Annotated in this window: 61 protein-coding genes, 7 tRNA genes and 2 pseudogenes (2 of these 70 cut by a window edge); 20 read left to right on the top strand and 50 right to left on the bottom strand. The window is 40.3% G+C overall.

The features are described from left to right. A protein-coding gene (locus NSQ12_RS02995; RefSeq protein ID WP_249852790.1) for a PLP-dependent aminotransferase family protein crosses the window boundary here: on the bottom strand, positions 1–1,148 show its 5' portion. It extends 301 nt beyond the left edge of the window; the window shows 1,148 of its 1,449 coding nt (coding positions 1–1,148); its start codon is at positions 1,146–1,148; its stop codon lies off the left edge, out of view. Between the two features lie 132 nt (positions 1,149–1,280). On the opposite strand from NSQ12_RS02995, the gene NSQ12_RS02990 reads away from it, so the two are divergent. Then, positions 1,281–2,201, top strand: coding sequence for an EamA family transporter (locus tag NSQ12_RS02990; RefSeq protein WP_339175874.1), 921 nt, complete (start codon positions 1,281–1,283; stop codon positions 2,199–2,201). Positions 2,202–2,257: 56 nt separating this feature from the next. Here the strand turns inward: NSQ12_RS02990 and NSQ12_RS02985 are convergent, their stop codons facing one another. The 5 genes and pseudogenes from NSQ12_RS02985 to NSQ12_RS02965 all read right to left on the bottom strand — a co-directional run bounded on the left by NSQ12_RS02985 (position 2,258) and on the right by NSQ12_RS02965 (position 6,381). Further along, entirely contained in the window at positions 2,258–3,043 is a 786-nt protein-coding gene (locus NSQ12_RS02985) for a GNAT family N-acetyltransferase (protein WP_326145372.1), read from the bottom strand. A gap of 189 nt (positions 3,044–3,232) precedes the next feature. Further along, positions 3,233–3,477, bottom strand: a pseudogene (locus tag NSQ12_RS02980) (hypothetical protein). 58 nt (positions 3,478–3,535) lie between these two features. Then, positions 3,536–4,843, bottom strand: coding sequence for an arsenic transporter (locus NSQ12_RS02975; protein ID WP_339175870.1), 1,308 nt, complete (start codon positions 4,841–4,843; stop codon positions 3,536–3,538). Between the two features lie 12 nt (positions 4,844–4,855). After that, positions 4,856–5,191 carry a metal-responsive transcriptional regulator AseR gene (gene aseR, locus NSQ12_RS02970; RefSeq protein WP_003243257.1) on the bottom strand — a complete coding sequence of 112 codons (336 nt, stop codon included), beginning with the start codon at positions 5,189–5,191 and terminating at the stop codon, positions 4,856–4,858. Between the two features lie 593 nt (positions 5,192–5,784). Then, complete coding sequence (locus tag NSQ12_RS02965) at positions 5,785–6,381, bottom strand: TetR/AcrR family transcriptional regulator (protein ID WP_003244147.1); 597 nt, start codon at positions 6,379–6,381, stop codon at positions 5,785–5,787. A gap of 203 nt (positions 6,382–6,584) precedes the next feature. On the opposite strand from NSQ12_RS02965, the gene NSQ12_RS02960 reads away from it, so the two are divergent. Next, complete coding sequence (locus NSQ12_RS02960) at positions 6,585–7,772, top strand: MFS transporter (RefSeq protein ID WP_029725819.1); 1,188 nt, start codon at positions 6,585–6,587, stop codon at positions 7,770–7,772. Between the two features lie 161 nt (positions 7,773–7,933). On the opposite strand, the gene NSQ12_RS02955 is transcribed toward NSQ12_RS02960, so the two are convergent. Further along, entirely contained in the window at positions 7,934–8,806 is an 873-nt protein-coding gene (locus tag NSQ12_RS02955) for a YitT family protein (RefSeq protein ID WP_029725818.1), read from the bottom strand. Positions 8,807–9,060: 254 nt separating this feature from the next. Between NSQ12_RS02955 and NSQ12_RS02950 the strand changes: the two genes are divergently transcribed. Together NSQ12_RS02950 and NSQ12_RS02945 are read left to right on the top strand one after the other, a co-directional pair. Continuing rightward, positions 9,061–9,390: a winged helix-turn-helix transcriptional regulator gene (locus tag NSQ12_RS02950; RefSeq protein WP_003243941.1), complete on the top strand. Its 330-nt coding sequence runs from the start codon at positions 9,061–9,063 to the stop codon at positions 9,388–9,390. A gap of 81 nt (positions 9,391–9,471) precedes the next feature. After that, positions 9,472–10,044 (top strand): alpha/beta hydrolase, encoded by a 573-nt coding sequence (locus tag NSQ12_RS02945; RefSeq protein ID WP_003234219.1) that lies wholly within the window; start codon positions 9,472–9,474, stop codon positions 10,042–10,044. 52 nt (positions 10,045–10,096) lie between these two features. Here the strand turns inward: NSQ12_RS02945 and NSQ12_RS02940 are convergent, their stop codons facing one another. Together NSQ12_RS02940 and NSQ12_RS02935 are read right to left on the bottom strand one after the other, a co-directional pair. Next, complete coding sequence (locus NSQ12_RS02940; protein WP_003234221.1) at positions 10,097–10,522, bottom strand: MaoC family dehydratase; 426 nt, start codon at positions 10,520–10,522, stop codon at positions 10,097–10,099. Positions 10,523–10,716: 194 nt separating this feature from the next. Further along, entirely contained in the window at positions 10,717–12,108 is a 1,392-nt protein-coding gene (locus tag NSQ12_RS02935) for a PLP-dependent aminotransferase family protein (protein WP_339175865.1), read from the bottom strand. Positions 12,109–12,262: 154 nt separating this feature from the next. On the opposite strand from NSQ12_RS02935, the gene NSQ12_RS02930 reads away from it, so the two are divergent. Further along, positions 12,263–13,126 carry a DMT family transporter gene (locus NSQ12_RS02930; protein WP_003234225.1) on the top strand — a complete coding sequence of 288 codons (864 nt, stop codon included), beginning with the start codon at positions 12,263–12,265 and terminating at the stop codon, positions 13,124–13,126. Between the two features lie 142 nt (positions 13,127–13,268). Here the strand turns inward: NSQ12_RS02930 and NSQ12_RS02925 are convergent, their stop codons facing one another. Further along, positions 13,269–13,814, bottom strand: coding sequence for a TetR/AcrR family transcriptional regulator (locus NSQ12_RS02925; RefSeq protein WP_014478954.1), 546 nt, complete (start codon positions 13,812–13,814; stop codon positions 13,269–13,271). Positions 13,815–14,146: 332 nt separating this feature from the next. On the opposite strand from NSQ12_RS02925, the gene NSQ12_RS02920 reads away from it, so the two are divergent. Beyond that, on the top strand, positions 14,147–14,422 hold the full coding sequence (locus NSQ12_RS02920) for an HPr family phosphocarrier protein (RefSeq protein WP_213379970.1): 276 nt from the start codon (positions 14,147–14,149) through the stop codon (positions 14,420–14,422). 273 nt (positions 14,423–14,695) lie between these two features. On the opposite strand, the gene NSQ12_RS02915 is transcribed toward NSQ12_RS02920, so the two are convergent. Then, positions 14,696–15,019, bottom strand: a complete 324-nt coding sequence (locus tag NSQ12_RS02915) for a hypothetical protein (protein ID WP_019712429.1) — start codon at positions 15,017–15,019, stop codon at positions 14,696–14,698. 190 nt (positions 15,020–15,209) lie between these two features. Between NSQ12_RS02915 and NSQ12_RS02910 the strand changes: the two genes are divergently transcribed. Further along, the gene (locus NSQ12_RS02910; RefSeq protein ID WP_339175861.1) at positions 15,210–15,869 is read left to right on the top strand and encodes a hypothetical protein; all 660 of its coding nucleotides are present in this window, start codon (positions 15,210–15,212) and stop codon (positions 15,867–15,869) included. 353 nt (positions 15,870–16,222) lie between these two features. Here the strand turns inward: NSQ12_RS02910 and NSQ12_RS02905 are convergent, their stop codons facing one another. The 4 genes from NSQ12_RS02905 to NSQ12_RS02890 all read right to left on the bottom strand — a co-directional run bounded on the left by NSQ12_RS02905 (position 16,223) and on the right by NSQ12_RS02890 (position 20,448). After that, complete coding sequence (locus NSQ12_RS02905) at positions 16,223–16,816, bottom strand: YdeI family protein (protein WP_339175859.1); 594 nt, start codon at positions 16,814–16,816, stop codon at positions 16,223–16,225. A gap of 236 nt (positions 16,817–17,052) precedes the next feature. After that, the gene (locus NSQ12_RS02900) at positions 17,053–17,427 is read right to left on the bottom strand and encodes a hypothetical protein (RefSeq protein ID WP_202616991.1); all 375 of its coding nucleotides are present in this window, start codon (positions 17,425–17,427) and stop codon (positions 17,053–17,055) included. Positions 17,428–17,657: 230 nt separating this feature from the next. After that, positions 17,658–18,950: an MFS transporter gene (locus tag NSQ12_RS02895; protein WP_339176657.1), complete on the bottom strand. Its 1,293-nt coding sequence runs from the start codon at positions 18,948–18,950 to the stop codon at positions 17,658–17,660. Positions 18,951–19,059: 109 nt separating this feature from the next. Next, positions 19,060–20,448, bottom strand: coding sequence for a PLP-dependent aminotransferase family protein (locus tag NSQ12_RS02890; RefSeq protein WP_015715288.1), 1,389 nt, complete (start codon positions 20,446–20,448; stop codon positions 19,060–19,062). A 226-nt stretch (positions 20,449–20,674) separates the two neighbouring features. On the opposite strand from NSQ12_RS02890, the gene NSQ12_RS02885 reads away from it, so the two are divergent. After that, on the top strand, positions 20,675–21,547 hold the full coding sequence (locus tag NSQ12_RS02885) for an AraC family transcriptional regulator (protein ID WP_068947479.1): 873 nt from the start codon (positions 20,675–20,677) through the stop codon (positions 21,545–21,547). A gap of 152 nt (positions 21,548–21,699) precedes the next feature. Here the strand turns inward: NSQ12_RS02885 and NSQ12_RS02880 are convergent, their stop codons facing one another. Next, on the bottom strand, positions 21,700–22,659 hold the full coding sequence (locus NSQ12_RS02880; protein WP_130573297.1) for a DMT family transporter: 960 nt from the start codon (positions 22,657–22,659) through the stop codon (positions 21,700–21,702). A 112-nt stretch (positions 22,660–22,771) separates the two neighbouring features. On the opposite strand from NSQ12_RS02880, the gene NSQ12_RS02875 reads away from it, so the two are divergent. The 3 genes from NSQ12_RS02875 (at position 22,772) to NSQ12_RS02865 (ending at position 25,794) form a co-directional block, all read left to right on the top strand. Then, the gene (locus NSQ12_RS02875; protein WP_024572645.1) at positions 22,772–23,647 is read left to right on the top strand and encodes an AraC family transcriptional regulator; all 876 of its coding nucleotides are present in this window, start codon (positions 22,772–22,774) and stop codon (positions 23,645–23,647) included. A 231-nt stretch (positions 23,648–23,878) separates the two neighbouring features. After that, positions 23,879–24,742: a DMT family transporter gene (locus NSQ12_RS02870; protein ID WP_339175854.1), complete on the top strand. Its 864-nt coding sequence runs from the start codon at positions 23,879–23,881 to the stop codon at positions 24,740–24,742. Positions 24,743–25,332: 590 nt separating this feature from the next. Further along, a complete protein-coding gene (locus tag NSQ12_RS02865) occupies positions 25,333–25,794 on the top strand; it encodes a CarD family transcriptional regulator (protein WP_024572643.1) in 462 nt (153 codons plus the stop codon). Between the two features lie 683 nt (positions 25,795–26,477). On the opposite strand, the gene cspC is transcribed toward NSQ12_RS02865, so the two are convergent. Beyond that, on the bottom strand, positions 26,478–26,678 hold the full coding sequence (gene cspC / locus NSQ12_RS02860) for a cold shock protein CspC (RefSeq protein ID WP_003234247.1): 201 nt from the start codon (positions 26,676–26,678) through the stop codon (positions 26,478–26,480). A 707-nt stretch (positions 26,679–27,385) separates the two neighbouring features. Here cspC and NSQ12_RS02855 point away from each other — a divergent pair. Continuing rightward, positions 27,386–28,414, top strand: coding sequence for a fatty acid desaturase (locus tag NSQ12_RS02855; protein WP_339175851.1), 1,029 nt, complete (start codon positions 27,386–27,388; stop codon positions 28,412–28,414). A gap of 431 nt (positions 28,415–28,845) precedes the next feature. Here the strand turns inward: NSQ12_RS02855 and NSQ12_RS02850 are convergent, their stop codons facing one another. Further along, on the bottom strand, positions 28,846–29,199 hold the full coding sequence (locus NSQ12_RS02850) for a hypothetical protein (RefSeq protein WP_029317379.1): 354 nt from the start codon (positions 29,197–29,199) through the stop codon (positions 28,846–28,848). Further along, positions 29,196–29,429, bottom strand: a complete 234-nt coding sequence (locus NSQ12_RS02845) for a helix-turn-helix transcriptional regulator (RefSeq protein ID WP_003240464.1) — start codon at positions 29,427–29,429, stop codon at positions 29,196–29,198. Before NSQ12_RS02845 ends, NSQ12_RS02850 begins: the two co-directional genes overlap by 4 nt. Before the next feature lie 652 nt (positions 29,430–30,081). Here NSQ12_RS02845 and NSQ12_RS02840 point away from each other — a divergent pair. Further along, positions 30,082–30,888 (top strand): hypothetical protein, encoded by an 807-nt coding sequence (locus tag NSQ12_RS02840; protein ID WP_277736931.1) that lies wholly within the window; start codon positions 30,082–30,084, stop codon positions 30,886–30,888. A 59-nt stretch (positions 30,889–30,947) separates the two neighbouring features. Continuing rightward, positions 30,948–32,201 (top strand): PIN domain-containing protein, encoded by a 1,254-nt coding sequence (locus NSQ12_RS02835; RefSeq protein WP_339175848.1) that lies wholly within the window; start codon positions 30,948–30,950, stop codon positions 32,199–32,201. Positions 32,202–32,357: 156 nt separating this feature from the next. On the opposite strand, the gene rapI is transcribed toward NSQ12_RS02835, so the two are convergent. Then, positions 32,358–33,533: a response regulator aspartate phosphatase RapI gene (gene rapI, locus NSQ12_RS02830; protein WP_339175847.1), complete on the bottom strand. Its 1,176-nt coding sequence runs from the start codon at positions 33,531–33,533 to the stop codon at positions 32,358–32,360. 334 nt (positions 33,534–33,867) lie between these two features. On the opposite strand from rapI, the gene NSQ12_RS02825 reads away from it, so the two are divergent. Further along, entirely contained in the window at positions 33,868–34,356 is a 489-nt protein-coding gene (locus NSQ12_RS02825; RefSeq protein ID WP_317680274.1) for a DinB family protein, read from the top strand. Between the two features lie 206 nt (positions 34,357–34,562). On the opposite strand, the pseudogene NSQ12_RS02820 reads toward NSQ12_RS02825, so the two are convergent. The 9 genes and pseudogenes from NSQ12_RS02820 to NSQ12_RS02780 form a co-directional block, all read right to left on the bottom strand. Continuing rightward, positions 34,563–34,832 (bottom strand): annotated as a pseudogene (locus NSQ12_RS02820) (cystatin-like fold lipoprotein); the annotation flags it as partial. A gap of 86 nt (positions 34,833–34,918) precedes the next feature. Further along, positions 34,919–35,002, bottom strand: a tRNA-Leu gene (locus NSQ12_RS02815). Between the two features lie 81 nt (positions 35,003–35,083). Next, positions 35,084–35,165 (bottom strand) — tRNA-Leu (locus NSQ12_RS02810). Between the two features lie 11 nt (positions 35,166–35,176). Next, positions 35,177–35,252: transfer RNA gene (locus NSQ12_RS02805), tRNA-Lys, on the bottom strand. A gap of 27 nt (positions 35,253–35,279) precedes the next feature. Continuing rightward, a tRNA-Gln gene (locus NSQ12_RS02800) sits at positions 35,280–35,354 on the bottom strand. 11 nt (positions 35,355–35,365) lie between these two features. Next, positions 35,366–35,437: transfer RNA gene (locus NSQ12_RS02795), tRNA-Glu, on the bottom strand. Positions 35,438–35,466: 29 nt separating this feature from the next. After that, positions 35,467–35,557: transfer RNA gene (locus NSQ12_RS02790), tRNA-Ser, on the bottom strand. Between the two features lie 4 nt (positions 35,558–35,561). After that, positions 35,562–35,636: transfer RNA gene (locus tag NSQ12_RS02785), tRNA-Asn, on the bottom strand. A 122-nt stretch (positions 35,637–35,758) separates the two neighbouring features. Beyond that, a complete protein-coding gene (locus NSQ12_RS02780; RefSeq protein WP_003234309.1) occupies positions 35,759–36,211 on the bottom strand; it encodes a SprT family protein in 453 nt (150 codons plus the stop codon). A gap of 103 nt (positions 36,212–36,314) precedes the next feature. Here NSQ12_RS02780 and cmpA point away from each other — a divergent pair, with 103 nt between their 5' ends. Beyond that, positions 36,315–36,428: a cortex morphogenetic protein CmpA gene (cmpA, locus tag NSQ12_RS02775; protein WP_003225207.1), complete on the top strand. Its 114-nt coding sequence runs from the start codon at positions 36,315–36,317 to the stop codon at positions 36,426–36,428. Between the two features lie 9 nt (positions 36,429–36,437). On the opposite strand, the gene NSQ12_RS02770 is transcribed toward cmpA, so the two are convergent. The 14 genes from NSQ12_RS02770 to acpS form a co-directional block, all read right to left on the bottom strand. Then, positions 36,438–38,597 (bottom strand): Tex family protein, encoded by a 2,160-nt coding sequence (locus NSQ12_RS02770; protein ID WP_003234306.1) that lies wholly within the window; start codon positions 38,595–38,597, stop codon positions 36,438–36,440. 108 nt (positions 38,598–38,705) lie between these two features. Further along, positions 38,706–39,305, bottom strand: a complete 600-nt coding sequence (gene rsbX, locus NSQ12_RS02765; protein ID WP_003246608.1) for a phosphoserine phosphatase RsbX — start codon at positions 39,303–39,305, stop codon at positions 38,706–38,708. Next, a complete protein-coding gene (sigB, locus tag NSQ12_RS02760; protein ID WP_003246715.1) occupies positions 39,305–40,093 on the bottom strand; it encodes an RNA polymerase sigma factor SigB in 789 nt (262 codons plus the stop codon). Before sigB ends, rsbX begins: the two co-directional genes overlap by 1 nt. Next, entirely contained in the window at positions 40,059–40,541 is a 483-nt protein-coding gene (gene rsbW / locus NSQ12_RS02755) for an anti-sigma B factor RsbW (protein ID WP_003234299.1), read from the bottom strand. The genes sigB and rsbW overlap by 35 nt, the downstream gene beginning before the upstream one ends. After that, the gene (gene rsbV, locus NSQ12_RS02750; RefSeq protein WP_080528943.1) at positions 40,538–40,867 is read right to left on the bottom strand and encodes an anti-sigma factor antagonist RsbV; all 330 of its coding nucleotides are present in this window, start codon (positions 40,865–40,867) and stop codon (positions 40,538–40,540) included. Before rsbV ends, rsbW begins: the two co-directional genes overlap by 4 nt. A 61-nt stretch (positions 40,868–40,928) precedes the next feature. Next, the gene (rsbU, locus tag NSQ12_RS02745; RefSeq protein ID WP_003234295.1) at positions 40,929–41,936 is read right to left on the bottom strand and encodes a phosphoserine phosphatase RsbU; all 1,008 of its coding nucleotides are present in this window, start codon (positions 41,934–41,936) and stop codon (positions 40,929–40,931) included. A gap of 11 nt (positions 41,937–41,947) precedes the next feature. Next, positions 41,948–42,349, bottom strand: coding sequence for a serine/threonine-protein kinase RsbT (gene rsbT / locus NSQ12_RS02740; RefSeq protein ID WP_017697001.1), 402 nt, complete (start codon positions 42,347–42,349; stop codon positions 41,948–41,950). Positions 42,350–42,352: 3 nt separating this feature from the next. Further along, entirely contained in the window at positions 42,353–42,718 is a 366-nt protein-coding gene (rsbS, locus tag NSQ12_RS02735) for an RsbT antagonist protein RsbS (RefSeq protein ID WP_003225190.1), read from the bottom strand. Positions 42,719–42,722: 4 nt separating this feature from the next. Beyond that, the gene (rsbRA, locus tag NSQ12_RS02730) at positions 42,723–43,547 is read right to left on the bottom strand and encodes an RsbT co-antagonist protein RsbRA (RefSeq protein WP_009966610.1); all 825 of its coding nucleotides are present in this window, start codon (positions 43,545–43,547) and stop codon (positions 42,723–42,725) included. A gap of 115 nt (positions 43,548–43,662) precedes the next feature. Continuing rightward, the gene (ndoA, locus tag NSQ12_RS02725) at positions 43,663–44,013 is read right to left on the bottom strand and encodes a type II toxin-antitoxin system endoribonuclease NdoA (RefSeq protein ID WP_003156187.1); all 351 of its coding nucleotides are present in this window, start codon (positions 44,011–44,013) and stop codon (positions 43,663–43,665) included. A 4-nt stretch (positions 44,014–44,017) separates the two neighbouring features. After that, positions 44,018–44,299 carry a type II toxin-antitoxin system antitoxin EndoAI gene (gene endB / locus NSQ12_RS02720; protein WP_003225183.1) on the bottom strand — a complete coding sequence of 94 codons (282 nt, stop codon included), beginning with the start codon at positions 44,297–44,299 and terminating at the stop codon, positions 44,018–44,020. Positions 44,300–44,414: 115 nt separating this feature from the next. Then, positions 44,415–45,584 (bottom strand): alanine racemase, encoded by a 1,170-nt coding sequence (alr, locus tag NSQ12_RS02715; protein WP_015252766.1) that lies wholly within the window; start codon positions 45,582–45,584, stop codon positions 44,415–44,417. A 113-nt stretch (positions 45,585–45,697) separates the two neighbouring features. After that, the gene (locus tag NSQ12_RS02710) at positions 45,698–46,714 is read right to left on the bottom strand and encodes an outer membrane lipoprotein carrier protein LolA (RefSeq protein WP_072557167.1); all 1,017 of its coding nucleotides are present in this window, start codon (positions 46,712–46,714) and stop codon (positions 45,698–45,700) included. Between the two features lie 165 nt (positions 46,715–46,879). Further along, positions 46,880–47,245, bottom strand: coding sequence for a holo-ACP synthase (gene acpS / locus NSQ12_RS02705; RefSeq protein WP_015252768.1), 366 nt, complete (start codon positions 47,243–47,245; stop codon positions 46,880–46,882). Between the two features lie 94 nt (positions 47,246–47,339). On the opposite strand from acpS, the gene NSQ12_RS02700 reads away from it, so the two are divergent. Beyond that, positions 47,340–47,939 carry a rhomboid family intramembrane serine protease gene (locus NSQ12_RS02700; protein WP_003246687.1) on the top strand — a complete coding sequence of 200 codons (600 nt, stop codon included), beginning with the start codon at positions 47,340–47,342 and terminating at the stop codon, positions 47,937–47,939. Here the strand turns inward: NSQ12_RS02700 and NSQ12_RS02695 are convergent. The 5 genes from NSQ12_RS02695 to NSQ12_RS02675 form a co-directional block, all read right to left on the bottom strand. Continuing rightward, on the bottom strand, positions 47,936–49,417 hold the full coding sequence (locus tag NSQ12_RS02695) for a PH domain-containing protein (RefSeq protein WP_339175842.1): 1,482 nt from the start codon (positions 49,415–49,417) through the stop codon (positions 47,936–47,938). The two genes, NSQ12_RS02700 and NSQ12_RS02695, sit on opposite strands and share 4 nt — an antisense overlap. Then, the gene (locus NSQ12_RS02690) at positions 49,407–49,886 is read right to left on the bottom strand and encodes a PH domain-containing protein (RefSeq protein ID WP_003234318.1); all 480 of its coding nucleotides are present in this window, start codon (positions 49,884–49,886) and stop codon (positions 49,407–49,409) included. The genes NSQ12_RS02695 and NSQ12_RS02690 overlap by 11 nt, the downstream gene beginning before the upstream one ends. A 172-nt stretch (positions 49,887–50,058) precedes the next feature. Next, on the bottom strand, positions 50,059–51,543 hold the full coding sequence (gene cshA, locus NSQ12_RS02685) for an ATP-dependent RNA helicase CshA (RefSeq protein ID WP_003246685.1): 1,485 nt from the start codon (positions 51,541–51,543) through the stop codon (positions 50,059–50,061). A 399-nt stretch (positions 51,544–51,942) separates the two neighbouring features. Continuing rightward, positions 51,943–53,316: a UDP-N-acetylmuramoyl-tripeptide--D-alanyl-D-alanine ligase gene (murF, locus tag NSQ12_RS02680; protein WP_198878992.1), complete on the bottom strand. Its 1,374-nt coding sequence runs from the start codon at positions 53,314–53,316 to the stop codon at positions 51,943–51,945. A gap of 71 nt (positions 53,317–53,387) precedes the next feature. Further along, positions 53,388–54,473 carry a D-alanine--D-alanine ligase gene (locus NSQ12_RS02675; RefSeq protein WP_014475870.1) on the bottom strand — a complete coding sequence of 362 codons (1,086 nt, stop codon included), beginning with the start codon at positions 54,471–54,473 and terminating at the stop codon, positions 53,388–53,390. Positions 54,474–54,626: 153 nt separating this feature from the next. Between NSQ12_RS02675 and NSQ12_RS02670 the strand changes: the two genes are divergently transcribed. Then, complete coding sequence (locus NSQ12_RS02670; RefSeq protein ID WP_003234326.1) at positions 54,627–54,947, top strand: thioredoxin family protein; 321 nt, start codon at positions 54,627–54,629, stop codon at positions 54,945–54,947. 14 nt (positions 54,948–54,961) lie between these two features. Here NSQ12_RS02670 and NSQ12_RS02665 read toward each other — a convergent pair whose 3' ends face one another. Further along, positions 54,962–55,834: a cation diffusion facilitator family transporter gene (locus tag NSQ12_RS02665; protein ID WP_014475869.1), complete on the bottom strand. Its 873-nt coding sequence runs from the start codon at positions 55,832–55,834 to the stop codon at positions 54,962–54,964. Positions 55,835–56,080: 246 nt separating this feature from the next. On the opposite strand from NSQ12_RS02665, the gene NSQ12_RS02660 reads away from it, so the two are divergent. Further along, a complete protein-coding gene (locus NSQ12_RS02660) occupies positions 56,081–56,245 on the top strand; it encodes a Fur-regulated basic protein FbpA (protein ID WP_003225157.1) in 165 nt (54 codons plus the stop codon). Further along, the gene (fbpB, locus tag NSQ12_RS02655; protein ID WP_010886410.1) at positions 56,199–56,378 is read left to right on the top strand and encodes a Fur-regulated basic protein FbpB; all 180 of its coding nucleotides are present in this window, start codon (positions 56,199–56,201) and stop codon (positions 56,376–56,378) included. Before NSQ12_RS02660 ends, fbpB begins: the two co-directional genes overlap by 47 nt. A 23-nt stretch (positions 56,379–56,401) precedes the next feature. On the opposite strand, the gene NSQ12_RS02650 is transcribed toward fbpB, so the two are convergent. Further along, positions 56,402–56,802, bottom strand: the 3' end of a protein-coding gene (locus tag NSQ12_RS02650) for an acyl-CoA dehydrogenase family protein (RefSeq protein WP_134155737.1). It continues 745 nt past the right edge of the window; 401 of the gene's 1,146 nt are visible here — the last part of the coding sequence; its start codon lies off the right edge, out of view; it ends in the stop codon at positions 56,402–56,404.

The following is a 56,802-nucleotide window of genomic DNA, read 5'->3' as shown; positions in this document are numbered from 1 at the left end:
TGCCTAACCTTTTCTACATGCTGCTGGTAGTGGCCGGAAGTAAACCACTCTGCCGCTACTCTTTGGGATAGCGAACTGGATCCATAATCTGTTTGCATTTTAATGTCAGATAAACGTTCAATCACCGGTTCCGGTCCAACGATCCATCCAATCCTCAAACCTGGGCTTAATGTTTTCGATAAACTTCCTATGTACAGTACGTGTCCATTTTTATCAATTGTTTTAATAGGATATGGCGGAATTTCATCGATCCATAACTCACGATAAATGTCATCTTCAATAATAGGAAGCTGTGTATTCTCACTTACTGCTAGGATTTCTTCCCGCCGCTTTTTAGACATAAGAATACCAGTCGGATTGTGAAAACATGGATTTGTATATAAGATAGCCCTTCCCCGCTCTCCTCTTGTTAAATGAACATTTTCAGGCAAAAGTCCTTCATTATCCATAGGAAGTCCAGTCAGCTTCATACCAGCTGATTGAAATACGTGTAATGAATAAAGGTAGGAGGGCTGATCAAGATAAACGGTTGATCCTCTTTGTAACAGCCCCATTGATATCAGCTGCAAGGCTTGCAACGCTCCTGAGACAATCAGAATGGAAGAAGATGAGACGTTGATTCCAATGGTTTTTAAATAGTTGCTTAATGCCTCCCTCAAAGGTAAGTAACCTTTTGGTTCTTCATAACCGAATGCCTCCATGTGATGAGATACCTTCCCCATCATCTCTTTCATAACAGCCAAAGGAAAAATCTCAGGTGAAAGCTCACCTTTGCTGAGCTGTATCAGATCCGGATTGGATTCCGATTGATTGATCTCTTGAACGATTTTCCGGCTTGGCATCTGAATGCCAGAGGTGACATATTGATCCCAATCGGGAGCAGAATTCTTAGCCATCAGTGTCCATGTGTTGTTGATAACAACTGTGCCTTTCCCCATTGTGCCTTCTATTAACCCATCGGCCATCAATTCCTCTAACGCTGTAATCACTGTGCTCCGATTTACCTGAAAATCTTTTGCAAGCGTGCGCTGGCTTGGAATCTTGCTTCCAATCGGCCACTCGCCATTTCCTATTTTCTCTTTAATAAAATGAACGATTTGTCTGTACTTAGGGAGCTTTTTCATCTTTTTTTCTTCTGGAAAGCTCATAGAATCGGTCTCCTTAAAATAAATTGGTTGGGTCAAAATCCGTTTAACTGGTTGAAGCCATATCACCAAATCTTTATTAATATAAAAACACATTAAATAACTGGTTGGTTTTTGTAAAGAGGAGTGAGAGGAATGCGAAAGAAAACAGTTCAAATAATGATATCTCATAGTCTCATGATTGGTTTATGGGCATCTGCTTTTCCGGGAATTCGCGCAGGACTAGAAGGGTACACACCAGAACACCTTGCTTTATTTCGTTTGTTAATCGGCTCTATGGCATTATTGCTTTTTGCTGTTTTGACTCAGATGCGCCTACCCGACTTGAAAGACATTCCTGCCATTTTTCTTTTAGGGTTTTTAGGATTTGCACTCTATCACATTTTGCTGAACATCGGTGAAAAAACAGTTAGTGCCGGAGTTGCAAGCTTACTCGTTACTACGGCACCGATCTTCTCAGCCATGCTATCCCGCCTGTTTTATAAAGAGCATTTTGGATTTACGAAATGGCTTGGCTCTATGATCAGTTTATTGGGTGTATTATTGATTGCATTTGGGGCGGGAGACTTTACATATTCAATGAGCGGTATCTTGGTCATCCTGCTGGCAGCATTTTCGGAGAGTATTTATTTCGTTTTTCAAGCCCGCTATATAAAAAAATATGGTTTTATTCCATTCGTTACATTCACCATTTGGGGCGGAACAATACCTATGCTTGTGTTTCTGCCAGGCTTAGGCGAAGAGATGATGAACGCTTCAATAAGCGCAACTTTGTCTATCGTTTACTTAGGATTATTGCCGACGGTTATTCCTTACTTCGCACTAGCATATGTCACTTCACTCGTCGGGTGTTCAGAAGCAACCCTTTCACTTTATGTTACACCGGCTTTAGCCTTGATCATATCTTGGCTCTGGATCGGCGAGATACCCACATTGCTCTCTCTGCTAGGCGGAGTGGTTACAGTTGGCGGGGTATGTTTTACCTACCTAAAAGTAAATAAAATGAATAAGATTTTCATCACCCATTTTTCTGCTAAAAGGGTAAAAAAACTCTAAAACAAAAAAGATACCAACATCGGTTGGTATCTCCTTTTAAGGTTCTTTCATTAAGATTAGCCAGAGTAGTAAATAGTGTATTCCGTTACCGGCTTAAACCCTAGTTTAGCTGCTAATGCAATGGACGAAGTGTTGCAGATATCACAATCCCAGCTAGGAACAATCCCATTTTCCATACAAAATGCTATAAACCTATTTGCTACGCAATAAGCTAACCCCAATCCTCTATATTCTTCAAGTGTATAGATATCCATTTCCGCTCGATTATGCCCTAAAAATATAGAGGTACACTCACTTACTACATGATTGCCATGTAATACAGCAAATCCAAAACCTTTTGAAGCAAACTGTGAGACAGAATTCCAATACTCCTCATAATAAGCGCTGTTAAACGCTGTGCTGTGTGAAATGATGTCTTCGTCTATTCTTTTCAATACAAGACCCTTTGGCAGTTGCAAAGTCTTTTTGAAAGATTTTGGTTGATAAGAAAATGCAGCTCTTCTCATTTGGTTCAAGTCATCTTTCAGTAAGGGTTTCAGTACGCTATCCCATGTATCACTGGAAGAAAACAAGGTAAATCGTTTTGATGATTTCACTTGTTCTTCATAATATCCTGCAATGAAATCATGAAAATCCCGATTCCCTTGGTCTCCCGCAATAAAATAAATGCCTGATTCAGTTCCTATAAAAAACGATTTAGGAAAGGTTTGATCATCTGCATAAACAGCTCCCGGAATGGTTTGGTCTAATATTGAATAGACAAATGTGGGACAATATTTGTCATCAAACATTGTTTTTAAGCTACTATACTTTTCTTTTGTTAATTCCTGCAAAACAGACAACTCCTTTAAAACACCGTCTTCTTCTTGATTCTGTTCACAAAATCAATTTTCCTCTGTCACCAGCTAAATAACTTCCCTGTTACGAATCTCAGACAAATAAAAACAGGTGTCTGCACTCAGCTCGCAGACACCTGTTGAACAACACATTGCATTATATAAACCCAAGGAAACGCTGAGTATATCGATTTCTTATTCCCCAGTTACAGCAAACTGTTTTAAACGGTCACCAATTTCATCACGGACCCTTTGGAAACACTTCTTCTGTTCCGTGTGCTTTTGCCGGATCATCAAATTTATCCGATGTTTGATTTAAAATATCAATCCCTGCTTCTTTCATTGCTTTGACAGCACTCGATGTCATCCATGAGCTTCGATTCCTGCGCTGTACACATTCCACTTGTCTCCAAGATATTTTTCCCCCACCCTTCAGCCATTTGGCTGCGGCAAGAGTTACCAGTGCATTGTTTTCCTTGATATAGTGACCTTGTCCTTTTAGAAACATGAATGGATCACAAGCAGCCAAATATACAGGCCGACAAGTGTGATCAATAAAGTGGGTATCGTGAGGATAATTCCTGTTTTAAAATACGTGCCCCAGGAAATCTTCATACCTTTGTGAGAAAGAACATGAAGCCATAATAATGTCGCCAAGGAACCAATCGGCGTTATTTTAGGCCCTAAATCTGAACCGATCACATTTGCATAAATAAGCGCTTCTCTCATCATCCCATGTGTATCTGTACCGGCAATAGCCAATGCGTCAATCATAACAGTCGGCAAGTTATTCATAACGGAAGAAAGAATCGCCGCAATAAAGCCCATTCCAATTGTCCCAGCAAACAATCCTTGATCAGCTGCGGCTTGAATCACATCTGAAAGGACATCCGTTAATCCAGCATTTCGGACACCATACACAACAACGTACATGCCAATTGAAAAGAATACGATAGCCCACGGTGCCTCTTTCACCACTTTCTTTGTATGGACGGCCGGACTCTTTTGCGCAGCGATTAAGAAAATGATCGCAATGCTGCCCGCTACCACTGATACAGGGATAGAAAAAAATTCACTTGCAAAATATCCAATTAACAGCAGCCCTAAGATATACCATGACAGTCTGAACATGTTTTGATCTTTAATTGCTTCAACAGGTTTTTTAACCTCAGTCAGATCATAGCGTTTTGGTATACTTTTTCTAAAGAAAAGGTAAAGTACAATGATGCTCGCCAGCAGCGAAAACAAGTACGGGACAACCATTCTGGATGCATAATTAATAAACGTAATATGAAAATAGTCCGCTGAAACAATGTTGACCAAATTGCTCACTACTAAAGGAAGCGAAGTGGTATCCGCTATAAATCCGCTGGCAATGATAAAAGGAAAAACTAATTTTTCATTAAAATGTAATGCTCTGACCATCGCTAATACGATTGGTGTCAATATAAGAGCTGCACCGTCATTTGCAAATAACGCGGCGACGATAGCTCCTAATAGAGATACATAAACGAACATCCGCACACCGTTTCCTTTTGCAGCCTTAGCCATATGAAGCGCTGCCCATTCAAAGAAACCGATATTATCAAGAATTAACGATATCAGTATGATGGCCACAAAAGCCAATGTCGCATTCCAAACAATCCCTGTCACATTTAACACATCATGAAAATTGACAACACCTGCTATTAGAGCTAAAACTGCGCCTCCACAGGCTGACCACCCTATAGATAAATTTTTCGGCTGCCATATGACCAATACTAGAGTTAATAAAAAGATGAATACTGCCAAAATCATTGATGTCAATCTAATGCCTCCTTACTGGCAACACGCTTGAGTTTTCTTTTGTTTGATATGGTTTAACAATTCATCCTCCTGATCGATTTGATGTAAGATCAATTGCAATGTATCAAACTCAGGACATGACCCATTTATTGAATAATAACGCCATTGGCCTCTTCTGTCCTCATTCACAAAACCTGCGTTTTTTAATTTCCGCAAATGCTGGCTTATGGCGGGCTGGCTCATTTCGAACATATCAACCAATTGACAGACACAATATTCTTGTTCAAGAAATAATCTCATCATGATAAGCCTAGTTTGATCACTAAGTGTTTTCAAACAACGAGTCATCGCCGCAACATCAATCGTCATATGAGCTCCTCCTTCCCAAATCAATATATAAGCAAATCGTTATATACACGCCAAATGATTATACATTCCCCTTTACGTTTCCATATGTAGCGCTCCGTATATCTTAAGGATCAAAACTTTGAAACGAAAACCTGAGTCGCTCCCCGCGTTTCCTTAGCGCCCCCGTCATTATATAAACTTTTATTTATATAAACAATCCCTTCTGGTATAAATATTAGACTATTTCAGTTATGGGAGTGGTCATAGAGCCCAAGCTGAAACTAGACAATCATCTGGATATTAAAAAACAGGTCTCTTTAGAGGCCTGTTTACATTGCAAGTATTTTTTCCATTGCCATGACACCTACATAATGGCCATCGATTTTCCCCTGTTCTTTAAATACTCCAACTTTGCGATATTCCATTGAAGTATAGAACCCTTGTTCCAATCGATGAAAAGGAAATGTAATAATATGATGTTATGTATTCACGATTGAATGACTTCTTTTTCGACATCCGATAATTGCGCTCAGCAACAAAAATCTTATATCTCACTTTGCGATTAGAGAGAACCAATTTGTCATATAATCCGTAGCTTTTGCAGTTCTTATCAGCTACATACTCTCTGTAGCAGAGGTAGCTTGAACTCCCTTAAACGCATTCATCACCAAATCACGCACATAGGAATCATTCACCTCATCCCCTGTTATAAGCAGACGATAGAAAATTGGTCCGTAAATGAGATCTATGCTTACTTCAATATCAAGATTCTCTCTCAATTCACCTTTCTGAATTCCCTTTTCTAGAAGGCCTTTCGCTTGGAGGCGGCGAGGCTGGAAAAATCGCGTGCGATATTCTTCTGCCAATTTTTCATCCAACTGCCCTGCACCTATTAATTCCTTAATAACGGTTCCTTCCCGGCTTGTCAAAAACCTAGCTAAATTCGTGGCGTGGGTTACTATATCTTGTACTGACGACCCTGTATCAGGCACAGGCAGCCTGTCCGTCGCGGTCGAAAGAAAGCTGTCCATGATAACGGCAGCCTTGTTAGACCACCATTTATAAATCGTTGCTTTACTCACTTTCGCACGCTCGGCAATTTTATCGACTGTCACCGCATCGAAGCCTTTTTCCAGCAATAGGTCATAGGCTGCAGAGAGAATCGCCTTATGCGTTCCTTCATCACGCGGCCGCCCTCGTTTACTCTGCACATAAATCATTCCTTCCCGCAATATAAACTATACGTTCAGTATACTTAAATTGAATAAAAAAAGAAAACAGAAATCCATTTACAAAACTGAACGTTTAGTATATTATTTTTATTAATCGACGAAACTGAACGTTCAGTTTATAAAATCACTTGTGAGAAGTCATGATTACACTCAAAAAACCACTTAAAAAGGAGTTCATTCATATGGCTAATGGAAACAAACAAGCAGGTCAGAGGATTTCACCCAGTTTAACCCTTCTTCTCGCAACTGCATGCGGTATCATTGTTGCTAATCTTTACTATGCACAACCCTTGGTCGGATTAATTAGTAAGGCAATTGGACTTTCTCCAAGCGGTGCTGGATTGATTGTCACACTCACCCAAATCGGATACGTTGCCGGCTTACTATTCCTTGTCCCTTTAGGAGATATTATCGAAAACAAAAAACTTATTGTTGTATCGCTCCTTCTAAGCGCAGCGGCTTTGACACTAACAGCATTTGTGAAGCATGGAACACTTTTTTTAGCAGCTGCGTTTTTCGTCGGATTGGGATCAATCGCAGCCCAAGTGCTTGTTCCATTTGCATCATACCTTGCATCAGACGCTGCACGCGGCCGGGTTGTTGGCAATGTCATGAGCGGCTTATTACTCGGTATTATGCTTTCCCGTCCGATATCTAGTCTAGTCGCTGATATCTGGGGGTGGAATGCAATATTCGCTTTGTCCGCCGTGGTAAGTGTTATCCTGGCCATCGTATTATCAAAAGTGCTTCCTGCCAGAAAACCAACAGCAAATACAAACTATACTGCCTTACTCGGTTCAATGTGGAAGCTGCTGCGCACGACTCCAATCTTACGCCGCCGTGCCATCTATCATGCGTTTGTATTTGGAGCTTTCAGCTTGTTCTGGACTACCGTTCCTTTATTATTGTCGGGTCCTGATTTTCATTTTTCTCAGAAGGCAATAGCACTCTACGCATTGGTGGGCATTGCGGGTGCAGTCGCTGCACCAATAGGCGGCCGGCTGGCTGATCGAGGCTTGACCCGGCTTGCCACTGGAATCGCTCTCGGTGTTGTCGTTGTCTCTTTATTACTGCCGCTCATGATTCAGAGCAGCTCCCCCGTCGGTATAACAGTTCTAGTGGCCGCAGCTATTCTGTTAGATATGGGTGTATCTGCAAACCTCGTGCTCAGTCAACGTGCTATTTTTTCGTTGGCGCCTGAAATTCGCAGTCGATTAAACGGATTATTCATGGCGATCTTCTTTCTAGGCGGTGCGATAGGGTCATCAATTGGAGGATGGGCATATGCCTCAGGGGGATGGAGTACAGCATTATGGATTGGAATCGCTTTTCCGGTCATCGCTTTGCTTTATTTCATCACAGAGAAATAATCTTTCACCAAAATGGCTTATTTTTGGCAGAAAAAATACCAAGGGTTTTGACACCCTTGGTATTTCTATAATTCAGACCTTTACGGTTACACCCTCAAGCCCTCAAAAAGTGTTTTTGATTATATTTATCGGCGGCATGTCAGTTAAGGTCATTCTTTTTTCTAATGATGATTGAGATTTCTAAAATTGCTGCCCTTCACTTCAGCTACGTCATATACGGTGACAAAGGCGGATTTATCAATATCATTAATAATTTCCTTTAGCTTGGTTTCTTCTAAACGGTTGATGACACATGTGATTTCTTTAAATTTCTCGTGGGAAAAACCCCCGTAAGCTTCTTTATATGTGGCGCTTCGGCCTAATTGATCACGTATTGTCTCTACCATTAATTCAGGTTGGGTTGTAATAATTTGAAAGGTTTTAGAGCCGCTTAAGCCTTCCTCCACAACATGAATCACTTTGGATGCAATGTAGTAAGCAATGACTGAAAGCAATGCCCCTTGTAAGCCAAATACTGTGGAAACAAAGATAAACACAAATAGGTTTAAGAATAGAATGAGATCGCTCGTTCCGAATGGCAGTTTTCGGGATAGCAGCACAGCAAGCATGTCAATTCCATCTAATGCGCCGCCATTACGCAGCGCCAGCCCCATTCCGAATCCAAGGATAATCCCGCCGACAACGGTAATTAACAGGGTATCTCCTTCTATGATGGCGGGTGTGTGGTGGAAAAAGCTTGTCCCCGCGGCAAGCGATACGATTCCGATAATTGATAATAATGCAAAGCTTTTCCCAATTTGCTTATATCCTAACCAGACAAATGGAATGTTGATCACTGCAATCAAAATCCCCAGCGGCAAGTTGAATAGCTGTGAACCAACGATGCTAAGACCCGTCACCCCTCCATCAGATACACTGTTTGGAATGAGCACTGTTTCTAGTCCATATGCCGCTATGATTCCTCCAATGATAACCATGATGATTTGGAGAATCATTTTCGCTTTAAATTTCTTATGTTTTTTGGGTGTATTCATACCATTCCTCATTTCTCAAATATTTCTTTATATTTAAATATACCATAATAGATATTTTCAGCTAAAAACATGCGTTTTTTTAAATAAAGTAACTAACAGTAAGGTAACCCTCTTTGACTTAGAACATTCATGTACCGTGCCGCCTGTTGAGCAAGCGGCCCCTTTCACTTCAGATCGTGAATCGCCCTCAAACTTCAACACCGAAAATCCTAATTTATTCTGATATGATACTTAAAAAAGGAGGTTTGATTACAATGAATAGCCTGTGCCGCAGTAAACAAGCCCCATTTGAATACACCTTATCTCTTATAGGGGGCAAATGGAAAATGAGAATTCTCTATGAGTTAGGGTGTGAAAAAACGATGAGATACGGCGAGCTGAAAAGGGCTATGCCCTTCATCACCCATAAAATGTTAAGCGCACAGCTTAAGGAATTGCAAACTGACGGCCTTATTCATCGGTCTGAGGTTTCTCACACCCCACTGAAAGTAGAGTATTCGTTATCTGACAGAGGGCGATCTTTGTATCCCCTCATAGATGAGATGTGTAAGTGGGGAATGGCACAAGGAGGGCCTCATATGTAAAGCTACTTACAAAAAAGTGCGTACTTGTTTCCCAATGAGAGGAATTTTATACTGAATGAAAATATTTCTTAGGAGGAAATAATGACAAAACAAGTCTATATCATTCATGGCTACAGAGCCTCCTCAACAAATCATTGGTTCCCTTGGCTGAAAAAACGTCTGCTCGCAGATGGGGTCCAAGCAGACATTTTAAACATGCCTAATCCGCTCCAGCCAAGACTTGAGGATTGGCTGGATACACTCTCTTTATATCAGCACACTTTACATGAAAATACGTATTTGGTTGCGCACAGCTTAGGTTGCCCCGCCATTTTGAGATTTTTGGAACATCTTCAATTACGAAAACAGCTTGGCGGAATCATACTTGTTTCCGGCTTTGCCAAATCATTGCCCACTTTACAGATGTTAGATGAATTTACACAGGGATCGTTTGATCATCAAAAAATCATCGAGTCCGCGAAGCACCGTGCTGTCATTGCTTCTAAGGACGACCAAATTGTGCCTTTTTCATTCAGCAAGGATCTGGCACAACAAATTGATGCTGCGTTATATGAAGTTCAGCACGGAGGTCATTTTCTAGAAGATGAGGGATTTACTTCTTTGCCTATTGTTTATGATGTTTTAACCTCTTATTTTTCAAAGGAAACCCGCTAACATCTTTCACCCAGCTGCTTCAATCGAGCCCGCGAAAAGCGGGCTTTCTGAGTTATCGTTTGATCAATACAGATAACTCACCTTCAAACACTTTTACTTCTTTTTGATTATAAGTAGATAGCAATACTGTGAGTATTCCCAATTCATTTCTCTTTGGCTGCTTATCAAGAACCTCAACAATTGTAAACAATTCATCATCCGGATATACGGGTTTTATGAATGTCATATGATTCATCTCTGTTCCGGCTATAATATCGTCTCCATAGAAACCTTCTTCAATCCAAAGTTTAAAAGATATGGCCAGTGTTTGTATGCCGGAAGCGATAATTCCATTAAATCTGCCTTTACTCGCTTTTTCTTCATCTACATGCATATACTGAGGGTCAAATTCACCCGCAAACCGCATAATATCATCTTTTGATACTTTTAATGATTTCGTTTTGAAGACCTGGCCAATTGTAAACTCATCTAACTTCATTCTTACACCTCTATTTTTCAATTGTCTATTTTGTTTATTTTAGCACTGTGATGAGCAAATAAAAAATTCTGTTTTTCGCTAAACAGACATATCGTGGGCTGGACTGCTGGCACTCATCATATACTTAAAAAATATTGAACAGCTCTCAACACTTAGTTCCGTCACTTGGCCGTTTTGCTAAACTGAAAGCTCCCTCATATCTTCCAGGCAGCCTTCAGTTTTTTTATGCCTTCTCTTATGTCGGATTCAGAAACCCCTGCAAACCCGAGCGAGACCGTTTTTGCAGGAGGATGATTTTGATAAGAAAGAGAAACAGGATAAATTTTTACTCCATGTTTTTTCGCCTTCTCAATTAACTCTTTTTCACCAAATGGCAAATAAACGTCAAGTAAGATACGAAGCCCAGAGTTTTCTCCGCGGATTCTGACATGCTCTCCTAATTCCCTTTGCACTGCCTCTAATACAATGGCTCTTTTTTTGCGGTAAAGTTTTCTCATTCTGTTGATGTGTTTTTGCCACTCTCCATTTTTTATAAATTCAGCTAGGGTTAGCTGACTGTGGCAGGACACTGTCTGCTTATATAAGGACGTGATTTCATGCCCCTTTTTTAAAAGAGGCGAAGGAAGAATCATATAGCTGATACGCAGCGAGGGCAAAAGAGACTTAGAAAAAGTGCCCATATAAATGACACGGTTATGCTGATCAAGCCCTTGCAGAGAAGGAACCGGCTGTCCTGTGTACCTAAATTCCCCGTCATAATCATCCTCTATGATAAAGGATTGATTTTCGGCCGCCCATTTGAGCAGCTGAATTCTTCTGTTTATTGTCATTATGGTTCCCAGCGTAAATTGATGGGAAGGTGTGACATATACAAGGTTTGGCTGCTGTTCTTTGACCTTCTGTATACAGATTCCTTCATCATCGACTGGTATAGGAACAATATTCATGCGGTTGGCTTCAAAAATCTTGCGTGCTCTTGGATAACCAGGATCCTCATACCCTATAGAAATATTCGGCTCAAAAACTTGGCACAAGATTTGCAGCAGAATAGGGTTCCCGGCACCTATAATCACTTGTTCAGGGCCGCAATGAACACCCCGAGATTGATACAGGTACTCTGCAATGAGTGTTCTCAGCTCAAACTCTCCTAAAACATGTCCCGGCCGATAAAGCTCGTGTCCATATTGGTCTAAGCTATTGACCATGCTTTTTCGCCATGCGGAAAAAGGGAAGTAAGAAGAATCTACATTTCCATAATGAAAATCAATCCATTGTTTATTTTCTTCTGCTTCTTGTTGGATGGGTGTTGTGCTTGGCATTCTATCATAAGCAAAATTAGAATCATGATAATCAGCAAACCACCCGCTTCTTGGCTTGCTCACAATATAGCCCTCAGCAGCGAGCTGTTCATAGGCACGTTCTACAGTCGTTTGGCTGATGGAAAGCTGATTCGCCAAGAGTCTTTTTGAAGGAAGCTTCATTCCTTTTTGAATACGGCCCCGATGCATATTTTCTTTAAAATACCGATAAAGCTGCTGATAAAGCGGAATATCCAGAGTTCTATTCAAAAAAGGCGTGATATCCATTTGCGCGTTGCTCTCCTAACTGGTATGCATTTTTTTATGAAAACTGGCTGTTTATAAAAGGCCAATTCCAGTTTATAGTCATTGTAATCCTTAGCTGCTGGTTTTGTTAAGAAAATACAGACAATGAACAAGAAAGATATGTGGAGTGATTATAATGAACAAAACAACAAATGGCTGGATAAATGGTTTTATAGGCGTACTCATTTTCAGCGGCTCGCTGCCTGCGACCCGTTTGGCTGTGTCAGACTTCGATCCGTTATTTCTCACCGTTTGCCGCGCTGCGATAGCTGGTGTACTGGCGGGAGGTCTCCTTCTCATCTTCCGGCAGCAGCATCCTGCCAAAAGAGACCTCATTTCATTATTAGTGGTAGCGTTTGGCGTAGTGATTGGTTTCCCGTTGCTGACAGCTTTAGCGCTTCAGCATGTCACATCCGCACACGCCATTGTCTTCATTGGACTTCTTCCGCTTGCAACGGCGGTCTTCGGCGTACTGCGCGGGGGTGAACGCCCTCGCCCCGTCTTCTGGATTTTCTCAGCTGCCGGCAGCTTGTTAGTAGCAGGTTTCGCCCTCATTCAGGGGGGAGGTTCATCCCCGCTTGGCGACGCGTACATGCTGGCTTCTATTGTCGTATGCGGTCTTGGTTATGCAGAAGGGGCCAAACTTTCACGGCGTCTGGGGAATTGGCAGGTGATCTCATGGGCACTCGTTCTGTCGCTTCCTCTTATGCTGCCATTGTCGTTCTTTTTTACGCCGGACTCATGGTCGGCGATCGGCGTTCCCGCGCTGCTCAGTCTTGCATATGTATCCTTATTCAGCATGCTGATTGGCTTCGTGTTCTGGTATCGAGGTCTTGCCCAAGGGGGAATTGCAGCGGTTGGGCAGCTCCAGCTTCTCCAGCCTTTTTTTGGGCTGCTGCTTGCCTCAGTGATTCTGCACGAGAAAGTGGGCTGGGCACTCGTAGCAGTGAATATCGCCGTTATCATGTGCGTTGCTGCTGCACGGCGATTTGCAAAGTAAGGCAGACCTTTATCGTAAACTTCAAAAATGCATGAAGGTATAAAAATACCAAGGGCCAGCAACCCTTGGTATTTTGTATGCGATCGAGGAGACTTGAATCTCCCGCCTAGACAAATAAGTCAACACCCATTTCCTGCCTCCATTATAAAATCCGCTCTAATAACTCCCCCACTTTTTCTGCCATGACACGAGGCGGATAAGGCATTTCGTTTTTTAACCACCATTCCACTACCCCTACGTAAGCATTTGCTATAAATTCAACAATGACATCTTCACTTTGGCCGTAATTCTTGCCTTTCGTTACATCTACATCTTTCCTGAACTCTTCGATATTAAACTTAAGGAACTGACTGCGAAAATATCGAGCGCCTTCACTGGCTAACATCGTCGAAAAGAATAAATAATTACTCTCAAGGTATTCCATGCAGTGTACAGTCGATTCAATCCAGTCCATTTCAGCTGCCGACTCACAAAAATCCCCCATATTGTTTATATGCTCTTCCATAATTTTTTCTAATAGATCAAATTTATCTAAGTAATGAAGATAGATTGTTCCCCGGTTTACATTTGCCCTTTCAGAAATTTCCTTAATCGTAATATGATCAAAACTTTTTTCAGTCATCAGCTCAATCAGAGCTATTTTAATAGCCTCTTGGCTTTTGGTTATTCTTCTATCCACTTTGGACATAGCTTTTCACCAAACTTTCTTAAGATAATCAACAATTTAGAGTGGAATGTTGAATAATCAACAAATCGCCTGAATGTAACCATTGTACACACCATGTTTGTATTTACAATAATAAATAAAAGCTGATAGTGAATCATGCTTTTTCCCGAATGAAGTCATTGTCCATTTTAGTTAGTTGAGAATTATTTTGTAAACACAAAGAAAGGGTGTTATTTCAAAATGCAGAGAAAATGATGAAATTAGATCACTTATCCTAAAGGTACTCTAAATTCAAATTTGATCTGCAACCCAACTATAAATCCGTCAAGAGGCAGACTTTAATGAGGTGAAGAATGATTAAAAGACAATTTACGATCATTAAGGAAACAGGGTTTGCGCGACCAGCTACCCTGTTAGTCAGTATAGCTCATCGGTTTACATCAGATATTTTTCTTGAATACCAAGGGAAAACTGTTAACCTCAAACAATCACCCAAATCCATAATGGATATTATGGATTTAGGAATTAAACCCGGAACCGAAATACATATATACGCTCATGGAGCCGACGAAGCGAAGGCAATTCAAAAAATGAAAGAGCATTTACTAAAAAACGATTATATACAGTAATCAAAATCTATCGTAGTAGCGAGATTGTTATCGTTGATTTATTTATTTTGCGGCAAAACAGCTTTTCAGATCATGCGTTCATTTTTCTTCTGGTGATCATTCAACCTAAAATACAAAAATTAAAAAGGATCTACAAACGAAAATGGAGGGTTTATATATGTGCAGCAGAACATAATACCAAGGGCAGTTATACCCTTGGTATTATTGGATACCGAAAGAACTTAAATCTCTACAGGTGCTTATAAGCTATAAATGGTTAGTCTCGTGGCATTTCTATGTGCTCCGTTTATGCTTAAGGGTGTTCCACATTTTAATGGATACAATAGAAACCAAAACAAATGATGCGACAACCAATACAGTTCCCATTAATGACTCACTAAAATTGATCACAATGAAACTCGAAAATATCAATAAAGGGATATTAGTAACGATAACCGTTAAAATGTAAGTGGTATACTTGATTCCTACAGCTGCCGATAAAAAACAAACGACATCTGTTGGAGCTATTGGACAAATCATCCCCAGCGCCAAAAACTTATAATTATAAGTCTCCAATAATTTTTTCAACTCTGGATATTTACGTTCTAAATCCTTCATCATGTTCCCGCTTGAAAACACAGAAAAAGGGGCAAAACTTCTTAAGAATTCTTAAGTTTTCGCGATGTTATTCAAGATCGTTTCCTCTTCTTAAACAGTTTTCAATATCATCCTATCTATTCCATGGTAATATTTAGATACATAAACTTATATATGAAGCTGACCTGAATTAATAGAGAGGAATGAAAGAATGAAGAAACGCAGAAAGATATGTTATTGCAATACTGCCCTGCTGCTCATGATTTTGCTTGCTGGATGTACGGGCAGTAAGGATGAAGAAGCACATCAACCTTCAAATCAAGCTTCTGCTGTACAATCTGACGAAAAACACACTGAGCCTGAAGAGAGCACCAAAATACACAAGGATGAAGCGGAGCCAATAACAGAATCAGAAGAATCCGCAACAAAAGCTGCAAATAATACCTCTTCAGCAGAAGAGAAAAGCAAAGAAGACAATGTATTGGCAGCATACTCTTCGGAAAAAATCGAATATGCCAGAGTTTGGCTTCAACTTGGACCTAATCAAGAGATAGATGAATTGAATGTTCGACATATTTCGGCTGGCGAGCCAATTAATCCTAATGATGATACAAGTGCCAGCTATCCAGAAGATGTAACCCAGTTAGCAGGTTCTCGTTTAGTGAATGGATCAGTCACTTATCATGGCAATGGGGATGGCACGATTCATGTATATAATGTGCCTTTACGATGGGATTCTGCTGATGATGTAGAAAAAGGCGTCATGAGGGAAGTGACTGAGAATATCATAAAAAACAGAAAAACAGTGTATGTTGATACAGGTGACAATGAAAAAATCAAGCGGCTCATTGATATCATGATGATTCATTAATCAGTATTCGTTTGTCTGTACCTGACTAAATACAATGGTTAATAAGGAAATAAGATATATTAATATAAAAACAAAGTTTGAAGTGTAGTAACTTGCTGAAAAATCTTCCGGTTCTATTAGTTCTCCTAGGCATTCTAAATGTGATGAGCCGTACCATTGAGCTATTTCTAGGTGTTGCATTAATATTTTATAACGCTGTCTAGTGGCATACAATGTTAATCAAAAGAAGCATTTCAGCAGTAAGTGAATGTTGTCCTAAGAAAAAACAAGCATCTTACTATGCTTGTTTTTCTTCTATAGAAATGATCTTATTACGCTATGATGCTATTCCTTTAGCCTGAACCTTGGCGTGCCTAATCCTTTAATCCCTTTCCATCGAGAATTTTTTGCACATATTTTTCGACTCTCGATTCTCGGGTTTTGGATTGTTTGGCTTGAGAAAAATAAAGAGTGTATGCTCTTTGCCGTCCCGGGGTCAATGCTTCAAAAGCAGTTTTCAAGGCAGGGATTTCATCGAATTTATTTTGAAGTTCTTCAGGAATGTTCAATTCAATATTTTTGTTAACATCCACTTTCAAACCGGCTTTTTCAACTTCAATGGCTTCGTGAATATAGGCTTTCAAAATGTTTTCTAGCTCATTTATTTCCTGAACATTTGTAAACCGAATCTGGCGCGCCGCCTGTACATTCTCCGTTTGTTGAATGAGAATTCCATGGGCATCCTGTAATAGGGCACCTTTGTGAAACAGAAGCGCACAATATTCTTTAAACCCATGTATTAAAACGACATTTTTATTATTGTATGTGTAACAAGGATGCATCCACTTAAAATCTTCAGTCAGCTCACAGTCAAGAATGATGGTTCTCAACTTCTCAAATTCTTCCTTCCACTTTTTCACTTTACTTAAAAATTCATCAACCTTCGGATTCGTTCTGCTATTTGTCATGAAGGAATTCCCCTCTTTCCAAGCTTTTTACATTTACGTGAATTGACAATAATGAAGTCCAGTTTTATTTTTGACATCTCGGTATTTATTTTATTCTTCTATATGTTCCTTCTCTTATTATTCAATAGATTAAGCTTAAAGTGGGGATGATGCAACAACAAAAAAAGAAGGCCCACAAGCCTTCTCTTCTTGTATAATTATTTCACTGACAATCTGAAAAAATAACAATTCGATTATTATATATCTTTTTTATTCTTGCCAATGCATAAGGTTACGGCAACACTAGCTATACTGACTAAAGTTCCTGCAATAGAAACTAGAATTGTCAAAAAGCCATTGGGAATAAGAAATCCAATTGGAATGAGCCCCAGAAAAGTGAAAACGATAAAACATTGGTATACACCAGATATTATTCTTACAACCAAATTGCCAAAAAAGGACATGACTAATGGAGGGATAAATAAAAATACAACGATTCCAATTGTGATCATCAAGATAATAGGTTCATCAAATGAGATGACATAATCTCCAGGCGACTCTTTAGCTGCCGCTAAAACAACAACGATAGACATCATTAGTGTAACAAAAACAAGAGAAAACCTTTTTAACAACGTGATGACTCCTTTACCTAAAGCGAGTAATCCTGCCTTTTTCAAATCCGATAACCATTTTATGTGATTCAATTAAAGAATATGCAGTGAGTGACACAGCTATAAGGAATCCTAGTCAAATCTTTATAATAGATTTAATGGAGCAACTATAGTTAGTTAGATTATTAGACGACGCAATAGACTTTATCTAACAATATAACAAATTAATGTAAATTAAACAATCCTATCCTTTATCGTCCCCTAAACCATACCACCACTGGAATGAGTAATAAGGACAACATCCCTCCAGCAAATGATAATGCTAGGTAACTTGAACCTGCCACAATCATTCCAGATAATGCTCCGCCAGCAGCCCCTGACAACGCAATCAGAACATCCACTGTCCCCTGCGTTTTAGCTCGTGTGGCAGTATCAGTTGAATCTACAATAAGGGCAGTCCCGCTTATCAAACCAAAATTCCACCCTAATCCCAGTAAAGAAAGAGCAATGACGAGAAGAACCATAGAATCTCCCGGAGCAAATGCTGCTATTACACCTGCCAAAAGCAACGTTGTTCCAGAGGAAATAGCAATTGCGGTACGTCCCAACCTATCTACAAGAACACCTGTAACCAGTGAAGGGAGATACATAGCACCTATATGAAAACCAATAACAAGCCCTACTGCCCCCAAGTCATGCCCATGATGTCTCATATGAACCGGTGTCATTGTCATAATAGCTACCATTACTATTTGGGTAAGAACCATAACCGTTGCCCCAACGATTATCCCTTTTTTGTTTTCTGTATGCTCAGTTGCCGCCAAATGTCCTTTATCACCAGGCTCTTCATTTGCCGCTTCTATTGTTCTTGCGATAACTAATGGATCTGGACGAAGCATAATGAAAAGGACCACACCTGCTAACATATATGCTGCTGCGGCTAAAATGAAAGGGCCAGCAAGTGATGGAACACCAATAGAAAGAGCGAAATCCCCCATCACATTCACTAAGCTTGGACCTGCCACTGCGCCAAATGTAGTAAAAACCATCGTAATACTAACAGCAGTCGCCCGCTGCTTATGATTTGCTAAGTCTGTACCAGCATAACGCGCCTGTAAGTTTGTGGCTGTTCCTGCACCGTAAATAAGCAACGAAATAAATAACAAGAAAATACTATTTATGATTGCTGCCATAATAACGCCTATTGCTCCAAGTCCGCCAATCATAAAGCCAGCTGAAAGACCTGTTCGACGGCCATAACGTTGAGAAAGTCTTCCAACAATTAATGCAGATCCTGCTGACCCTAAAGTAAATAAAGCAGAAGGCAAACCAGCAAACGCATCAGTGCCAAGCATTTGCTGTGCAATAAGCGCACCGACAGTCACTCCTGCCGCCAGCCCCGCACCGCCAAAAATTTGTGAGATACTCACAACGAATAGTGTACGCTTGTATAACGATTTTTGTTTTTCTGGTGAACTGATGTAGCTTTGTAATGAAGCAGTTTGAACATCTATTGCTTTTACGCTGTCCTTGTCTAACATCATCTGACCTTCCTTTCTAAAAGCCAATTTTGTATAAACCTCCCTCTAGATGTGGATCATCATAACACGCACAAAAAAGCCATACAATGTCATAATTGTATGGCAAACAATATTAGGTAAGATCGTCTAGCAAACGTCTCAGGATCATTAATCCTTGTTCAAGCTCTTCAAGTGTTTTTGGTGCACAGACAGAAACCCTTACAGCCCTTTCAGGACAACTATTTCCCACTACAAAGCGTTCAGCCGCATACACTTGCACGCCATGTCGAGCAGCCAACTCTTCAAATTGAGCGCCAGTCATTTTCCCCGGCAACATCAACCAACGAAAAATGCCTGTTTCAACACCTAAACATATATATCCCGCAACATATCGGTTTACGATTTGATTTCTGCGAATGGTTTGTTCACGATGACTCTCAATTAAGACTTCAAATTGATTTGATACAATCGTGCGAGCAGTAAGTTCAGCTAATAGCGGGGAAACGGTTATATTTAAATTATAAAGCGCCTTTGATATTAGCTCCTTATATTGTCTCGGCACTGCTACATAAGCCAAACGCAGGCCTGGCGCTAACGATTTTGATAAACTTGCAATATGAATAACCTGTTGCGGTGCGAATGAGGCGAGTGCCGGAAGCGGATTTTTGTTGAGAAGATGGTACGATGCATCTTCAATAACAAACAGATTATATTTCTTTGCAATGTCTGCAACCATTCTTCGATTCTCAACAGACATAAAGGAAGTCGTCGGATTATGATAATCCGGGATTAAATACAAACCTTTAATATTTTCGTTTTTACACGCATATTCAAGTGACTCCGGACTCATTTCATCGTTTTCTGATTTTATCGGTACGATTTGCACACTAAGCAATGATGCAACAGTTTTTAATCCAGGGTACGTATGATGGTCAACACCGATGCGATCTCCAGGCTTACAAAGACTCGCCAATGTCGCAGCAATCGCATTTTGCCCTCCATTTGCAAATAAAATGTGATCAACGGATGTTTCAAATCCGCCTCTTTGGATGAGCTTTACAGCTGCATCTTTTTGCCAAAGGCTTTCGCCTGCCCGGCCGTAGCTAAACCATTTTTCATAATCCTCCTCCTGAATCATGTTTTTCAGTTGGTGTAACAAGGGCTCATATGAAGCGTGATCTGGAAGTATTGCTCCCATTTCAATTAAATGTGTCGGCTTTGTATCCTCAAGTAAATACGCATTCGACAACGCATCATACGATACAAATGTGCCGCTCCCTACAGTCGCACTCAGCAGCCCCTTTAACTCACACACTTTAAATGCTTTGGAAATCGTACTCACATTTAAATCTAAATAATCAGCCAATTCTCGCTGCGGAGGAAGTTTTGTTCCAGGTAATAAAACTCCGTTTAAAATATCCTGTTCCAATTGCCCTGCAAGTGCTTTATAAATAGGCTTTTCAGCTTTATCAATCGATGGCTTCCAGCTCATCGGATAGTTTTCAAAAGAATTGATAGGCATGATACGCATCCTTTTTCACTCAATTATATGAATGTGCTGCTTATAAGACAATTATAACTTTCTTTTATTGATGCCTTTTTATGAACAGCATGCTTCAATAAAACCTGTACAAATACAAGTGAATCACTTACTTTATTTCATATAAGTCATCCTGCAAAACTGTGCACAGAATGTCGGATAAATACATTTCACTCCTGTTATTCTTTGGTTAAAGGAGGTCAAATAAATGGATTTGCTTAAAAGTATGAATAGGGCGTTAAAGTATATTGAAGAAAACCTCACTAATGATATTGATTTTCAAGAGGCAGCAAAGCTTGCTTTCTGCTCTGAATATCATTTTAAAAGGATGTTTTCCTTCCTTGCAGGTATTTCATTATCGGAATATGTTCGTCGTAGACGTCTTACTCTTGCAGCTTTTGAACTGAAAGACAGCAAAGTAAAAGTGATTGATATTGCAATAAAGTACGGTTATAACTCACCAGATTCTTTTGCACGGGCATTCCAAAATTTACATGGCATAAACCCATCAAAAGCCAGACTTAATGGCCATTCCCTTAAAGCTTATCCACGAATGACCTTCCAGCTAACAATTAAAGGAGGAAATGAAATGAACTACCGTATTGAAGAAAAAGAGGCATTTCGCATCGTTGGCATTAAAAAAAGAGTTCCTATTATTTTCAAAGGAATTAATCCGGAAATTGCATCTATGTGGGAAAGTTTAGATGAAAAAGCAATAAATAAACTAAAAGAGCTTTCTAATGTAGCACCATCAGGACTCATTAGTGCATCCACCAATTTTTCTGAAGGTCGGACAGAGGAAAACGGAGAACTCGATCACTATATTGGCGCAGCCACAACGAAACAGTGTCCAGATAACTTCTCAAGGCTTGAAGTTCCTGCCTCTACGTGGGCTGTATTCGAATCAATCGGGCCATTTCCGGATACACTGCAAGAAGTATGGGGACGTATTTATTCCGAATGGTTTCCATCGTCAAATTACGAACAAATAGAAGGTCCAGAAATATTGTGGAACGAGCATAAGGATGTAACATCACCATCTTTTAAAAGTGAAATTTGGATACCAATTACAAAAAAGTAATACGTTTTTCGATCAGAGAAGAAGAATTGAAGGTTCTTGAAGAAAGAATACCAAGGGCGTCAAAACCCTTGGTATTTTTGATACTGCCGAGAGGGCTCAAACTCCACCAGTGTTTTTCATTGCCGGATCGGTCATGTAAGCAAAAAAAGCCCCTATATATCCCGATTTGCATGATTCCTAATCTTTAATAAAGATTTTTCACTCTGCATAGAAGGCTCTTTATGTAAAGCCAATATTAAAGTTATCCCTATAATACAAATAGCACCAATCCATTGAAAAGAACCAAATGGCGCTTTTAACCAAACGACAGTTGTTACAACAGCGGATAGAGGTTCTAAGCTGCCTAATAGGCTTGTTTCTTTGGGAGAAAGGCTTTCCAAGCTTTTTATGAAGAACCAGAACGCAATCATTGTTCCAAATAATATCACAAATAAAATATATGCATACGCCTCAGCAGTTAATCGTTGAAAATCCAGTTGCCATGGTGGATGGATAAAACCCAATGCAAAACCGCCAATAATCATAGCCCAACCTACAACGACAAGAGAATCAAATTTATGTAATAAACCAACGGCATATAAAGTATAAAAAGCTGCCGCGAATCCTGATAAAACTCCCCATACTACTGCAGCTGCCGGCACTGAAAGTTGAGATATTGAACCATTTGTTAACAAAAAAAAGCAACCCACTAAAGCAAGTACAACAGTAATGATATCTTGTTTGGTAAGAACCGTTTGTTTTCGTAAAAGCGTGTAGATAATGACGATTACTGGGGATAAATATTGCAATAATGTAGCAACGGCAGCATTCCCATGTTGAATGGATGCCATATATGTGTACTGCACAGCTAGCATTCCCAATAGGCCAAAAATAAGAAGCTGGCCAGCCGACGCTTTGTTTTTCCAAACCTCAATAACCTGAGACCGATCCTTTCTGAACAGTTGCAGCATTAAAAGTAACATTCCAGCCGTAAACAAGCGTGTCGTTACAAGCCAATTGACATCAATTTGATATTCTTGAAAAAGTTTTTTGGCTACTGTGCCTCCAATCCCCCAACATGTCGCCCCTGTTATAACATAGAACAATCCCATTCTTCTATTGGAAGTATTCATACATGACTCCTCACTAATAAATATAATAATAGTGTTATAATAAATGCAAAACATGATAAAAAATACTCAAATTGAATGAAAAAATATAAATATATTGAGGTGAGAAGTCAGAATGAAGAATTTTGTGATCGATCAAAATTTAAAAGAATTAACAGAGCACCGAACGGTAGAATTACCAGTTGCCTGTTACAAGACAACGATCAATCAAAATATAAATGGCTATATTCCGCTTCATTGGCATGATGAAATCCAATTTGTTTTGATACTAAAAGGGATAGCTCTCTTTCAAATAAATGAAGAAAAAATAGAGGTTCACGAAGGGGATGGATTATTTATCAATAGTGGCTGCCTGCACATGGCCGAAGAAAAGGAAGGCTCGGATTGTACGTATATTTGCTTGAATGTGTCACCCCATTTCGTTTTATCTCAGGAACTGTATTCAAGCTATGTTCAGCCCTATATGTTTTCAACCAATTTGTCCTATTTATTTTTGGATGGAAATCAACAGTGGGCAAAAAATATTCTAGATGCTGTTAAAAAAATAAATCAATTGATTCAACAAAAGACATCGCTCTATGAGATTGACATTACGATGCAATTAACGTTAATGTGGAAAAACCTGGTCGTTAATGGTTTTCAATTAGAGTACGATCAATCTGAAATGATAAAAAGTCATCGAATGAAACAAATGTTAAACTGGATCCATCTCCATTATGCTGAAAAAATCACATTAGAGGACATTGCAAAAGCTGGCCAACTGAGCCGTTCTGAGTGCTGCCGTTATTTTAAACGAATGCTGAATAAGACGCCATTACGTTATGTAATGGATTATAGAATTCAAAAAAGCTTATTATTACTGCAACACCCTGAATCTAATGTGACAGAAGTGTCTTATCAAGTTGGATTTAACAGTACCAGTTATTTCATAAGTAAATTTCAACAAGCGATGAATATGACGCCATTATCATACAAAAAAATGAATTTATAAAGTTTATTCTATTATTAAATGGAGTCCCCTTAAGGTGTTTACGGCTTTAAAACCAACATTGTATAATGATAGTCATTCTTAAAAATCGAGGTGATCATAACATGTTTTTAGCTCCACTATTTGAAAATGATGTTCCAGTAGCACTTCTCCGCCCTTAATGGAGTAAAGTGACTACTTCTCTCCGTTAGGGCATTTTTTGACCTAATTTTAAATACGGAGGGAACAAAAAAAATGAAAAATACCCTGTTAGGTTCTATATATTTAGCTTTAGCCGCTAGTATCTGGGGTGGCATGTATGTTGTGGTTAAGGTTGTTGTCGCAGTGATTCCGCCTTTTGAATTGGTTTGGATCAGGTATGTCATCGCCATCCTTGCGCTTCTTATTGTTGGTTTAATAAGGAAACAATCTTGGAAAATTCATAAGCGCGATCTTTTATTAATTGTGGCCATTGGAATTGTTGGCAACACCATTTCAATTGTTACACAAGAATATGGAACGATGTTGTCTTCAGCACAAATGGGAGCAATTATTACGTCCTCCACACCAGCGTTCATGGTTATTTTTGCTCGTCTATTACTTAAAGAACCATTGAATATAAAAAAAGGAACTTCAATAATTTTAGCAACCACAGGCGTATTATTTATAGTTGGAAACGGACATATTGATACCTCTAATCAGCTTGGCGGTATTTCTCTGCTTGTTGCAGCCCTTACATGGGCACTGATGTCAGTGCTTATCAAACGCGTGCCATGCAGTTATTCACCAATACTTGTTACAACATATTCAACTTTTGTTGCCATTGTGGCGCTAACTCCTTTTGTAAAACCTAGCACCATTTTTACATCACAACTGCTTGACCCTAAAATTCTAGGTGGTCTTTTGTATTTGGGAATTGTTTCAACCGCTTGTGCTTTTTTATTGTGGAACCGCGGCTTACAATTATTAAATGCCTCAAGTGGAGGCCTCTTTTTCTTTTTTCAGCCTCTGGTTGGAACCTTACTCGGATGGATTCTGCTTGGAGAACAAATAGGCGGGACATTTTGGATAGGTTCGTTTTTAATTCTTAGCGGTGTTTTATTAGTCATTAAAGAGTAAGAAAAAGAAGTGAATTCATAACAAAAAAAGCAAACTATTTTATATAGTTTGCTTTTCAATTAACCTTGTTCTTTCCCCTTTACTTCTTTATGTTCTGGTCTTCATTTATAATCTCTCCTTTCTTTATTTTTCTTTTCACCTCAATACCCATTTGAAGGTCCTCAATTTCCATGGTAATAATGCCAATCTCGGTGGCTAAATGTTTATCAACAAACCTTTTTCTGTTCGCAAGATAAGTGAAAATGCATCATTAAGTAAGTGGGCCGTTATCCATATCAAATCGGTAAAGAAATTAGAACTTAATCATGTGCTTTTATTATTTTTAGCTGACATTTCACAAATATCGTTCCTTCTTATTTCTACTCAAATCATTTCTGTGATGTCATTGAGCCAATGAAAAACTGATCACACGGATCAATTGACCTTTTCCTGATTGGAAATCCGACACGTTCCCTATTGTTTTTGCTTGATCTGTTTTTCCAAAAAAGTTATTGACATCAAAAATTCGATCATGTTATTATTAAAATTTTGATATTACACCTCCATATATGGTAATCTTAAGAAGGTTACCATATATGGAGGTGGATGATATGTTTCAAATTGGCGATAACATTGTTTATCCAATGCACGGAGCAGGTATAATTGAAGCCATAGAAGAAAAAGAATTCTTAGAGGAAAAACAACAGTATTATGTCATAAGAATGTCAATCAGTAATATGACAGTTATGATTCCAACGCGTAAAATATTGAGTTCGAATATACGACCAGTTACCGATATACTTGCATTAAAACACATTATGCACATTTTTCAGCATGGAGAATCAGATAGGTTACTGCCATGGAAGCAAAGGTATAAAATAAACACGGACAAAATAAAAACAGGTGAAATACAAGAAGGCGCTGAAGTTGTACGTGATTTAATGCGTATGAAGAAAGAAAAAGCACTTAATGCAAGCGAAAAAAAAATGCTGGATAATGCATATGAATTTTTGATTAGTGAACTGGAAGTAATTAAAGGAATCACTGAAAAACAAATAAAAAGTTTTGGTTAGATACATCCCAAAAAATATTTCGGAATATTATGATGAAAAGCAAATCTTCTCCAACTTATGTTTAGAACATTAACGACCTCTTTTGTTATTCCTACATTCTAATCCATTTTTATTATTTACATTTCTTCTGCGAAGATTGAAGTTTTACCAAAAAACTCAATAAAATAGTCACTTGTTATTAGTATCCTGATTCACACTGGCACGGACAAGGAGCCGTAAGGATGGAAGAGAGGTAGGGCTTTCATTGTTTTAGGTATCTCTAAGTGATTATTTCCAGGAGAAAAAAACAATCGATCTCCTCATTATTTTTAAGAATTTCTTATATCCACTGCCACATTGAATAATAATTGTTTATCTTCTTCTCATAAAAGAGATATGCGAGTTGATAACATTTAGATGAAACCATTTTTATAATTCATCTAATCTTACTTAAATGAACGAACAGGTTAGTGAAAAAAAGAGTTATCTATGCTTGAACAAAAAATTAAATATTTTATATACATTCCGCATATTGTCAATCCAGTATGTTATACTGTAAACAAACCTTTGAAGTTTTAAATCTTTTTCTATTACCTTGTAGCATCTCCCTACTCGAACGTTGAGTAGGGTTTTTTATTGAGTATGATATAGACATAAAAAAACAGGCCCTATATAAAGAGCCTGTTTGTATAAACGATTGAAGATTAAGCTTTTTGAACGTTAGCAGCTTGAGCTCCACGAGCACCTTGCTCAACGTCAAACGATACTTTTTGACCTTCGTCTAAAGATTTGAATCCGTCACTTTGGATTGCAGAAAAGTGTACGAATACATCGTCTCCATTTTCGCGTTCGATAAAGCCAAAACCTTTTTCTGCATTAAACCATTTAACTGTACCTTGTTCCATTTTTGTTGCCTCCTAGTGTGTAACCACACAGTATATACTATCCTTGCCCAAAGTATCATCAAGACGAAAAGTCAATCTTCATACTATCCTTTACACCGAACAAAAATAATTCTTCTTTATTATATCAGGAATCGGAAATAACTGCAAATTATATTTACGATTTATTCATGGCATTATTTGTTAAACATGTGTATACCAGCGCAGAATAAGAGGCCTATTAAAAACTATGGTTTGAAAACACCGTGAAAAATGAATCACGAGTTGTCTTCAAACCTTTTTCTTTGCTTAATAGTACTTAGCTCAGCTGTTTCTTGTTCAAGAGCAAGATAATCTTTTAAAAGCAGGGCTGTTCACTTGTAAAACTTTGTTTCTGCAGATGTTTCCAAACAGTCACTCATGGATATACCCATTACTTCATTCCTTTTTTCCTCAAACAATCAATGTTCACGGTCAAATAAATCGATCCCCATGGGGGAGCATTGAGAGAGTTTGACCCAATAAAGTGCTGGGTATAATCTTCATACGCCTTTTGTATACCGGCTGACTCTGCTAATAATAAACTAGAAATCAGTTTATTATTTCCAATAATTTCACAGATGAATGGGAAGAATACTTATCATATATGAGGTGTATCACGTTGGGCCTTCAAAGGCTATAAAACGTTTTCTACACTTAGAAGATCACCAGGGAAGGGGAAACTTTTGAATATGAAAGAACAAAACCTAAGGACTTTGAGAAAACTGGTTACACCTTATGAAAAGTCCGATTTACACAAAAGCATTTGTCAAATCATTAACACATTGGTGCCATTTTTCCTATTATGGTGTTTGGCATATAAAAGCTTGTCGATTTCTTATTTCCTTACATTAGCGATTTCTGTTGTTGCGGCAGGTTTTTTAGTGAGAACCTTCATCATCTTTCATGATTGCTGCCACTATTCCTTTTTTAAAAACAGAAAGGCGAATCGAATCCTTGGAACATTAACAGGAATTCTGACTCTGCATCCTTTTGATCATTGGGCACACGACCATTCTGTCCATCATGCGACAAGCAGCAATCTGGACAAACGCGGTACAGGCGATATTTGGGTACTGACGGTTGAGGAATATAAGGAAGCCTCAACTAAGACAAAAATAATGTACCGATTGTACAGAAATCCGTTTGTTATGTTTATTATTGGGCCGATTTACGTCTTCGGGATTGCCAATCGTTTTAATCGAAAAGGGGCAAAACGCAAAGAACGGATGAATACGTATGTAACGAACCTGGGGATCGTCGCTTTGGCAGCACTTTTATGTTGGGCTATTGGCTGGCAAAACTTCCTGCTGGTTCAGGTGCCGATTTTTATGATATCGGGCTCTCTCGGAATTTGGATGTTTTATATTCAGCATACGTTTGAGGATTCTTATTTTGAAGAAGATGAGAATTGGGAATATGTAAAAGCAGCAGTTGAAGGAAGCTCTTTTTATAAACTTCCAAAAGTCATGCAGTGGCTAACAGGCAATATCGGTTTTCATCATGTTCATCATTTAAGCCCGAGAGTCCCAAACTATAAGCTTGAAAAAGTGCATAACAACACTGAACCATTGCAAAACGTTCCGACCATTACACTGGCAACAAGCCTTAAGTCGTTAAAGTTCCGCCTATGGGATGAAGAAGGCAAAAAATTTGTTGGTTTTAGCCACTTAAAAAAAGCTTCTAAAAGCCAAGTATCGGCGCGGCTAACAACGGATTAAAATAAACTCCCCATAATCGCAGAATAAAAGTGCAGACTCGCGCAACGATGTTGTGCAGAGGTCAGCACTTTTTTAGTGGACTCCACAATGCGATACATTTGTTGCCGTATTTTCCGCAAAAGAATAACGCCAAAGATGGTTAAACCCTTTGTATTATTGGGGGTGCGGCCGAGAGAACTTGAACCTTTACGGGTTATTCACCCCACTGGGCCCTCAACATGGTAAATTCATATCACTGGTTATGAAAGCTTATTTTCATTACATTTTACATCATCTCTAACTGTTTGTATGAATTGTGGTTAATAATTGGCGAGCAAAAAACCCCCATACTTTCCCACATCTCCAAATCTCATTATAAAATGATTTCATATTCGTTCCCTCTCCTAAAACAATTAAAACTACAGAGACACTATCTTTCTCGGTAATTGAATTCACAAAAAATCTTTTTTATATCGAACGGCTAGATAGATTGCTGAAGCGAAGAATGCAATAGAATACTTAAATAAGAAGAAAACTTGCCACATATATTCTTTTGGGAAAAGCAAGTCGCAAAAAATTAGTGCACATAACGTACAGAGGCTACCTTTTAAAGCGATTTGGTTTGTTCTTTCATCAGTCTTACCCATTTTTTTAGTAAATACGAATGTCAGAATCAATCCGACTACAAGCAATACAAACCCACTGCCAATAAGAATATTCCAATTTCCCGGAGAATGTTCAGCCCAGGACTTTAAAGGAGAAAAAATTGCGTTAGTGATCGTATCTGTGATCGAATTCATTTTCATTTTTGATCATTTCCTTTCTCATAAGTAAAAATCTCGTTTACATCCACATTAAAAAATTCGGCAATTCGAAAAGCTAACAGCAGAGTCGGAACATAATTTCCTTTCTCCATTACAAAGATGGTTTGTTTGGAAACCCCGACTTTCTTTGCTAATTCTTGCTGAGACAATCTGGCAAGTACACGATATTCATAAACCTTATTTGAGATCGAATCACCAAAATCTTTCTTCATGACCATCACCTCTTGAACCAAATTATAAATCCACCTTATATAAAAGTAAAGTAAACTTATACAAAAATATAAAATACTTTTATGTTTACTTAGATTACTTTGATTTAATCATGGACCAGAATGCAGAAAGAACCTGACGAAATTCATGATTCCGTCAGGGTTCACTTATCGATCTGTTGTAATTTGTGGTTCTTGGCGGTACATTTTATGATATTCAGTGATGCAACAGGTGATCAATTTCCAAAAACAACAGTAAACGGTTCTGGTGGTGCAAACCGAACAATATTTCTTGGTTATCACTCTGAAGGGTAGACAATTTTAAAAATAAGCACAAAAAATACCAAAGGTCTACAACCCTTGGTATATTGATGCGGCCGAAAGGACTTGAACCTTCACGGGTTATTCACCCACTAGGCCCTCAACCTAGTAAAATTATATCTTCATTTACAAAAGCCTTTATTTATAGCACTTAGTTATATCATTCACACTGATTTTTACGTCTTATCATGAATTCTGGGCATAAATTGGTCAGTGTTTTTTTTCATTATTGCATTTCCCTCGTAGCTACCTATATATTGGTAGTAAGATTAAAACTTTATAATCATGTCTTTGTTTTTAAATCAAAGACGAGTTTTATAGGAGGAGTTTTTTTTTGGAGAAAATGTTATTCGATGCAGTGAAAACCCTAACAGGAAATGATAATTTTCTGGCGCTGGCTGTGATTCTTTTTTTTGTTATTGTAATGTGGCTTAGCCGACAAGTTAAAACAATATATGATAAAAACAAAGAAAACACAAAAAATGATAGAGAAAAAAGTAATGCGATATTTTCTGAAATACTTAATAAACATAACCTTGTTAGCTCAAAAGAAATAAGCTCTCATGATTTCTTACTTTATGTAGAAACACAATTACCCTTAATAGATCCCAAAATATATTTCAAAATAAATGACATTATAAACTCAAATGACGATAGTGATCAGAAAATAAGCGATATTAAAAAAGAAGTTAAAAGGGCTGTTCGACTTATGAAAACCCATGAAAATTCATCGTATGACGAGAGCATTTCAGAAACAATAGGTCGTGTTTTCTTAATGTTGAAAGATATTTTTACACCTATACTTATATCAGTAATTTCAGTGGTTTACATTGTATCTATGTTGATTCTTTTATTTTCAGACCACCCCTTTTGGTATGAAGTGAAACTAATTGCTCTCTTATTTGGCATATTTTTATTTATAACTAACATGGACGATATAGTTGAACAAAGATGGAATCTAATTAGTAAAAAATCTGTTTTCATTTTGGCTATAGTTTATTTTCTTTTGATATCCTTTTTTATTATCCCGCCCAAATATTCGGCCTTATTAACCGTTGATATGATTGTTTTAATAATCGGAATAGGCACTCTTGTATTTAAAAGAATTAAAGAAACTTACAATAATAACATTAGTCAATAAATAAACATTTTTTGTGCGAATGTCGATAAAATACAAAACTAATGGCGGAGAGTGAATTAATGAATATTTTTTTAGATACAAATGTATTTTATAACGATCCCTTCTTAACAAAAGGAAAGAAGACTATACTCCTTAGATTGGCTAAACACGACGATGTTACATTGTTTATTAACGAAACGGTTTTACAGGAGATTTTGAGAAATCATAAAAAATATTTAGACCATGAAATAATCAAGTTAAACGAAGCCGTTCAAAAGATCAAACAATTTTTGAATATAAAACGGGATAAGATTGATATAGAAGTCAAGAGTGAAGTTTTATTAGAAGACTTAGAAAAATATTTTTCGGATTTAGAAGAAGAGGAACAATTAGAAGTAATCCCTTATGATCCCGATGTACTCTCACATATTGTTGAAGTTGATGCAAATGAAAGACCTCCGTTTGTAAAAAAACATGAACTAATAGATAATAAAGGCACAAAGAGGACATATAGCGAGAAAGAAATTAGAGATGCAATTATTTGGTACTCTTATAAAATATATATCGAAAAAAATTCTCTAAACGATTGTTATTTCATCTCAAATAATACAACTGATTTTGGAGCTTCAGGAGCTAGAAAAACACCTCCAGAAAAGCCATATACTATTCATCCCGATATAAGTAAAAATGTTAATATAATCGCTTATAAAACTGTACATGATTTTTTAGCTCATAATGAAGTTGCAATTAAAGATTTTTTCAAAGAAGAACATTTAAGACTACTAATAGACGATTTATCTGATCAAATTAAAGAAGAACTAAATCATGGACTTGTTAAAGATATAATCGAATCTGAATTAATCGAAGAGATATACGGTGCTACTCTGAATCATCTTTCTGATCTGTCTCCAGAAGATGTTCATGATGACTACTTTATGGGTGGTTATATTTCCCCTTCACACCCTCAATTAGTCGATGTTCGTTTTCAGGATATAGACATTTATGGAGATACTATAGCAATAAGCGCGGATATTGATATTGAAACCGAAATAGATGTTTATCTATATAATCCAGTCCATGATGGAAGGGAAGATAAATTTCAATTTCACTCTACAGATACAGTAAAAGTAGAGGCAGGTATTGTCTTTCTTTTGTCAATAGACAGTGAAAAAGAGTTGGAGGCAGAATCATTCTGTTTTAAAGATTATATAAAAGATACCAAGCCTTCAAATTTAAATATTGAATTTTTTCAGCTCTCTAATATTGACCATATTTCAATGTTTAGGGATGATGAAGAAGATTACGATTCTCAAGCAAGTGAATATCCTTTTTAAATGATATTTGAATAAAAGAAAGATGTATGATCATATTTGTAATCATACATCTTTCTAGTTTATTATTTTACTTATGCTCCAACCCTGTCTGAAGCTATATTTATATCCCCTTTACCAAAGTTAAAATCACCTTGTAAATGGGTTACTGAAAATATACTACCTAATATTACTGCTGCCAATAGAATCCGGCTGATTTTCATCAATAATCTCCCCTTTTTTAATTTTTCGCCTTGCTTCAATACTCATACGATAATATTCATTAGAGAGCATTAAATTTCCTTGTTCATGAAAATAATCAGCGACTTCAATCGAAAAATTTTCAACATCTGCAAACATTTTTCTCGAAGCCAGATATGAAAATGCATTCTTTATTAATTGAGTCTCACCATCAGAAAAAAATAATCCCTCTAATATTTTGAATTTCGCTGAGTATTCCTTATCATCACTTTTCTCGGCAATAAATCGCCCTTTCCTAAAGTATATCAAAGCAACATCATAATTTTGTTGTTTTGCTTCAACATAGGTTAAAGTAAATAAAGTCTTTGTTAGGAAACTATGTTTTGATTTTTCAAAAATTTCTAACGCCAAGATTAAATGTTGTGAAGCCTTTTTATATTCCTTCAATTCATCATAACAAATTCCAATATTCATGTGTGACATAGCAATTAAATGATCTATGTTACTTTCCTTGGCAATCTCTAAAGAATTCAAAAATTGTTCCAAGGCTCTTTCATATTCTAAAGAATCGATCAGGTTTCCTGCTACAATAAATTGACAACGCACAGTTTGGACAGCGTATTCTTCATACTCTCTAAATATTTTGAGTGCGCGATTTGCATAATTCATGGAGAAATACGTTTGTTTCATATAATAATACACATAAGACACTTTGAAAAAAAACTCTGCTTTTTCTATTTCGTCCTCAACTTCCGACAACTTTGATTCTGCTATTCGATAGGCGCTTATCGCCGTAGTCAATTCTTTACGCCTAAATTCATACATACCTTTAAAAAAATAATAATAGTATTCCAGCATTCCGGTTAATTGCCCTTGCTCTTCAATCTCTTTTATAGTCTCATAAGCACTGTTCAGATCATCTATTTCCTTTGATTCCATATAACTCAACATTATCTCATGCCTAAATTCCAATAGCTGATAATATAACAATGCATCTTGGTTCTCTTCCATGTTTAGTAATTCTTTCTCTACTTCTGTTTTTATAATCTCTGCTTTTTCAACTTGATCATTTTTTATTGATGTATACCATTCATTTAACTTTTTTGTAACTAAGTCGTACGGAATTTTATCTTTATCTAAGAAAACACTCCGCAAGAAAATTCCCCCATCCTTACATAAATTGTTCAAATATTTACATTAATTGTATTATGTCAGAACACCCTTTACTTTACAAAGATGAATTGCAAAAAGGTACATTATAACTACTCCTTTGCGTTTTTTTGAGGTTATACCAATACTTTTGCGACTCGACGCCAACATCACGGCAATCCTTTCATAGACACAAAAAAAGAGAAGGAAATACATGGCTTACTTCTCATTGTGGAGTAAGAGAGGTAATCAAATGGTTCATCTCGAAATTGTAAGTTGTGCCAAAACAACACGCCCAAATGAATATTGACCGAAAGGATAAGATTGGAGGGAATAGAAAATGGATGTAAGGACACTTTTGTTACAACAATGGGCAAGCTGCTTAGATAAAGAAGACTGGTTTCCACCACTTGAAAAAGTATTAGAGAATATTTCTTTGGAACAGGCAATTTGGAAACCAGTTGAGGGGGCACATTCCATTTGGGAATTAGTTTGTCATTTACTTTTCTATGAAAAGAGAATTCTGTTACGCTTTCTTGGTGAAACAGCAAATGAACCAAAGGCAGAAAATAATGACGCTACATATCGATTACCAACTGAGACCTTTCAAAATTGGAAGGAAACAAAACAAGAATACTTTTCTGTTCATCGTGAACTTGAAAAAATACTAGCAAAATCAGAACTAGAAGATTTGTATAGACCGATTCCTGATGACAATCCATTAGTGCTTGAACTGAAGAGTTTAGCAATGCACAACGCATATCATATTGGGCAAATTGTATTCCTCAGTAAAATGCAAGGAGTCTGGGCAAGGAAACGCAGCTTTTAAAAATGCTTCATTAGCTTTACAGTTATTCCATTATCAGCGAATTTGTTGAATGTACTCATTAACAAAGGGCATTGATCCAAGAAGGATTATGCCTCCTATTTGTTTAAGTTTTTTTGAACCCTGAAGGATCTGCATTCTAAAAACACATTAAAGCTGAACTAACGCCTTTTGCGCTTTCCCTTCGAAGCTGAGAAGTAAACACATGGTTAATACTCCTCTAACTTAGTTTCTTTACCTTTTGCTTCTTCATAGTCTGGTGTTTTCCTTGATAAGCCGAGTCGATCATTTTCATCGTTCATTGGCATACCATCCATCTCTTGATACTTTTCGCCGACTTTCTCATTAATAGGATACGATGTCGGTTCACGAACAGCATCTTTCAGAGGGTAAAACACAAATTGAATATATTTGCCTCTGACATAAACTCGAATAAGTGCATTGTCTCGTTTATATACGGGGTCACTGTCATCTTGTTTTTCTTTATATTGATTACATCATCTAGACAATTTAAAAATAAGCACAAAAAAATACCAAAGGTCAACTACCCTTGGTATTATTGGGATGCGGCCGAGAGGACTTGAACCTCCACGGGTTATTCACCCACTAGGCCCTCAACCTAGCGCGTCTGCCATTCCGCCACGACCGCGTGATCATTAAATTGTGTTTGTGCTGGTTTAGTAGGCTCTTAACCTAGTAAAACCGATTTGCGTGCACTTTGTAAATAAAGTGCGGGTGAAGGGACTCGAACCCCCACGTCGTAAGACACTAGATCCTAAGTCTAGCGCGTCTGCCAATTCCGCCACACCCGCAAAAAGACAAATGGTGAGCCATGAAGGACTCGAACCTTCGACCCTCTGATTAAAAGTCAGATGCTCTACCAACTGAGCTAATGGCTCTTACTATTAGATTTCAAAAAATAAAAATGGCTGGGCTAGCTGGATTCGAACCAACGCATGACGGAGTCAAAGTCCGTTGCCTTACCGCTTGGCTATAGCCCAACGAAATGGAATGACCCGTACGGGATTCGAACCCGTGTTACCGCCGTGAAAGGGCGGTGTCTTAACCGCTTGACCAACGGGCCGATGGTTGAGAACTTATATCGAAATCTTATGGCGGAGAAGGAGGGATTTGAACCCTCGCGCCGCTTACGCGACCTACACCCTTAGCAGGGGCGCCTCTTCAGCCACTTGAGTACTTCTCCAATATGGCTCCACAGGCAGGATTCGAACCTGCGACCGATCGGTTAACAGCCGATAGCTCTACCACTGAGCTACTGTGGAATAATGAGACAAGACTTATTATATCAGCCTTGATTTACAGTGTCAAGAGGTAAATGTTTTTATTTATCTCTCGTAACGACTTTTATAATGTAACATAGGCTTGCCATATTCGTCAACCTTTTTCACGAAAAAATTCTTTTTATTTTCCCGCGGCATTTTCCGCACCTGTATCTGTCAGGGTTCATGGCGCGCTTCTTTATATACTGTTGGCCGCAGGCCGTACAGATATACATATAAGTTTTTTTGTTTTCCGCTTTTTTCTTAAGGGGTGTACAGAACCTCGGCGCGTTGACTTGCTGCAAAAGCATTCTAAAATCTCTGTCTCTGTGCTTGTACCCTTTTCCTTCAAGATGAAGATGATAATGGCAGAGCTCGTGCTTGATGATGCCGATCAGTTCCTCCCTGCCGTGTTCAATCAGATATTTTCTGTTCAATTCAATGTTATGAGAGGTTAACAGGTACCTGCCGCCAGTGGTTTTAAGCCTGTCATTAAAAAGCGCCTGATGGCGGAACGGCTTTTTAAAATATGTTTTAGAAATATCCTCTGTCAGCTTTTGAAGCTCTATATTATCCATAGTGCACCTCACTTAAAAAACATTGAACGGGACAATTCACCGTTCGCATACAATATGGTAATCACCGTCCCTCTTATGATAAAAGCTGAGGAGGAATGAGCTTATGCCAAATTGGCTTAAAAAGCAGATGCAAAAAGCGTTCCTTGAAAAAGATAATTACCAAATTAAACTGCTGAATCAATGCTGGTATTTCTATAGGAAAAAACACTGCTCGTAAGCAGTGCTTTTATTTTACCATAGACAGCGATACTCTGCCTTTTTGTACATCTACGCCGTCAACCCAAACTGTCACGATATCGCCCACAGATACGACATCAAGAGGATGCTTGACGAATTGATTGCTCAGTTTTGAGATATGCACAAGCCCGTCTTGTTTGACTCCAATATCAACAAACGCTCCGAAGTCCACTACATTGCGCACGGTGCCCTGCAGTTCCATTCCCTCTTTCAAATCTTCCAGCTGAAGGACGTCTGTTTTCAGCAAAGGCTTAGGCACCTCATCGCGCGGATCGCGTTCCGGCCTTGTCAGCTGTTCACAAATGTCTTTCAGAGTGATTTCGCCGATTTCCAGCTCTTTTGCCGTTTCAGAAAGCGCCAGCTGATTGATTTTGTCCTTCAATTCCGCCGTGCCGATATGTTCTGTTGAAAGTCCGAGTTTTTTCAAAAGCGCTTTTGTTTCTTTATAGCTTTCCGGGTGAATGCCTGTTCTATCCAAAGGCTCTGTCCCTTCCTGCACTCTTAAGAAACCGATACATTGTTCATAGGTTTTCGCACCGAGCCTTGGGATGTCCTTCAGTTCTTTTCGATTTGAAAATTTTCCGATTTCCTCGCGTTTTTTGACAACGTTGCCTGCTACAGACTTCGATAATCCAGCTACATATTGAAGCAGCGCGGCGGAGGCTGTATTGACGTTTACTCCCACCTGGTTTACGACCGTTTCGACGACAAACCGCAGAGATTCATTTAAGCGTTTTTGGCTGACGTCATGCTGATACTGTCCGACACCAACAGACTTCGGATCGATTTTAACGAGCTCCGCGAGCGGGTCTTGAAGTCTTCGCGCAATAGACACGGCACTGCGCTCTTCAACCTTAAGGTCAGGGAATTCTTCTCGGGCCAGCTCTGAAGCCGAATAGACGCTTGCACCCGCTTCATTGACGATCACATAATAAATTTTGCGCGGCATGTCTTTCAGTACATTGACGATGAATTGTTCTGTTTCTCTGGATGCTGTGCCGTTTCCGATCGCCACCATCTCGACTTGATACTGCTCAAGAATCTTTTTCACTTTTTCATGGGCTTCTTTTGTTTTGTTGACTGGCGCATGCGGATAGATCACATCAATTTTCAAGACTTTTCCAGTCTCATCTGACACAGCGAGCTTACAGCCGGTTCGAAAGGCTGGGTCAACACCGAGAACGGTTTTGCCTTTCATCGGCGGCTGCAAAAGAAGTTTTCTCAAGTTCTCTGAGAAAATATGAATCGCCTGTTCATCAGCTTTTTCTGAGAGCTCTTTCCTGATTTCACGCTCGATTGCCGGCTGGATCAGCCTTTTATAGCTGTCTTCAATTGTCTCCTGCAAAATCTCTTTTACGGATGTTGAGCGATTTTTAATGATTTGTTTTTCTAAATACGCCTTAATGTGATCCGCAGGTGGTTCGATTGACACCTTTAAAATATCTTCTTTTTCGCCGCGGTTCATTGCCAGCACCCTATGCGGAACGACTTTTGCAATTGGCTCTTCATACTCGTAATACATTTCATACACATTTTTCTCATCGGTGTCTGCCGACTTTCCGGCTGCGGACTTAATGGTTCCTCTTTTGAAGGTTTCCTGGCGAATCCACTTTCTGAATGTCGGCTCGTCTGAAATTTGTTCCGCAATAATGTGCTTGGCGCCTTCAATCGCTTCTTCTCGTGTGAACACTTCTTTTTCTTCGCTGATGTATTGGTCTGCAGTTGCTGCCAGACGATCATCTTGGGGAAGTGTCAGGATATAGTCGGCAAGCGGCTCAAGGCCTTTGCTTTTGGCGACTGTCGCCTTTGTTTTACGCTTTTGCTTATAAGGGCGGTAAAGGTCTTCCACTTCCTGAAGCTTCACCGATTGCTCGATTTTACGTTTTAGATCATCTGTCAGTTTATCCTGCTCTGCAATCAGCCTGATGACTTCTTCTTTTCGCTGATTCAGGTTTTGTATGTATTGCCAGCGTTCAGAAATCGTCTGAATCTGAACCTCATCCATTGAACCCGTCTGCTCTTTTCGATACCGGGCAATAAACGGGACTGTATTGCCGTCCTCAAGCAGGCGGATGACACTTTCAACGTGTTTTTGTGATAAACCTATTTCTTTCGCAATTTGCTGTTTTAAAAGGGCTGACGTTTCCATGTAACCAAAGCCTCCAATTTTGTCGTTCTTTCTCTAGTGTATCAAAAACCGAAAAAAACACATAAAAAAAAGAAGCCGGTATTTCAGCTTCTTCTTGTTCTTATTCTCTTAGGACAGCTGTCCGAGAATATAGGTCAAGTCATCTTTTCTCGATGTCGTATACATTTTCAGCGAATTCGATATTTCTTCTACCGATTGGCCTTTTTTCAAATGGGAGCGGATATCAGGTACGTTGAGTCCATCTGTATGTATAATGAACTTTGAACCCTTTTCATAGGTGGCGGTGTGCGTTTTGTATTTTTGCGGCTTGCCTGATAAATAGCCCGAAATCGGCAGAGGATAAAAGCTTTCACCAGACGGGGAATGCAGAATAAACCGTACATTTCCGACAGAGCAGTACGTAAACTGCCTTTGCTCAAAATTGATTTTCAGGATAGATGCTGTAGCGCCTCTTTTGTTTTTCATCGCCTGATTACAGCGTTCGATAATGCTTTCTACGTCTTCACTCGCATAGTTTTCCACTAAGTCTTTGATGGCTGCAGAGGATTCGTTAGCAAGTGATCCACTTCCCAGTCCGTCAGCAACCGCGCAAATTAACTCCTTATCATCAGCTTTCATAAAAAAGCTGTCACCGCAAATCGATTTCCCTTCTTTATTCAGTTGATATACTAGAGTTTGAATATGCTCGTTTTCTTCAACCTGGATCATTACATTAACTCCATCGAGGGATCTTCAATCAAGGCCTCTCTGAGCTTCTTCACAGCTTTGCGTTGCAAGCGCGAGACGTGCATTTGAGATATACCGAGAATGTCCCCAGTTTCTTTTTGGCTTTTGTTTTGAATATACGTAAGGTCTATGATTTGTTTTTCACGATCTGAAAGGACATGAAGCACGCTTTGCAGCATCAATTGCTGGTTGACCCGCTCATATCCGTCCTCCTGTGATCCGACGATATCAAGAATCGTGACGGTGCTTCCGTCCGAATCCGCTTCAATGCTGTGGTCAACGGATAAGGCTTGATAGCTTTTGCCCATTTCCATCGTTTCAAGAACCTCTTCTTCAGAAACATCGAGGAATTCGGCAATCTCTTCGACTTTCGGCGATCTTTGTGTTTCAGTGGTCAGCTGATCAACCGCCATTTTGATTCTTGGACCCAGTTCTTTAATTCGTCTCGGCACATGAACGCTCCATGTTTTATCTCTGAGGAAACGTTTAATTTCACCGATGATTGTCGGAATTGCAAAAGCTTCAAACGATTTGCCGACAACAGGATCGTATCGCTTAATCGCGCCTAGCAGCCCGATCATGCCGACCTGGCGGAGATCCTCGTGGAAGCTTTTGCCTTTTGAATATTTTTTCGCAAGCATGTCAACCAGATTTGTATACACCCGCACAAGCGTTTCCTGCGCCTGTTCATCTTGCTTTGTTTGGTAATCGCTTATGAGCCGATCGACTTCATCTTTAGTTAGTTTCGTAGTTTTTGATGGTTGTGTCATGATCAACTCGCTCCCCATTTAAATACTTTGTCATCGCTACGGTGACGCCGGAGTGGTTTTGCACTCTGACTTCATCCATGAGCGTTTCCATTAAATATAGACCGAGCCCTCCTTCTGATAATTGATCAACTGTGTGCGAAGGTGTGTACGGCCCTAAATCCTGCTGCTTTTGATCAAAGTCAAAGCTGTCTCCTTCATCCGCCACAATAACCTCTAAACGGTCTTCAAACACACCGAATCGTATTGACACTTCCCCATTTTTATCTTCTTTGTAAGCGTGCTGAACCGCATTTGTGCACGCCTCACTGACTGCGATTTTCAAGTCTTCAATTTCATCGTACGTATAGCCCATTCTGCTTGCGACCCCTGACAGCGTCAGTCTTATAATTCCCACATATTCAGGTTGGGCCGGCACTTTCATTTCGATGTAATCAGCATTATTCTTCATTGCACTCCACCTTCTGACTTTGCAGAAATATCAATGATGTCCTTCAAGCCTGTAATGTCAAACAGTCGGATCAGCCGTTCAGAAAGATTTTCAAGTTTCAGCGAACCGCCTTGTTTTTTCACCATTTTAAAGGTCCCTACAAAAACGCCCAATCCGGTACTGTCCATGTAGCTGACATCTTTCAGGCAAATTCTTAAGTCAGCTCCTTGTTCTGCCAGAGGAACGAGCTTCTCTCTAAGCACCGGTGCTGAGTATACATCAATTTCTCCTGCAATGTTTACATGTATATCATTCTCGTTTTGCTTCACATCAACATTTATATTCATTCGTATCACCTCAAATTTTCCTTCAAATCACTAGTTGCTTTATACCCTCGTCTGACAGACGTTAAACCTTTCTCCGCAAAACAATTAACGTAAAATCATCGTGAAGCTGAAAATCCTGCAATTTGAGGAGGCTGTCATAAATGTTTTTGACCATTTCCTGCGCGGAGGAACACATATGTTCCTCAATGAGCTTCTGCAGATCAGGACGCTCCAAGAAACCGTTTTCCGTTCTGCATTCTGTGACGCCGTCAGAAAATAAAACAATCATATCGCCCTTTTCCAGATGCTGATCGAATTGTTTGTAGTCATAGTCCTGCGAGATGCCGAGAACGAGTCCTTTGGCCTCTAAATCGTAAAACGTGTTGTCTTTTTGAGAATAATAGAATCCCGGTTCATGTCCCGCTGAAGCATATGTAAATTGATGCTTGTCCATATTGTAATTCGCATAAAACATCGTAATAAACATACTGGCATCAACGTTTTGTTCAACAACACGATTCAAATTTTTCAGCACTTGAGAAGGGTGTATGCCCGTTTCCGGCAAAGAGTCCATCGCGTATTTAATCATGGACATGCATAAAGCCGCTGGAATGCCTTTTCCGATCACGTCCGCGATTGCGATATTGATGGATTCCTTGTCTTTGACAAAGTGGTAGTAATCACCGCTCATCTGTTTAGCGGGAACACTGATGGCGCCGATATCCAGCGCTTCCTCCTGAGGAACTTTAGTTCCGAGAAGCGTCTGTTGGACATTTGCCGCGATTTCAATTTCTGATTTGATTTCCTGCTGTATCCCTCTAAGGGTTTGATGCTCCTGATAAGCCATTCCATAGCCAATCATGACTTCAATTAAAAAATCCAGCGAATGAAACACATCTTCCGGGAGACTTGGATACAGCTCCTTCAGCACTTTTCTGTGAATGCTGATGATTTCTTCCGGAGGAATTTGGTGTTCGATTGTTTTTCGGCTGAATTTTTGGGCTTGATATAAAGATGTTTCTGTTAATTCGGCTATATATCGACTAAGCAGCTGATGATACCGCTGCTCAATAACCTCCCTAAAATCCACGTTCTTACCTCCTACCGAAGCCATTTGATGGCTTGTATCTCTGTTCCTTCCCCCGATACGGAATTTAAGCTGAATTCATCCATCAGCCTTTTGACCCCGGGAAGTCCCGCACCAAGTCCTCCAGACGTTGAAAACCCGTCTTCCATGACTTTTCGGATATCAGGAATTCCCGGCCCTTGGTCTTCCGCTATAATTTTCAGGCCTTTTTTTCCTCTGTCTGCGACCTGTTCAATTCCAATCTGCCCTTTGCCGGCATATAAATAAATATTCCTGGCTAATTCTGAAATAGCTGTTGTAATTCTAGCCTGGTCTACCGTGCCGAAACCCAGTTCTTTCGCAACGTTTCGTCCCAGCTGTCTGGCGGCCACAATATCCCATTCTGTCATGATTCTTACACAGGATTGGTCGTTCATTCGCTATTCCCCCAATTCCCGCTTCAATGTCTCAAGCCCCTGCTCTAAGTCGAGCGCAGTTTCGATTTCCTCAAGTGCGATTCCAAGTTCAATCAGCGTCACTGCCACAGCGGGCTGAATGCCGGTCAAGACGACTTTAGCCCCCATTAACTTAGACATTGTAATGACGTCGCCCAGCACTTTCGCGATAAATGAATCAATCATATCCACAGATGTCAGGTCAATGACGACTCCGTTAGCACCTGTTTCGTATATTTTATTTAATAAGTCTTCTTGAAAAGTTAAAGCTGTCTGGTCATCAAGTTCCCATTGAATGGATACTAATAAGCAATTATACAGTTTCAAGATCGGGATTTTCGGATGTCTCAAAATGTTATTCCCCCAATGAAACGATTTTTCGATCCGTCATTTCCAATGCTGTTTGAATTCCTTTTTGCAGGGTATTCTTAGTTATAACTTGGGATAAATCAATCCCCAGGTTGACGATTGTTTGAGCAATTTCCGGACGGATTCCGGCCAGCAGGCATTTTGCTCCGACAAGCCTTACAGCTTCTGATGCCTGAATAATATGATGGGCAACCATCGTATCGACGACAGGGACACCTGTAATGTCAATCAGCACGACTTGGGAACGGTGTTTGACGACGCCATTAAGAAGGTTTTCCATAATTCGTTTCGCGCGTTCGGTATCAATTGTTCCGACAAGAGGCATCACAGTGATATTTTCAAACACCGGGATAAGCGGCGCAGACAGCTCTTGCAGCGCGATTTTTTGCAGGGATACTGTTTTTTCCCATGAGATTGAGTATTGATTAAAAATTTCTGTGTTAATCGGGCTGAAAAAGCGGTCAATCTGCCAGATTAATTCCGTGCTCTCTTGATCTGGCAATCTCTTATCATTCATTTTCGTGTAGAGACGCTTCCAGAATTCAGCAAGCGCAGTAGCCAAAAACTTCATAGACAGTCCGATTTGGACCGCTCGAAGCGCCAGTTCGCTGATTTGGCTTTCAGCAGCGTTTTCGTCCTTAACAGACAGCAGCAGAATGTCGATATATTCTTTAGATATATTTTCATACACTTGGTCAGTCAGCTGATAGGATTCTTGCTCGCTTAATTCTTTTAGTGTGTCAGTCCACAGTTGGAGCAGTTCATTTTGATTTTCGGCAATGAACTGGTATACAGTCTGATTCGACATCAAATTCGCTTACCTCCCAATAAAAAACAACATATTTTTTTCGTTATTTCACTATTATATCGTTTATGTTTTTTGAAAACAAAAAAAGTTGCTCTATTTGAGCAACCTGCAAATATGTCTAAAAATCAATGAGTGCCAAACTGATTTGTAAGGCTTCATCAACCTTATCCATCATTTCATCATCCAGATGAGTAATCTTATCCGTTAACCTTTGCTTGTCAATCGTCCGAATTTGCTCCAGCAAAATAACGGAATCTCTTTCAAAACCGTAGCGTTTTGCATCGATTTCGACGTGGGTTGGTAATTTCGCTTTCTGTATTTGTGCTGTTATGGCTGCAACAATAGCAGTTGGGCTGAAGCGATTTCCGATGTCATTTTGGATCACTAAAACCGGGCGCACCCCGCCTTGCTCTGAGCCAACAACAGGAGATAAATCAGCAAAATAAACATCGCCGCGTTTCACAATCAAATGATTATCCTCCGCTGACTAAGCGCTCAACTGTCGTTTCAGCCTCGCACTCCGCAAAGTGAGCCTCAGAAGAAATATTCAGGTTGATTTTCGCCATTTCCATATAGCCGCGTCTCATCAAATCACGGTTGTGACGAGTTGTTCGTTCGCTGACATACGCTCTCACTGCTTGTGATATCAGTTCGTTTCTGCTTCGTTTCTCCCGCATCGCTACACCATCCAATTCAGCTACTAGGTTTTCGGGCAAGCTGATTTTCATTTCGGTTCTTGCGCTGGATTCAGACAAAAAACATACACCTCCACCAAACTTACGGATACGACTCTTTTATCCATCCAGTGATAATGATACCATTATTCACTCTTCAAGCAAAGCTGTTTTATGAATTCTCCATTTAGGTAAGTTAATTGCTTGTATTTACCTGCAATAAAGGATTTCTTACTTCCATTATACTCCCATTTTCCAAAAACATACGGGGAACACGGGAACTTATTGTACAGGCCACCTCATAGTTAATGGTTTCGAGCCTTCCTGCAATCTCATCCATGGAAATATATTCATCCCCCTGCCGGCCTATTAATGTGACTTTTGTGCCCGGCGGATATTCCTGATCCAGCTCCACCATAAATTGGTCCATGCAAATTCGGCCGGCAATTTTCAAGCGTTTTCCCTTCACAAGGATGTCAGTCCCTTTCAATTTTCGGAGCCAGCCGTCCGCATAGCCTACAGGCACCGTCCCGATCCATGTGTCTTTTTCCGCTGTGTACTCGGCTCCGTAGCTGACGCTCTCGCCTTTTCTGATCAGTTTGACATGCGACAGCGTCGAATGCAGGGTAAATGCCGGACGCAGCTGAAACGGTATCTCGTCCGAAATGTCAGCAGACGGGCGAAGGCCATACATGCCGATGCCGAATCTGACTGCATTAAAAAAGCCTTTTTTCAGCCGGAGTCCGGCGGCGCTGTTCGCGCAGTGGACCATCAGATTCTTTAACGGCAGCGGAGCAATCAGCTCTTTAAAACGCTCAAACTGCATTAAGAAATAGCCTCTTTCTTTTTCATCCGCTGTCGCAAAATGGGTAAATACCCCTTTGCACTTTAAACGAGGGTTGCGGTCAAGAATGGCCATCACGTTCTGAACTTCTTCCTCTGTTTTTACACCAAGCCTGTTCATCCCCGTATCGACCTTCAGATGAAAATGAAGAGAACCTTTTTTTGTGTGGCGGGCTGCCTCCTGAAGCCATTCAACAGAATAACCTGTTAAGGTCACGTCATACTCAGCAGCGATTGCCACATACTCTGGGGGAACCGCGCCAAGCACCAATATAGGCGCCTTCAATCCCTTTTTGCGCAGTGAAATCGCTTCATCCAAAATGGCCACGGCCAAGCATGAAGCACCTGCGTCAAGAGCAGCCTTTGCTGTTTCTGCATCACCATGCCCGTAGGCGTTTGCTTTCACAACTGCCATCAGGTGGACATGTTCACCGATATGTTTTTTCATATTGCTGACATTTTCCTTTATCGCGGACAAGTCAATTTCCGCCCACGTATCTCTGTAAAAAGGTTTTGTGCTCATTACGACACTTCCTAGCTTTTATTCAATATCATTTACATATCATACTAAAATTAAAGGCTAAAGGGAAACGATGTCTAACGAAAAAAAGGCCAAATCATGTTTGGCCTTTGTTGTTATTTCGATGATTGTCCCTGCATGCTTTTCGCTACTGTCACCATTTCCTCTTTAGAAAGATCTTTAGAAGAGAGAAGGTAATCTACACCTTCATATGTCCATGACAATGATGCATCCGACAAGGCGCCGATGGTGTAGCCGAGATTTACCGGTTCGCCGTTCAGCGTAACGGAGGAGGAAGCCTTGGCAATCTGGGCTTTTTCCTGAATTAACGTAAATGACTTTTCTCCTCCGTACGTCATGATGATGCGCTTCCCGTCTTCAGTAGATATATCTTTTTCTTCAAGCAGCTTGACGCCAAGCGGCAGTTCCAGCGGCGTTTTGACCGCGAATGTATCGGAAGGCTTTGCGCTTGTGGCAACATCCATTTGAGAAAGGGTCATATTTTTCTTTTCGTCAAATGATTCTTTATCAAATTGTTTATTAAATTCAAAGCTGCTGAATTCTACTTTGACCATCACTTTCCGGTCAGTATCCATCACTTTGACAGATGACGGGCTCATATCTTTTTTGTTAAATGTGATTTCTTGCGTGGGCAGCATTTTGTTATGCTGATAGTTTGTTTTTGTTTCAAATACGTATTTCTTTTCTTTCGCTGTGAAAACTGCATCCGAATCGTTTTGAACATCCTTTACGAGCGATTCAAACAGATAAACCTGGCTGCTGTTGTTCGGCCAATCGCTTTGAAATCTGAAGCTCTTATTTAAAGACGGCGTGAGAACGAATACTCCGTTTTCATTTCGTAAAATGACTTGGTTTTGGTCCTTTTTCGGATTTTCTAAATAAACCCTGTACAGAGACGGCTTTTTGTGCCAGATTTCCACATTGTATACTTGAGGCTCACTCCCTGTCTCGATGGTCATTTTCGCTTTTGCTTTGTACGAGGTGTATTCTTTCGCCTTTTCATCTAACCCGGCCACAATATCTTGCTGTGTTTTTTGCCCGCAGGCAGAAAGAATAAGAACAGCAAGCAGTCCCGTTAAAAGCAAAACAAAGCTTTTTCTCACCTTTTTCAACCCCTTTTTCTCAATTGATGTAAAAGGAAGAAATCGCTTGTTTGACTTTAACGGTACGCTCGGTACACGTTTAGGCAGAACAGATGCGTACCATAAAAGCCTCAAACAACTTGTCTCCCTTAATGCACTATCAAATATATGAGTGGGGTTTCCCTAATATGCAGACTAGCTTGACAACCTTTCAATCACAACCTGCGCGGCAGCGTATTCTTTTGTATGAGTGATCGATACGTGAACGGCAGCCTGGCTCAGTTTCGTGCAAATGATATAGGGCTTGCCATTTTGGTCTTTCCTAATTTCAATGTCCTGAAAGCTGAGCTGCCTCCCAATGCCGGTGCCAAATGCTTTCGAGAACGCTTCTTTTGCCGCGAATCTGCCCGCGAGAAATTCAATTTTTCTTTTCTCTGAAAGCTCATAGTATTGGTCAAGCTCGCTTCGCGTCAAAATCCGCTCGGCAAACCTTTTCTGGCGCCCAGCCATAGAGGCGATGCGTTTAAGCTCGGTAATGTCCAGCCCAATGCCGTAAATCATGTATGATAACCTCCTTTGCGTACGTACTATTTAAATGGTTTGTCTCATAAACGTGTTACTATAGATATACCAAAATGAAGAAAAGGGGCTCGGAATGTTTATACGAACTGAAAATTTTCAAACATTTATCAGGCTTTACCCCGTTGTCACCTTTATATTGGCTTTGCAAGCTGTTCTCTGGCTGTTTTTTTCACTTCCTGCCCATTCAGTCGTGTTATGGAGGGATACCGTCACAGGCTATAATCTAGGTGTCGCAAACGGTGAATGGTGGCGGCTGATCACACCGATTTTGCTGCACGCCGGTTTCACACATCTGCTGTTTAATTCCATGTCCATCTTTTTATTTGCCCCGGCTTTGGAACGCATGCTGGGAAAAGCGCGTTTCCTTCTTGTATACGCCGGCTCCGGCATCATCGGCAATATCGGCACTTATGTTACAGAGCCGCTTGATTACGTGCATGTCGGTGCTTCAGGCGCAATTTTCGGGCTATTCGGCGTGTACCTGTTTATGGTTCTTTTTCGCAATGAGCTAATAGGGCAGGAGCATTCCAAAATGATCATCACACTGCTCGCATTTGCCGTTCTCATGTCGTTTATCAACTCCAATATTAACATGATGGCCCATTTGTTTGGACTATGCGGCGGGTTTCTTCTTTCGTTTTTATGCGTGCAAAAAAAAGAGCGGCGGTATTAACCGTCCGCTTTTTCATATGAGTACCACTTTAAAATGAAGGCTGCATCCTCTTCACCTACATCCCTCACCGTTAATTCTTCCATATGGCTCGATGATTTCACCGAAGTAGAAATGGTATACAAGCGGCCTTTCTTTTGGAAATAGGATTGGCTGAACTTGCAGACCTGCATTCGTTTTTTCAGTACAATGGCGGTTGTTCTGCCTATAAATCTAGACGTCAGCTGAAGACGGTCCCCGTTGATCGTCCATGCAGCCTCTTTATACGCGAGATAGCCGAAGAACAATTCTATCGGCAGCAGGATGGCTGACAGATAGCCCCATGGCTGAAAGAAGATACATAACGGGATGATCAAAAAGAGTGAAAAAATGACAGAACGGAACAAATAGCGTTTCAACGCGCGCCGCGGCAGGCGGCGGCAGTTTTCTTCCAGCGTGTATTCCGGCGTAAATGTTCGGAGCATGTGCGGAAGCTTTTTTTTATGAATCATTGGAAAGAGAATGGTCAAAGCGCCTTCTTCTTTTTCCCGGTCGCCGCCTCCTGCGCTGACGATGGACACCGTTACAAAGCCGAAAAACTGGCGAATGATATTTTCTTTGATTTTAATGGCTTGTATTTTTCGCAATGGAATCGTGACTTGATGTTTTTCAATAATTCCCCTTGAAATCACCAGTTCCTGCTCTTTTTTTATGATTTGAAAGTTCGCGTATCTAAACATCATGCCCGCGATGCTGAAAATCCAGGCGATAAATAAACCGATAAAAATCAGTACCGCGTAAATACCGATGCTGGCGTGCTGAAGGAAGGAAAACTTATCGAATAACCAATCCATTGGCAGCACTTCATCAAGCTGGGAAATAAGTGCAAATACAGCGGAGATAATGACTCCGATTCCGCCGGAGGTAGAAGCGGCCATGAGCAATTCTTTCGCGTTCATGCGATAGTGCTCTTGCACCTCAACGGCCGGAACCAACTCCTCTTCAGCTTCAAGCCGTTCTTCATCAAGTTCATTTTCTCGTCTTTGCGCTTTTTTCTTAAAGACAGCTTCTTTGATGCGTTCCGCTTCTTCAACAGAAATAGCAGAAAGAACGGCTTCTGCCTCCTTGCCTCCGCCTGCTGTTTCAATTTGCAGCTTCACAAGCTTAAAGATTTGCTGGACAAGGCCTGCGCTCGTATTCATCGTTTGAATCCGATCAATCGATATGTATCGCTTTTTCGTAACAAATAAGCCTTCTTCGATTCTAAATTCATCATCTTCAATTCGATAGGTAAACCTTCTCCATTTGATAATGCTTGCCGCTACAAGCCAGATGAATAGCACACCGAGCGCAATGGCTCCGTAAAAACGGACAGTATGGTTTGAATTGACAATATACACAAAAAAGAATGGCAGAATGATATTTTTTATCGTTTGAATAATGGTATGGCATAAATTCAAAATGACTGCTGCCGGGTGCAGGCGTTTCGGTTCAGACATCATCGTCAGTCACCCTCGCCAGACGGGAAATGGAGTCTCTCAGCCGATCCGCTTCCTCCATCTCTAAAGCGGGGATCGAATGAACGGTCGCGGCCGTGGAAATTTTCACCGTTGCCAGGTTGTATTTTTTTAATAATGGCCCTTGTGACGTATCGACGTGCTGAACTCTGACCATCGGAACAATCACACGTGTTACCACAAAAATACCTGACTGAATATCTATTTCATGTTCATGGACTTCATATCGCCACACCTTATGACGGACCTTCGGAATGATAAAGACCGTCACAATCGATCCCAGCAGCCAAACTGCGCCGAGCACGCCGCTGATCCAGTACGGCCAATGAAAATAATAGCTTAACACTGCAACTGCAATGACAATAAGTAAGCAAACAGCGGATATGATGATCTCTTGAAGTCGCCAAACCTTTAATCCGTCTGGACTGATTTGGTTTTTTGGCTGCTCTCTCAAAAATACCTACCTCCCTTTTTTTCGTCGTTATTTATACGTCTCTTTTACAGAAAGGTTTCATTCTTAAGCATACAGAGAAAAATGACTTCCGTCAGCTGAAAGTTTGCTGAATAACAAATCGCGAACATAAAAAAGCCCAAAACATCATGTTTTGGGCTCTGAATCGATCAAATTAGTAAGATTTTTTCTGGCGTCTGTCACCTGAAGAACGGCGATCGTTTGAACGCTTTTTGTCATAGGAAGAACGGTTGTTGCTTTTCCCTTTTCCGCCGCGGTAGCCGCCGCCTTGTCCGTCTCTGCGTTTAGAAGAGCGCTGGTTCTTGTAGCGTTTGCTGACCATCGGCGCTTCGTCTGTTAAGCGAACCGGTGTGTCGTCTGGCTCTTTTGTAGCCATTTTGATAGCCGCCGCAACCACTGTTACTGCATCATGATCTTCAAGCAGCTCAGCTGCCGCTGTCATGTAGAAGTTCAGGTTGTTTTCACTGATTGTTGTGCGAAGACGTTCAACAGTAACCTGCTGCTGGCCTTCTAACGCTTCATCAAGTGTAGGCTCCTTCATGCGGTCCATTTTGCGTTTTGTTGTTTGTTCAATTGCGCGAAGCATGCTTTTCTCACGCGGTGTAATGAACGTCATTGCCATACCTGTTTTTCCTGCACGGCCCGTTCTTCCGATACGGTGAACGTAGCTTTCAGGATCTTGAGGCACGTCGAAGTTGTATACGTGTGTAACACCTGAGATATCAAGTCCGCGAGCGGCAACATCAGTTGCGACTAGAACTTCGATTGCGCCTTCTTTAAATTTACGAAGCGCAACCATACGTTTCGCCTGCGTTAAGTCACCGTGAATTCCTTCAGCTGCATATCCGCGAAGGTTCAGGGCTTCAGCCAGCTCATCGACACGGCGTTTTGTACGTCCGAATACGATCGCAAGCTCAGGAGACTGAATGTCAAGAAGACGAGTCAGTGTATCGAATTTTTTGCGTTCTTGCACTTCCAAATAGAACTGCTGAATGTTAGAAACCGTCATTTCTTTCGCTTTTACTTTTACGTGTTCCGGCTCAGTCATGAAGCGCTCTGCAATGCGTTTGATCGGCGCAGGCATTGTGGCAGAGAACAGAAGTGTCTGATGCTCGCTTGGCACGTTTGAAAGGATAGATTCAATATCGTCAATGAATCCCATGTTCAGCATTTCATCCGCTTCATCCATTACAACGGTATTTACGTTGTTTAAACGAATGGTGCGGCGGTTGATGTGGTCAAGAAGACGGCCAGGTGTTCCGACAATAATATTCGGATTCTTCTTTAACGCCCGGATTTGCCGTCCAATATCCTGTCCGCCGTAAATAGGAAGAACCTTCGCACGTTTATCTTGTCCGATTTTATACAATTCTTCAGATACTTGAATGGCTAATTCACGGGTTGGCGCGATTACGATTGCTTGAATATTAGGAGACTCGGGGTTAATTTTTTCAACAAGGGGTATACCAAACGCAGCTGTTTTACCTGTACCTGTTTGCGCTTGTCCAATGACGTCTTTATTTGAAAGTCCGAGCGGTATCGTTTGTGCCTGAATCGGTGTTGCTTCTTCAAATCCCATACGATTAATTGCTTTCATGAGATCAGAACTTAAATTAAAATCTTGAAACGTTATAGTCAAATTATTCAAACTCCTTCTAATTGCTGTTTCAGTAATGTCGTGATTTACCACTTATAAAACTGCCCTTTAGACAAGAAGGACAGGATCCATCCGTATACAAAGCCCGAATTACTTTAAGTTTTATCTTACCATTACACTATTTGTTTTTCAATAAGATGAGAAGCAGATCGGCATCTCGAATATGCCGGCTGCTGCTCCATCCGCTCCCAAGAATCCAGCGGAGAACTTCGGGTCACGATGAAAAGTCCGGACGAATATGTTCGTATCGCGAAATAACCTATATATATTGTATCATAGCCGCAGCCGGCCAGATATACATAATTTTCGGCCGGCATACATTAGTGTTTGCACATCATGTTATTTTATGATGCAATATGCGTTTTTTCGCAAAATATTTTCTTACGAAAGCGGGCTCTCTATTAAATCTTTAACGATTTCTTCAAGCTTCATACCTCTGGACGCTTTGAATAAAATCAAATCGCCTTTTAATGCGTTTTCCTTCACAGCTTGGAGGAGATCTTTTTTCTCAGTGTAATGGCTGACGCGGTCTTTCTCAAAGTGTTTCAGGGCGCCTTCCGCGATAAAAGCTCCCAGTTTTCCGTACGTAAAGACGCGGTCAATTTTATCAGGGCTGATCACAGCGCCGCACTCTTTATGGAACGTTTCTTCAAGATCGCCGAGTTCAAGCATATCACCGAGCACGAGCATTTTTTTGCCGTAGCCTTCGAGGCTTTCTGTCAATTGAATTGCAGCTTTCATGGAAGTCGGGCTCGCATTATAAGCGTCATTGATTATCGAAAGGCCGCTTTCTGTTTTGATGAGTTCAAGTCTCATCCCGGTTACCTTTAGACCGCTCAGTCCTTTTGCCGCATCCTCAGGCGCGATGCCAAAATAAGTCCCTGCAGCAATCGCTGCCATGGCGTTCATCACATTGTGCTTGCCGAGTATCGGAATAAAAAACGTTTTTTCTATCCCTTTGATTGTAAAATGGGTTCCTTCCTCACTCTGGCTGACATCCTGAAGCTGATAATCATTATGCGCTCCCGTCCCGTACGTTTTCGTCTGGCAGCTGTATGCATTTTGAAGTAGCGGTTCGTCCCCGATATAAATCAGCACTCCGTCTTCTTTAAGCCCGTTAATGATTTCAAGCTTCGCCTCTGCGATGCCCTCTCTAGAGCCGAGGTCTTGCATATGCGATTCGCCGATATTCGTAATCACTGCCGCATCCGGGTTTGCCAGGCGGCTCAAGAGGTCAATTTCTCCTTTGGCGCTCATTCCCATCTCCAATACGGCGATCTCCGTATTTTCAGGCATCGCTAAAACTGTCAGCGGCAAACCGATATGATTATTGAAGTTTCCTCCTGTTTTGTGGACACGGTACTTGGTTCCCAGTACAGCGTGAATCATATCTTTTGTTGTCGTTTTGCCATTGCTTCCGGTTACTCCGATGACACGCGTGCCAAGCTCCTGCAAATAGGCTTTTGCAAGCTGCTGAAGTGCAGTAAGGGTATCGTCCACTAAAATGACGGCGTGATTCTCGGGCGGATTTGGTACTGACCGATCCCAAAGAACAGCCGCTACACCAGCTTCAAAAGCCTGCTCCACAAAAGAGTGGCCGTCAAAACGTTCCCCTTTCAGCGGAATAAAGAGCTGATGTTGTTCCAGTTTTCTTGTATCGGTTGCCACTCCATGAATGACTGTTTGTTCATATTGCGGATTTGTTAGTGTGCCTTTAACCATTTCGGCAATGTTTTTTACTGTTCGCTTAATCAAGTAAGGTCCCTCTCTTTCTTTTGTATATACGGGAAAAAACACTGCCCTTTTACCGGCAGTGTCCTTCTTCATTAGAATGTATGCTTAATCAATTGTTTTTCAGCGTGGCGTTCTTTTGCAAGCTCCACAAGCTGTTCAATCAGGTCAGCATATTCCACTCCGGCTTCTTTCCAGAGCAGCGGGAACATGCTGAAAGGTGTAAAGCCAGGCATTGTGTTGACTTCATTGATCAGAACTTCGCCGTCAGCTGTCAGGAAAAAGTCCGCTCTGACGAGTCCTGAACCGTCGATCGCTTTAAACGCTTTGATCGCCATATCACTGATTGTTGCGTATTCCTCATCAGTCACAATCGCCGGAATCATCAGATCAGTATCTCCATCCTCATATTTCGCTTTGTAATCGTAGAAATCTGTCTTCGGTGCGATTTCTCCCACAACAGAGCATTTAGGATCATCATTTCCAAGAACGCCGATCTCAATCTCGCGGCCGTTAATTCCTTCTTCAACGACGACTTTACGATCATATTGGAAAGCAAGCTCAAACGCTTTTTGCAGTTCTTCACGGTTTCGGCATTTGCTGATTCCGACACTTGAGCCGAGGTTCGCCGGTTTTACGAAGCAAGGGTAGCCTAATTCCTGTTCAACCTGCTCACAGCTTTCTTTCGGAGAACGAGTCCAGTCTTTCTTAAGGAAAGCTGCGTATTTAGCCTGAGCAAGGCCAGCCTGAGCAAATAAATGTTTCATGACAACTTTATCCATGCCGGCTGAGGAAGCAAGCACTCCGTTGCCGACATAAGGAATGTTCAACAGCTCGAGCATTCCCTGGATCGTACCGTCTTCTCCATTCGGTCCGTGGAGGAGCGGGAATACGACGTCGATGGCTTCATTTTGCTGTGACGCTTCCTGCGGAAACATCTCCTGGTTCAAGGCAGCTGGAGAAAAAGCACTGCCTCCTTGCTCAAATTGAAGCATTTTCACATTTGAAACAGGCTCAGTTAAACGGGCGCCTCTTACCCATTCGCCTTTTTCTGTTATATAAATCGGATGTATATCAAACTTCTCAGTATTTAGCGCTTTGATTACAGCCAGAGCCGTCTGCAGGGAAACATTATGTTCTGCCGACTTTCCTCCGTACACTAATCCTAGACTTGTTTTCAATGGATACTCCCCCCACTACAATTCATCTTTACTATCTTATCATTTTCACCGGAAAATGATCTAATTATTTTTGGGCATGCTGATGTTGAATGCATTTGTATGTAATTCCTTTTTATTTTATATTAAAATGGCATTGAAAAGGAGATGTGACATATGAAAAAAATCACGACAAACGAACAATTTAATGAACTGATTCAATCTGATAAAGAAATCATTGTAAAGTTTTATGCTGATTGGTGCCCAGACTGCACACGCATGAATATGTTCATCGGCGATATTTTGGAAGAGTACAACCAAAACGATTGGTATGAGCTGAATAAGGACGAGCTTCCTGACCTGGCTGAAAAATACCAAGTAATGGGCATTCCCAGCCTACTTATTTTCAAAAATGGTGAAAAAACAGCTCACCTTCACAGCGCCAATGCCAAAACGCCTGAAGAAGTGACTGAATTTTTATCTGAACATATAAGCTAATTCGTTAAACAGCCTTATTTTATGTCGTCAGGCTCTACATGAACATGAACATGAGTGACATCGTGTTCATGTTTTATTTTGTCTTCTACTTCATCCGCCACTCCATGGCCTTCTTCTACTGTAAGCTTCGGATCAACCGTAATGACCATCTCGATATGAACTGTACTGCCTAAATACCTCGCTTTCACATCCTTTAGGCGATGCACATTTTCGATCCTGCCGACGGTCTGTTTGTAAGGCTCAAGATCTTTTAAATGGAAGCCGTCTGTTAAGGAATGTGAAGCGTCTTTAAAGATATCCCACGCTGTTTTGCAAATGATGATGCCGATGATAAAAGCCGTTACCGGATCAATCCACGGCAGCTTCAGCTGGGACGAAAAAACACCGATAAACGCGCCGGCGCTTACAAAAGCGTCTGACCTGCTGTCCTTTGCCGCTGCCATCAGGGCAGAGCTTTTAATGGACGCTGCCAGCCTTTTGTTATATAAATAGATGCCATACATAAACACAGCACTGCCTAACGCCGTCCATGCCGCGATAAGATTTGGTGTTTCCGTTGTGCCGCCCGCAATCGCTTTTCCTCCGCCGATTAACACTTCAATGCCGACTGCCATCATAATAAAAGACGCAACAAGAGACGAAATTGTTTCAGCCCGATAATGGCCGTATGGATGATCGCTGTCAGCCGGTCTTTGAGAAATCCGCAATCCTATCAGCACTGCTACTGACGCAACAATATCTGTTCCATTATTTAACCCGTCTGCTCTCAGCGCTTCAGAATGATATAGAATCCCGATGACTAGCTTTACAACAGCAAGAATGACATATGCAAAAATATTGAGGAGCGCCCCTTTTTCTCCCTTTTTCAGATTTTCTGTCCGCTCCATTGAATACCAGCCTCCATTCTATTACATAGTATGGTTCAAAACATGAAAAATAGCAGGGTGCGTTCAATGAAGCGGAATATTTCGACAGCAAATTATTGCCCGGGAAACTTTTTGTCGATTTGTTGAATGTTTGTAAATTAGCCAAGAATAGGACTCTTTTCATCTTTACAGGCTATTGCGGACATTGTATACTGAAGTTAATTGATAATGATTATCAATATCGTTTGATTGGAGGTTGGTGACACAATGACACCTCAGTCTGCAGAAATCAGAAAAAAACAGCTCATTCATCTGTTAATACAGAATGGTATATACAAAAAGTCAAAGCGTCATCTGTATGAATTGTCGCTGACGGAGTTAGAAAGTGAATACAAACATGTCAGGAGGGCGCCGGAGCATGCCGAAGCGTAAAGTGAAAACTTACCAACAGCTGATCCAGGAAAACAAAGAGGCGATTATGGGCAATCCAAAGCTGATGAACGTTATTTATGACAGAATTGACCGCAAGCATCAAAAAAATCTGCAAGAGCAAAACAATACATAAAAAGAGCCGGCTAGGCTCTTTTTTTATGACTCAAACGCTTCAGCTGCCAGCTTGTGTATCACGGCGTCATCCATCGGCGGGTTGTGAAGACCGGCGCGCACATCACGGTAATAGCGCTGAAGCGGGTTGGTTCGTTCCAGGCTTTTGGCCCCGACAATTCTCATCGCTTTATCAACAACAGACAGCGCAGCGTTTGTGACGATATGCTTAGCCGCACCGAGCTCGCTTGTCAAGTGTGGACGCCGCTCCGGATCGTCATACAATTGAGCGATATGGAAAAGAAAGTGTCTGGCATTGAGCAGTTCAAGCTCCATTTCGCCTGTTCTTTGCTGTACGGCCGGGACATTCTTGATCGGTCCATTCAAGCTATTTGGAGAATACTCAGATGCAAATTGCACTGCATAGTCACGAGCAGCTTGAGCAA

This window comes from Bacillus sp. PS95 (assembly GCF_037963565.1).
Classification (GTDB): domain Bacteria; phylum Bacillota; class Bacilli; order Bacillales; family Bacillaceae; genus Bacillus; species Bacillus subtilis.
The sequence above is the reverse complement of the archived record's forward strand: the minus strand, read 5'-3'. Positions and strand labels throughout refer to the sequence as shown.

Coding starts and splice junctions, on each gene's coding strand:
- NSQ12_RS02990 (WP_339175874.1), top strand. CDS start 1,281: ATGCGAAAGAAAACAGTTCAAATAATGATATCTCATAGTCTCATGATT.
- aseR (WP_003243257.1), bottom strand. CDS start 5,191: ATGACGATTGATGTTGCGGCGATGACTCGTTGTTTGAAAACACTTAGT.
- NSQ12_RS02960 (WP_029725819.1), top strand. CDS start 6,585: ATGGCTAATGGAAACAAACAAGCAGGTCAGAGGATTTCACCCAGTTTA.
- NSQ12_RS02955 (WP_029725818.1), bottom strand. CDS start 8,806: ATGAATACACCCAAAAAACATAAGAAATTTAAAGCGAAAATGATTCTC.
- NSQ12_RS02950 (WP_003243941.1), top strand. CDS start 9,061: ATGAATAGCCTGTGCCGCAGTAAACAAGCCCCATTTGAATACACCTTA.
- NSQ12_RS02945 (WP_003234219.1), top strand. CDS start 9,472: ATGACAAAACAAGTCTATATCATTCATGGCTACAGAGCCTCCTCAACA.
- NSQ12_RS02940 (WP_003234221.1), bottom strand. CDS start 10,522: ATGAAGTTAGATGAGTTTACAATTGGCCAGGTCTTCAAAACGAAATCA.
- NSQ12_RS02935 (WP_339175865.1), bottom strand. CDS start 12,108: ATGGATATCACGCCTTTTTTGAATAGAACTCTGGATATTCCGCTTTAT.
- NSQ12_RS02930 (WP_003234225.1), top strand. CDS start 12,263: ATGAACAAAACAACAAATGGCTGGATAAATGGTTTTATAGGCGTACTC.
- NSQ12_RS02925 (WP_014478954.1), bottom strand. CDS start 13,814: ATGTCCAAAGTGGATAGAAGAATAACCAAAAGCCAAGAGGCTATTAAA.
- NSQ12_RS02920 (WP_213379970.1), top strand. CDS start 14,147: ATGATTAAAAGACAATTTACGATCATTAAGGAAACAGGGTTTGCGCGA.
- NSQ12_RS02915 (WP_019712429.1), bottom strand. CDS start 15,019: ATGAAGGATTTAGAACGTAAATATCCAGAGTTGAAAAAATTATTGGAG.
- NSQ12_RS02910 (WP_339175861.1), top strand. CDS start 15,210: ATGAAGAAACGCAGAAAGATATGTTATTGCAATACTGCCCTGCTGCTC.
- NSQ12_RS02905 (WP_339175859.1), bottom strand. CDS start 16,816: ATGACAAATAGCAGAACGAATCCGAAGGTTGATGAATTTTTAAGTAAA.
- NSQ12_RS02895 (WP_339176657.1), bottom strand. CDS start 18,950: ATGATGTTAGACAAGGACAGCGTAAAAGCAATAGATGTTCAAACTGCT.
- NSQ12_RS02890 (WP_015715288.1), bottom strand. CDS start 20,448: ATGCCTATCAATTCTTTTGAAAACTATCCGATGAGCTGGAAGCCATCG.
- NSQ12_RS02885 (WP_068947479.1), top strand. CDS start 20,675: ATGGATTTGCTTAAAAGTATGAATAGGGCGTTAAAGTATATTGAAGAA.
- NSQ12_RS02880 (WP_130573297.1), bottom strand. CDS start 22,659: ATGAATACTTCCAATAGAAGAATGGGATTGTTCTATGTTATAACAGGG.
- NSQ12_RS02875 (WP_024572645.1), top strand. CDS start 22,772: ATGAAGAATTTTGTGATCGATCAAAATTTAAAAGAATTAACAGAGCAC.
- NSQ12_RS02870 (WP_339175854.1), top strand. CDS start 23,879: ATGAAAAATACCCTGTTAGGTTCTATATATTTAGCTTTAGCCGCTAGT.
- NSQ12_RS02865 (WP_024572643.1), top strand. CDS start 25,333: ATGTTTCAAATTGGCGATAACATTGTTTATCCAATGCACGGAGCAGGT.
- cspC (WP_003234247.1), bottom strand. CDS start 26,678: ATGGAACAAGGTACAGTTAAATGGTTTAATGCAGAAAAAGGTTTTGGC.
- NSQ12_RS02855 (WP_339175851.1), top strand. CDS start 27,386: ATGAAAGAACAAAACCTAAGGACTTTGAGAAAACTGGTTACACCTTAT.
- NSQ12_RS02850 (WP_029317379.1), bottom strand. CDS start 29,199: ATGAAAATGAATTCGATCACAGATACGATCACTAACGCAATTTTTTCT.
- NSQ12_RS02845 (WP_003240464.1), bottom strand. CDS start 29,429: ATGAAGAAAGATTTTGGTGATTCGATCTCAAATAAGGTTTATGAATAT.
- NSQ12_RS02835 (WP_339175848.1), top strand. CDS start 30,948: ATGAATATTTTTTTAGATACAAATGTATTTTATAACGATCCCTTCTTA.
- NSQ12_RS02825 (WP_317680274.1), top strand. CDS start 33,868: ATGGATGTAAGGACACTTTTGTTACAACAATGGGCAAGCTGCTTAGAT.
- NSQ12_RS02780 (WP_003234309.1), bottom strand. CDS start 36,211: ATGGATAATATAGAGCTTCAAAAGCTGACAGAGGATATTTCTAAAACA.
- cmpA (WP_003225207.1), top strand. CDS start 36,315: ATGCCAAATTGGCTTAAAAAGCAGATGCAAAAAGCGTTCCTTGAAAAA.
- NSQ12_RS02770 (WP_003234306.1), bottom strand. CDS start 38,597: ATGGAAACGTCAGCCCTTTTAAAACAGCAAATTGCGAAAGAAATAGGT.
- rsbX (WP_003246608.1), bottom strand. CDS start 39,305: ATGATCCAGGTTGAAGAAAACGAGCATATTCAAACTCTAGTATATCAA.
- sigB (WP_003246715.1), bottom strand. CDS start 40,093: ATGACACAACCATCAAAAACTACGAAACTAACTAAAGATGAAGTCGAT.
- rsbW (WP_003234299.1), bottom strand. CDS start 40,541: ATGAAGAATAATGCTGATTACATCGAAATGAAAGTGCCGGCCCAACCT.
- rsbV (WP_080528943.1), bottom strand. CDS start 40,867: ATGAATATAAATGTTGATGTGAAGCAAAACGAGAATGATATACATGTA.
- rsbT (WP_017697001.1), bottom strand. CDS start 42,349: ATGAACGACCAATCCTGTGTAAGAATCATGACAGAATGGGATATTGTG.
- alr (WP_015252766.1), bottom strand. CDS start 45,584: ATGAGCACAAAACCTTTTTACAGAGATACGTGGGCGGAAATTGACTTG.
- acpS (WP_015252768.1), bottom strand. CDS start 47,245: ATGATTTACGGCATTGGGCTGGACATTACCGAGCTTAAACGCATCGCC.
- NSQ12_RS02700 (WP_003246687.1), top strand. CDS start 47,340: ATGTTTATACGAACTGAAAATTTTCAAACATTTATCAGGCTTTACCCC.
- NSQ12_RS02695 (WP_339175842.1), bottom strand. CDS start 49,417: ATGATGTCTGAACCGAAACGCCTGCACCCGGCAGCAGTCATTTTGAAT.
- NSQ12_RS02670 (WP_003234326.1), top strand. CDS start 54,627: ATGAAAAAAATCACGACAAACGAACAATTTAATGAACTGATTCAATCT.
- NSQ12_RS02665 (WP_014475869.1), bottom strand. CDS start 55,834: ATGGAGCGGACAGAAAATCTGAAAAAGGGAGAAAAAGGGGCGCTCCTC.
- NSQ12_RS02660 (WP_003225157.1), top strand. CDS start 56,081: ATGACACCTCAGTCTGCAGAAATCAGAAAAAAACAGCTCATTCATCTG.